At 71.1% G+C, this 57,671-nt stretch carries 44 protein-coding genes (2 of these 44 only partly in view); 27 read left to right on the forward strand and 17 right to left on the reverse strand.

The features are described from left to right. From K8612_RS18270 to K8612_RS18290, 4 genes are all read left to right on the forward strand, one after another. On the forward strand, positions 1-355 hold the final stretch of the coding sequence (locus K8612_RS18270; RefSeq protein ID WP_223763193.1) for a vWA domain-containing protein. The gene continues 587 nt to the left of window position 1, outside the view; the window shows 355 of its 942 coding nt (coding positions 588-942); its start codon lies off the left edge, out of view; its stop codon occupies positions 353-355. Next, complete coding sequence (locus tag K8612_RS18275) at positions 355-1,335, forward strand: VWA domain-containing protein (protein WP_223763194.1); 981 nt, start codon at positions 355-357, stop codon at positions 1,333-1,335. The genes K8612_RS18270 and K8612_RS18275 overlap by 1 nt, the downstream gene beginning before the upstream one ends. Positions 1,336-1,356: 21 nt before the next feature. Then, the gene (locus tag K8612_RS18285; RefSeq protein ID WP_306799670.1) at positions 1,357-4,050 is read left to right on the forward strand and encodes a heavy metal translocating P-type ATPase; all 2,694 of its coding nucleotides are present in this window, start codon (positions 1,357-1,359) and stop codon (positions 4,048-4,050) included. A 168-nt stretch (positions 4,051-4,218) separates the two neighbouring features. Further along, positions 4,219-5,631, forward strand: a complete 1,413-nt coding sequence (locus K8612_RS18290) for an L-serine ammonia-lyase (protein ID WP_223739069.1) — start codon at positions 4,219-4,221, stop codon at positions 5,629-5,631. A 21-nt stretch (positions 5,632-5,652) separates the two neighbouring features. On the opposite strand, the gene K8612_RS18295 is transcribed toward K8612_RS18290, so the two are convergent. After that, positions 5,653-8,469: a serine/threonine-protein kinase gene (locus K8612_RS18295; protein ID WP_373692116.1), complete on the reverse strand. Its 2,817-nt coding sequence runs from the start codon at positions 8,467-8,469 to the stop codon at positions 5,653-5,655. 172 nt (positions 8,470-8,641) lie between these two features. On the opposite strand from K8612_RS18295, the gene K8612_RS18300 reads away from it, so the two are divergent. Next, positions 8,642-9,634 carry a hypothetical protein gene (locus tag K8612_RS18300; protein ID WP_223739068.1) on the forward strand — a complete coding sequence of 331 codons (993 nt, stop codon included), beginning with the start codon at positions 8,642-8,644 and terminating at the stop codon, positions 9,632-9,634. Between the two features lie 96 nt (positions 9,635-9,730). Here the strand turns inward: K8612_RS18300 and K8612_RS18305 are convergent, their stop codons facing one another. Both K8612_RS18305 and K8612_RS18310 read right to left on the reverse strand, forming a co-directional pair. Beyond that, positions 9,731-11,185, reverse strand: coding sequence for a glycoside hydrolase family 6 protein (locus tag K8612_RS18305; protein ID WP_223763196.1), 1,455 nt, complete (start codon positions 11,183-11,185; stop codon positions 9,731-9,733). A gap of 134 nt (positions 11,186-11,319) precedes the next feature. After that, the gene (locus K8612_RS18310; RefSeq protein ID WP_223739066.1) at positions 11,320-12,285 is read right to left on the reverse strand and encodes a DUF4440 domain-containing protein; all 966 of its coding nucleotides are present in this window, start codon (positions 12,283-12,285) and stop codon (positions 11,320-11,322) included. A 248-nt stretch (positions 12,286-12,533) separates the two neighbouring features. Between K8612_RS18310 and K8612_RS38920 the strand changes: the two genes are divergently transcribed. From K8612_RS38920 to K8612_RS18330, 5 genes are all read left to right on the forward strand, one after another. Then, positions 12,534-12,659 (forward strand): hypothetical protein, encoded by a 126-nt coding sequence (locus K8612_RS38920; protein WP_255671852.1) that lies wholly within the window; start codon positions 12,534-12,536, stop codon positions 12,657-12,659. Between the two features lie 82 nt (positions 12,660-12,741). After that, positions 12,742-14,229 (forward strand): hypothetical protein, encoded by a 1,488-nt coding sequence (locus K8612_RS18315; protein ID WP_223763197.1) that lies wholly within the window; start codon positions 12,742-12,744, stop codon positions 14,227-14,229. Positions 14,230-14,269: 40 nt separating this feature from the next. Further along, positions 14,270-15,460: a lanthionine synthetase C family protein gene (locus K8612_RS18320; protein WP_223763198.1), complete on the forward strand. Its 1,191-nt coding sequence runs from the start codon at positions 14,270-14,272 to the stop codon at positions 15,458-15,460. A 101-nt stretch (positions 15,461-15,561) separates the two neighbouring features. Continuing rightward, a complete protein-coding gene (locus K8612_RS18325; RefSeq protein ID WP_223763199.1) occupies positions 15,562-18,009 on the forward strand; it encodes an acylase in 2,448 nt (815 codons plus the stop codon). A gap of 210 nt (positions 18,010-18,219) precedes the next feature. Continuing rightward, the gene (locus K8612_RS18330) at positions 18,220-18,963 is read left to right on the forward strand and encodes a hypothetical protein (RefSeq protein ID WP_223763200.1); all 744 of its coding nucleotides are present in this window, start codon (positions 18,220-18,222) and stop codon (positions 18,961-18,963) included. A 13-nt stretch (positions 18,964-18,976) separates the two neighbouring features. On the opposite strand, the gene K8612_RS18335 is transcribed toward K8612_RS18330, so the two are convergent. Beyond that, positions 18,977-19,564, reverse strand: a complete 588-nt coding sequence (locus K8612_RS18335) for a regulatory protein RecX (RefSeq protein ID WP_223763201.1) — start codon at positions 19,562-19,564, stop codon at positions 18,977-18,979. Positions 19,565-19,671: 107 nt separating this feature from the next. Then, entirely contained in the window at positions 19,672-20,577 is a 906-nt protein-coding gene (locus tag K8612_RS18340; protein ID WP_223763202.1) for an AraC family transcriptional regulator, read from the reverse strand. Positions 20,578-20,675: 98 nt separating this feature from the next. Here K8612_RS18340 and K8612_RS18345 point away from each other — a divergent pair, with 98 nt between their 5' ends. Both K8612_RS18345 and K8612_RS18350 read left to right on the forward strand, forming a co-directional pair. Continuing rightward, a complete protein-coding gene (locus tag K8612_RS18345; protein WP_223739060.1) occupies positions 20,676-21,440 on the forward strand; it encodes an SDR family oxidoreductase in 765 nt (254 codons plus the stop codon). Between the two features lie 102 nt (positions 21,441-21,542). Continuing rightward, the gene (locus tag K8612_RS18350) at positions 21,543-21,971 is read left to right on the forward strand and encodes a YciI family protein (RefSeq protein WP_223763203.1); all 429 of its coding nucleotides are present in this window, start codon (positions 21,543-21,545) and stop codon (positions 21,969-21,971) included. Between the two features lie 139 nt (positions 21,972-22,110). Here the strand turns inward: K8612_RS18350 and K8612_RS18355 are convergent, their stop codons facing one another. The 5 genes from K8612_RS18355 to K8612_RS18375 form a co-directional block, all read right to left on the reverse strand. Further along, the gene (locus K8612_RS18355; protein ID WP_223763204.1) at positions 22,111-24,309 is read right to left on the reverse strand and encodes a peptidase domain-containing ABC transporter; all 2,199 of its coding nucleotides are present in this window, start codon (positions 24,307-24,309) and stop codon (positions 22,111-22,113) included. Then, entirely contained in the window at positions 24,299-25,246 is a 948-nt protein-coding gene (locus tag K8612_RS18360; RefSeq protein ID WP_223763205.1) for an HlyD family efflux transporter periplasmic adaptor subunit, read from the reverse strand. The genes K8612_RS18355 and K8612_RS18360 overlap by 11 nt, the downstream gene beginning before the upstream one ends. Then, complete coding sequence (locus K8612_RS18365) at positions 25,243-26,184, reverse strand: efflux RND transporter periplasmic adaptor subunit (protein WP_223763206.1); 942 nt, start codon at positions 26,182-26,184, stop codon at positions 25,243-25,245. Before K8612_RS18365 ends, K8612_RS18360 begins: the two co-directional genes overlap by 4 nt. Continuing rightward, on the reverse strand, positions 26,184-29,408 hold the full coding sequence (locus K8612_RS18370) for a type 2 lanthipeptide synthetase LanM family protein (RefSeq protein ID WP_223763207.1): 3,225 nt from the start codon (positions 29,406-29,408) through the stop codon (positions 26,184-26,186). Before K8612_RS18370 ends, K8612_RS18365 begins: the two co-directional genes overlap by 1 nt. 155 nt (positions 29,409-29,563) lie before the next feature. Then, positions 29,564-29,785, reverse strand: a complete 222-nt coding sequence (locus tag K8612_RS18375; RefSeq protein ID WP_223763208.1) for a mersacidin/lichenicidin family type 2 lantibiotic — start codon at positions 29,783-29,785, stop codon at positions 29,564-29,566. A gap of 171 nt (positions 29,786-29,956) precedes the next feature. Here K8612_RS18375 and K8612_RS18380 point away from each other — a divergent pair, with 171 nt between their 5' ends. From K8612_RS18380 to ileS, 3 genes are all read left to right on the forward strand, one after another. Next, positions 29,957-30,817, forward strand: coding sequence for a sulfotransferase (locus tag K8612_RS18380; protein WP_223763209.1), 861 nt, complete (start codon positions 29,957-29,959; stop codon positions 30,815-30,817). 104 nt (positions 30,818-30,921) lie between these two features. After that, positions 30,922-32,508, forward strand: coding sequence for an SDR family NAD(P)-dependent oxidoreductase (locus tag K8612_RS18385; RefSeq protein WP_223763210.1), 1,587 nt, complete (start codon positions 30,922-30,924; stop codon positions 32,506-32,508). Between the two features lie 129 nt (positions 32,509-32,637). Beyond that, the gene (gene ileS / locus K8612_RS18390) at positions 32,638-36,381 is read left to right on the forward strand and encodes an isoleucine--tRNA ligase (protein ID WP_223763211.1); all 3,744 of its coding nucleotides are present in this window, start codon (positions 32,638-32,640) and stop codon (positions 36,379-36,381) included. Positions 36,382-36,670: 289 nt separating this feature from the next. Here ileS and K8612_RS18395 read toward each other — a convergent pair whose 3' ends face one another. Next, on the reverse strand, positions 36,671-37,636 hold the full coding sequence (locus tag K8612_RS18395) for an AraC family transcriptional regulator (protein WP_223763212.1): 966 nt from the start codon (positions 37,634-37,636) through the stop codon (positions 36,671-36,673). A gap of 94 nt (positions 37,637-37,730) precedes the next feature. Between K8612_RS18395 and K8612_RS18400 the strand changes: the two genes are divergently transcribed. Further along, the gene (locus K8612_RS18400) at positions 37,731-38,162 is read left to right on the forward strand and encodes a nuclear transport factor 2 family protein (RefSeq protein WP_223763213.1); all 432 of its coding nucleotides are present in this window, start codon (positions 37,731-37,733) and stop codon (positions 38,160-38,162) included. Continuing rightward, positions 38,159-39,004 (forward strand): NmrA family NAD(P)-binding protein, encoded by an 846-nt coding sequence (locus tag K8612_RS18405; protein ID WP_223763214.1) that lies wholly within the window; start codon positions 38,159-38,161, stop codon positions 39,002-39,004. Before K8612_RS18400 ends, K8612_RS18405 begins: the two co-directional genes overlap by 4 nt. Before the next feature lie 59 nt (positions 39,005-39,063). On the opposite strand, the gene K8612_RS18410 is transcribed toward K8612_RS18405, so the two are convergent. Further along, positions 39,064-39,417 (reverse strand): hypothetical protein, encoded by a 354-nt coding sequence (locus K8612_RS18410; RefSeq protein ID WP_223763215.1) that lies wholly within the window; start codon positions 39,415-39,417, stop codon positions 39,064-39,066. Positions 39,418-39,649: 232 nt separating this feature from the next. On the opposite strand from K8612_RS18410, the gene K8612_RS18415 reads away from it, so the two are divergent. From K8612_RS18415 to K8612_RS18430, 4 genes are all read left to right on the forward strand, one after another. Continuing rightward, positions 39,650-41,533: a methylmalonyl-CoA mutase family protein gene (locus tag K8612_RS18415; RefSeq protein WP_223763216.1), complete on the forward strand. Its 1,884-nt coding sequence runs from the start codon at positions 39,650-39,652 to the stop codon at positions 41,531-41,533. After that, on the forward strand, positions 41,533-43,719 hold the full coding sequence (scpA, locus tag K8612_RS18420) for a methylmalonyl-CoA mutase (protein ID WP_223763217.1): 2,187 nt from the start codon (positions 41,533-41,535) through the stop codon (positions 43,717-43,719). The genes K8612_RS18415 and scpA overlap by 1 nt, the downstream gene beginning before the upstream one ends. Further along, positions 43,716-44,699 (forward strand): methylmalonyl Co-A mutase-associated GTPase MeaB, encoded by a 984-nt coding sequence (meaB, locus tag K8612_RS18425; protein WP_223763218.1) that lies wholly within the window; start codon positions 43,716-43,718, stop codon positions 44,697-44,699. The genes scpA and meaB overlap by 4 nt, the downstream gene beginning before the upstream one ends. A gap of 75 nt (positions 44,700-44,774) precedes the next feature. Further along, positions 44,775-48,242: a methylmalonyl-CoA mutase family protein gene (locus K8612_RS18430; protein WP_223763219.1), complete on the forward strand. Its 3,468-nt coding sequence runs from the start codon at positions 44,775-44,777 to the stop codon at positions 48,240-48,242. Between the two features lie 66 nt (positions 48,243-48,308). On the opposite strand, the gene K8612_RS18435 is transcribed toward K8612_RS18430, so the two are convergent. Next, complete coding sequence (locus tag K8612_RS18435; protein ID WP_223763220.1) at positions 48,309-49,049, reverse strand: SDR family oxidoreductase; 741 nt, start codon at positions 49,047-49,049, stop codon at positions 48,309-48,311. 158 nt (positions 49,050-49,207) lie between these two features. On the opposite strand from K8612_RS18435, the gene K8612_RS18440 reads away from it, so the two are divergent. Both K8612_RS18440 and K8612_RS18445 read left to right on the forward strand, forming a co-directional pair. Beyond that, a complete protein-coding gene (locus K8612_RS18440) occupies positions 49,208-50,131 on the forward strand; it encodes an AraC family transcriptional regulator (protein WP_223763221.1) in 924 nt (307 codons plus the stop codon). A gap of 97 nt (positions 50,132-50,228) precedes the next feature. After that, complete coding sequence (locus K8612_RS18445) at positions 50,229-50,981, forward strand: ferritin-like domain-containing protein (protein WP_223739046.1); 753 nt, start codon at positions 50,229-50,231, stop codon at positions 50,979-50,981. A 6-nt stretch (positions 50,982-50,987) separates the two neighbouring features. Here the strand turns inward: K8612_RS18445 and K8612_RS18450 are convergent, their stop codons facing one another. Then, positions 50,988-51,566: a hypothetical protein gene (locus K8612_RS18450; protein WP_223739045.1), complete on the reverse strand. Its 579-nt coding sequence runs from the start codon at positions 51,564-51,566 to the stop codon at positions 50,988-50,990. Positions 51,567-51,597: 31 nt separating this feature from the next. Beyond that, entirely contained in the window at positions 51,598-52,191 is a 594-nt protein-coding gene (locus tag K8612_RS18455; RefSeq protein WP_223739044.1) for a hypothetical protein, read from the reverse strand. Between the two features lie 153 nt (positions 52,192-52,344). Between K8612_RS18455 and K8612_RS18460 the strand changes: the two genes are divergently transcribed. After that, positions 52,345-53,892, forward strand: a complete 1,548-nt coding sequence (locus tag K8612_RS18460; RefSeq protein ID WP_223763222.1) for a hypothetical protein — start codon at positions 52,345-52,347, stop codon at positions 53,890-53,892. A gap of 14 nt (positions 53,893-53,906) precedes the next feature. Here K8612_RS18460 and K8612_RS18465 read toward each other — a convergent pair whose 3' ends face one another. Then, entirely contained in the window at positions 53,907-54,491 is a 585-nt protein-coding gene (locus K8612_RS18465) for a hypothetical protein (protein ID WP_223763223.1), read from the reverse strand. A gap of 110 nt (positions 54,492-54,601) precedes the next feature. On the opposite strand from K8612_RS18465, the gene K8612_RS18470 reads away from it, so the two are divergent. Beyond that, entirely contained in the window at positions 54,602-55,360 is a 759-nt protein-coding gene (locus tag K8612_RS18470; protein ID WP_223763224.1) for a DUF1338 domain-containing protein, read from the forward strand. Positions 55,361-55,429: 69 nt separating this feature from the next. On the opposite strand, the gene K8612_RS18475 is transcribed toward K8612_RS18470, so the two are convergent. Beyond that, positions 55,430-56,437 (reverse strand): hypothetical protein, encoded by a 1,008-nt coding sequence (locus K8612_RS18475; protein WP_223763225.1) that lies wholly within the window; start codon positions 56,435-56,437, stop codon positions 55,430-55,432. 143 nt (positions 56,438-56,580) lie between these two features. Here K8612_RS18475 and K8612_RS18480 point away from each other — a divergent pair, with 143 nt between their 5' ends. Then, a complete protein-coding gene (locus K8612_RS18480) occupies positions 56,581-57,216 on the forward strand; it encodes a sigma-70 family RNA polymerase sigma factor (protein WP_223763226.1) in 636 nt (211 codons plus the stop codon). Continuing rightward, positions 57,213-57,671, forward strand: the 5' portion of a protein-coding gene (locus K8612_RS18485) for a hypothetical protein (RefSeq protein WP_223763227.1). It continues 141 nt past the right edge of the window; only the first 459 of its 600 coding nucleotides appear in the window; the start codon lies at positions 57,213-57,215; its stop codon lies beyond the right edge, outside the window. The genes K8612_RS18480 and K8612_RS18485 overlap by 4 nt, the downstream gene beginning before the upstream one ends.

The following is a 57,671-nucleotide window of genomic DNA, read 5'->3' on the forward strand; positions in this document are numbered from 1 at the left end:
GCTGGTGGGCGTGGGCGACGACATCGACGAGGAGCAGTTGGAGCACATCGCCCACGCGGAGTACCCGGGCGTGGGCCACCTCTGGTGCCACCGCATCGCGAAGGAGATCACCCAGGTGGCGGAGCTGGTCGCGGTGCTGGTGGACGAGACCATGACGGTCGCCGCCGGCGGCACCATCTACGACGACAAGGGCCAGGTGCTGAAGACGTACGAGGGCCGCCTGCCCGCGGTGCTGGAGTTCGAGGTGCCGGAAGAGGCGAAGAGCTTCACGCTGGAGGTGAACGGCCAGCGCTACACCCAGCCGCTCCCCGACGAAGAGCACCACGACGAGGACGAAGACGAGGACCACCACTGATGGCCGGCCACGAAGTCATCAACCGCCCCTTCTCCGACGTCCACCGGATGGGCAACAAGGTCGTCGCGACGCTGTTGCACGACCCCACCGTGGAGGGCCTGGACGTGGCCCTCTACATGGACGGCTCCGCGAGCATGGAGAACGCGTACGGGCCGCGCGGCATCCTGGCGAAGCTCGCCCCGGTGAAGAACCAGGTCGAGCCGCAGATGCAGTGGATGCTGGAGTACCTGGCCAACAAGGACCGGGACGGCAAGGTGCGCGTCACCTACTGGGCCTGCGGCGACGGCACCCAGTTGGAGGTGGTGGGCGACCTCACGGGCCCGCAGGCCAAGGGCTACCGCTTTCCCGGGCCCAAGTCCTACGGCAAGGCCACGGTGATGCTGCCGGTGCTGCGCGACTTCGTGGCGCACATCAAGCAGCAGGTGGGCGAAGGCGCCAGGCGGGGCCTGGCGGTCATCATCACGGACTCGCAGATCAACGACGCCCATGACGTGACGGCCTACGCCACGCAGGTGGCCAAGGAGATCGCCTCCGGCCGCCTGCCGCGCATCAACTTCGTCTTCATGGGCGTGGGCGAGCACGTGGACGAGGAGCAGATGGAGGAGATCTCCCATACGACCTATCCGGGCGTGGGACACCTCTGGTGCCACCGCCACGCGGACCGCATGGAGGAGATGGCGGAGCTCGTGGCCGTGCTGGTGGACGAGACCATGACCGTCGCCGCGGGCGGCACCGTCTACGACGAGCAGGGCAACGTCCTGAAGACGTACGAGGGCCGCCTGCCCGCGGTGCTGGAGTTCGAGATTCCCCCGACGTGCAAGCGCTTCACGCTGGAGGTCGCCGGCCAGCGCTTCGACCAGCCCGTCCCCGAGGAGCACGAGGACGGGGACCACGACGAGGATGAGGACGACGACCCCAAGGCGGAAGCTCCGCCTCCGGCCGCCGCGTCCTCGCACTCACGCCGCGGACACCGCCACTAGGGCGACAGGAAGAGCCAAGCCATGTCGGAGCAGAAGAAGAGCGGTTCGCGGTTCGGCACGCTGAACATCAAGGGCCTCAAGGAGGCGCCAGCCGGCGGCAACGCCGTGCAGCGCCACGTCCACGGCCCGGGGTGCGACCACGACCACGACCATGGCCATGAAGGCCATGATCACGGGCACGCGCATGCGCACGGCGAGCCCCACGCGCACGGCCCCTCCTGCTCCCATGGCCACGACCACGGGCATGACCACCACGGCCATGCCCACTCCCAGCGCGTCATCCGTCCGCCGGCCCACCGTCCGGCGGAGGGGGGCGGCGCGGCGCTCCAGTTGGACCTGGAGGGCACGCTGCCGGGAGAGACGGACGACCAGGGCCGCTTCGCGCGGCTGGAGGCGGCCCTGGAGTCGCAGCACGGCATCACCGACGTGCACCTGCGCCGCGACGCGGGCCACGCGGAGGTGTGCATCCACTACCAGCCGTCGCTGGTGAGCGTGTCTCAGTTGCTGACGCTCGCTCGGAAGACGGGCGCGCAGGTGGCCGCGCGCTACCTGCATCACACCTGGTTCGTGCGCGGGATGGACTCCGCGGACGCGGCCCAGGTCATCGAGCACGCGGTCTCCAGGATGAAGGGCGTGCTCACCGCCAGCGTCGCGTACGCCAGCGAGCGCCTGGTCATCGAGTACGACAAGCAGGAGCTGAAGCTCCCGGACGTGGAGGCCCGGGTGAAGTCGCTCGGGTACGGGCTGGAAGTGCCCATGGCGGGCCACGCCTGTTCGCACCACGCGCACGGTGGCGGCCTGGCACCGCTGCTGGAGCTGCCGCTGGTGGTCGCGTCCGGCGTGCTGCTGGCGGCGGGCTTCGGGGTGGAGCACTTCGCGCTGGCGCCGCCGCTGGTGGCCACGGTGCTCTGGGCGCTGTCCATGGCGAGCGGCGGCTTCTTCGCCATCCGGGGCTCGGTGCAGTCCATCGCGCAACTGCGCATCGACATCGAGACGATGATGGTCGTGGCGGCGCTGGGCGCGGCGGTGCTCGGCGCGTGGTTCGAGGGCGCGTTCCTGCTCTTCCTCTTCAGCGCGGGCCACGCGCTGGAGCACCGGGCCATGGAGAAGGCGCGCCGCTCCATTGAAGCGCTGGGCCAGTTGCGTCCCGAAGTGGCGCGCGTGCGCCGGGGCTCGGAGGTGGTGGAGGTGCCGGTGGCGGACGTGAAGCGCGGTGAGCGCATCGTCGTGCGCCCGGGCGACCGCGTCCCGCTGGACGGCGTCATCCTGGAAGGAAAGAGTTCCCTGGACCAGGCGGCCATCACCGGCGAGTCCATGCCGGTGGCGCGCAAGCCGGGCGACGAGGTGTTCTCCGGCACCATCAACTGCGAGGCGGCGCTGGAGGTGGAGGTGACGCGCCTGTCGTCGGAGTCCGTGCTGGCGCGCGTGGTGGACATGGTGGCGCAGGCGGAGGCGCAGAAGGGCAAGCGGCAGCGCTTCGCCCAGCGCCTGGAGCGCACCGTGGCGCCGCTCGTGATGGCGTCCGCGGTGGTGTTCCCGGTGGTGCTGGTGCTGACGGGCACGCCGATGAAGGAAGCGGTGCTGCGCGCGGTGGGGCTGCTGGTGGCCGCGTCGCCGTGCGCGCTCGCCATCTCCACGCCGTCCGCCGTGCTCTCCGCGGTGGCGTCGGCCGCGCGCGGCGGCGTGCTGATCAAGGGCGGCATCTACCTGGAGCTGTTGAGCGGCATCCGCGCCATCGCCTTCGACAAGACGGGCACGCTCACCGTGGGCCGCCCCCGGCTGCTGACCACGTGGGCCGCGCCGGGCGTGACGCGCGAGGAGCTCTTGGGCACCGCTGCGGGCGTGGAGGCGCTGTCCGCGCACCCGCTGGCCAGGGCGGTGGTGGACGGCGCCGCGGAGGCGCGCATCGCCGTGCCCGCGGGCCGCGACCTGGAGGCCATCCACGGCCAGGGCATCCGCGCGAAGGTGGGCGACGACGCCGTGGAGGTGGGCAGCACGGCCCTCTTCGCGGGCGAGGCCATTCCCTCGGAGGTCACCGCGGAGGTGACGCGGCTGGAGGAGGCGGGCCAGACGACGATGGTGGTGCGCCGCGCGGGCCGCTACCTGGGCGTGCTGGGCGTGGCGGACACGCTGCGCGGCGGCGCGCGTCAGGTGGTGCAGGCGCTGAAGGCGGGCGGCATCGAGCGCACGGTGATGCTGTCCGGAGACAACGCGCTCGTGGCCCGCTCCATCGCGCAGCAGGTGGGCCTGGACGAGGCGAAGGCGCCGCTGATGCCCGTGGACAAGGTGACCGCGGTGAAGGAGCTGGGCCGCACGCACGCGGTGGCCATGGTGGGCGACGGCGTCAACGACGCGCCCGCGCTCGCCGCCGCGGCGGTGGGCGTGGCCATGGGCGGCGCCGGCAGTGACGCGGCGCTGGAGACGGCGGACGTGGTGCTGATGAGCGACGACCTGGCGAAGCTGCCCTTCGCGCTGGAGCTGTCCAGGCGCGCCACGGCGGTGATGAAGCAGAACCTGGTCATCGCGCTGGGCGTGAGCGCCGTCCTCGTCGTCGCCGCCGTGCTGGGCCTCACGCGCATCAGCCAGGCCGTGGTGCTCCACGAGGGCAGCACGCTGCTCGTCGTCTTCAACGGCCTGCGCCTGCTCGCCTTCCGGCCGAAGGCGCCCGCCTCGCCGCCCCAGCCCGCCACCGGCCCGCAGCCCGCCGCCGGTTAGCCCGCCCGCGTCATGATTGGCATGACAACTTCCCCCACGCCCGGAGGAGCGGGCGCACGCGGGACGTGTTGTCTTGCGGGCGGCATGACTTGAAGTGGATGCACGCAGCGCGTCGTGAGCGGGGTGTCACAGGCGGCGCGGGTTGAACGTGGCATGGTGGGGACCCCCATGCCCGTCAGCGTCTTCGACCTCTTCAAGATTGGAATTGGACCCTCCAGCTCGCACACGGTGGGGCCCATGCGCGCGGCCCGCACGTTCGTGGTGGGGCTGTCGGACGCGGGGCTCCTGGAGCGCGTGACGCGGCTCAAGGTGGAGCTGTTCGGTTCGCTGGGCGCGACGGGCAAGGGGCACGGCAGCGACAAGGCGGTGCTGCTGGGCCTGCGCGGCGACACGCCCGAGGACGTGGACGTGGAGCTGGTGCCCTCCATCGTCGCGCACTGGCGCGCGGAGGGGCGCGTGTCGCTGCTCCAGCGGCTGGTGCTCCCCTTCCGCGACGGCGAGCACCTGGTGATGCACAAGCGCAAGGTGCTGCCCTACCACCCCAACGGCATGCGCTTCACCGCGTTCGGCGAGGGCGGCGAGACGCTGGCCTGCCGCATCTACTACTCGGTGGGCGGCGGCTTCGTGGTGGACGAGCACGCGGCGGCGGGCGCGGATCCGCTGCGCGCGGAGAGCGCGTCGGTGCCGCTGCCCTTCAAGTCCGCGGAGGAGCTGCTCCAGCACTGCGAGCGGGAGCGGCTGCCCATCAGCTCGGTGATGCTGCGCAACGAGCTGACGTCGCGGAGCGAGGAGGACATCCGCGCGGGGCTCTTGCGTATCTGGACGGTGATGCAGGCGTGCGTGACGCGCGGGTGCACCACGGGGGGCATCCTGCCCGGCGGGCTGAAGGTGGAGCGGCGCGCGGCGGCGATGTACCAGCGGCTCATCAGCCGGCCGGAGGCGGGGCTCACCAATCCGTTGACGGTGCTGGACTGGGTGAACCTGTACGCGCTCGCGGTGAACGAGGAGAACGCGGCGGGCGGGCGCGTCGTCACCGCGCCCACGAACGGCGCGGCGGGCATCATCCCGGCGGTGCTGCACTACTACTGGCGCTTCGTGCCGGGGGCGAACGCGGACGGCGTGGTGCGCTTCCTCCTCACGGCGGGGGCCATTGGCGCGCTCTACAAGGAGAACGCGTCCATCAGCGGCGCGGAGGTGGGCTGCCAGGGTGAGGTGGGCAGCGCGTGCTCCATGGCGGCGGGAGGGCTCGCGGAGGTGCTGGGCGGCACGCCGTTGCAGGTGGAGAACGCGGCGGAGATCGCCATGGAGCACAACCTGGGGCTCACCTGCGACCCGATTGGCGGGCTGGTGCAGGTGCCCTGCATCGAGCGCAACGCGATGGCGTCCGTGAAGGCCATCAACGCGGTGCGCATGGCGCTGTCCGGCGACGGGAAGCACTTCGTCAGCCTGGACAAGGTCATCAAGACGATGCGCGACACCGGCCGCGACATGAAGGACAAGTACAAGGAGACCGCGCGCGGCGGCCTCGCGGTCAACGTCCTGGAGGTCGCGAACCTCAGCGTCGGCCTGCCGGAGTGCTGAGGCCTCCGGAGGCCTGAAGCCCTACCGCCTGCGCTTGCCACCACGCCCGGCGGACACGGGCACTGCCTTCACCACCGGCGAGGGCCGTGCGGAGAGCCAGGCCTCGACCTCCTTCGACTGCGCGGTGCGCCCCGAGGACCTGAAGCGCGCGAGCGCCTGTGACGCCGCGTCGCGCGCCTCCGCCTCCTCGCCGCCCTTCCACAGCGCCTGCGCCAGCGCGAAGCCGGACTCACCCAGCGAGTCCTCCTGCACGTCCTTGAAGGACAGCGCCCGCTTCAGCGAGGCAATCGCCTCACGCGTGCGGCCCAGCCCCAGTTGCGCCTGCCCCACGCCGTCGAGCGAGTAGTAGACCAGCTCGTCCTCGGGCCCCAGCTTCGCCTCCTTCACCTTCAGCGCTTCCTCGTAGTCCCGCAGCGCGTCCTCGTAGCGATGGAGCGCGAGCAGGCTCATGCCCTCCTCGTCCAGCGCCTCCGCCAGCTTCACGCTATCGTTCCCCAGCAGCGTGCGGTGCAGCGACACCGACACCCGCGCGTGCTCCAGCGCACCGGTGAAGTCCCGCTGCTCACGCAGCGCCATGGACAGCGCCTGGTGCCGGCGCGCCGTGTCCAGGTGCACGGGCCCCATCGCCTTCTCCGTCTGCGCCAGCGCGTCCTTCAGCACCGTCACCGCCTGCGCGCTCTTGCCCGTCTCCAGCAGCGTGCGCCCCAGCGTGAACGCCACCCGCGCCCGCTTCGGGTGCCCTTCCGGGAGCGCCTTCGCCAGCAGCCCCGACGCCTGCTCCAGCAGCTTCAGCGCGTCGTCCGGGCGCTCCTGCATCAACGCGAGGTTGGCCGCGTTCACCTTCAGGTCGCTCTCCAGCACCGCGTCGCCGCCCACGCGCTGGAGCGTCGCCTCGCCCAGCCGGCCCCAGCGCTGCGCGAGCGCGAACTGCTCCTGCTCGCCGTCCACGTAGAGCAGCTTGTTCATCACCGCCACCGCGAGCCGGTCCGCGCGGCCAGCCTCCGCGTCGTAGACGGCCTGCTCCAACACCGCGCCACCCGCGGCCTTGTCGCCCAGCACCGCCTGCGCCCAACCCAGGTGGAAGCGCAGTTCCGCCATCAGCGGCAGGTAGCCCGTGGCCATCACGCGCGCCTCCGCGGCCTTCGCCAGCTCCAGCGCCTTGGGCATCCGGCTCAGGTCCACGCGGGCCTTCACGTCCGCCAGCGTCCCCTCCAGCGCCTCCAGCTCCGCGCGCTTCGCGGGATCCGCGGGCCGGGGCTGAAGCTCCGTCAGTGACTCCACGTCCGCGCAGTCGCCCGGCGCAGGCAGCGCGTACGCCGCGTCCAGCGACTTGTCCACCAGCGCCACGTCCGCCGTCTGGAGCGTGGCCACCAGCGCGCCCAGGTCCTTGCGCCGCCGCTCCAGGCACACGAAGCGCTGGGACAGCAGCTCCTCCGTCTGCACCTCGCGCACGCGCGTGTCCTCGCACGCCGCCGTGTGCTGCTTCGCCCACTCCGCGCCGTAGCCGTCCAGCACCTCGCCCACCCGGCGCGCCATGTCCTGCGCCACCGGGCTCTTCGTCGCCAGGAACGACTGCTTCACCTTCTCTCGCGCGTCCGGCCCCCAGCGCTCCGCCACCAGGTTCGCGGCGCCCTCGCACACCTGGGAGCGCGACCACGCCACCCCGCCCGCCACGCCCAGCACCACCGTGGCCGCCACCGCCGCTCCCGCGCGGCGCTGGAGCAGGGCCCGCCGCTCCCGCTGGCCCAGCACCGTCAACAGCTCCGCCATGGAGCGGAACCGGTCGCGAGGCTCCAGCGACAGCCCCTTCATCAGCGCGCGGCGCACCCACGCCGGCACCTTCGAGTCGCGCGGCGGCTCCAGGATGGGCGACGGCGGCAGCACCTGCACCGCCGCGGCCCGTGTCACGCCGGGCTCGTCCTCCGCGCCCACCTGGGGCCTGAGCTGGGACGCCACCCGCGACAGCTCGTCCGGGTCGAACGGGCGGATGCCGTACAGCGCGCGGTACAGCGCCGCGCAGAAGCTGAACTGATCCGACCGCGAGTCCAGCAGCTCCCCCCGGAACTGCTCCGGGGACATGTACGCGGGCGTGCCCATCACCAGGCCCGCCTGCGTGAGCTGCGAGTTCAACGGCGAGTCGTCCCCCACCGGCCGCGTGCGCTCGCCGTCCTCGTCGTCCTCCACCTCGCCCATGGGCCGCGCCAGCCCGAAGTCCGTGACGTAGACGCGCCCGTCCTTGCCCACCAGCACGTTGGCCGGCTTGAAGTCCCGGTGCACCAGCCCCGCCACGTGCGCCGCCTCCAGGCCCCGCCCCGCCGCCAAGTACTTGTCCAGCAGCTCCTGCCACGTCCGCGGCTTCGCCTTCGTCCAGTCGCGCAGCGTGCCGCCGTCCACCAGCGCCATCGCCACGTAGACCTGCTGCTCCCACTGCCCCACCTCGAAGACGGGGATGACGTTGGGATGGGAGATGCGCGCCATGGCCTGCGCCTCGCGCAACAGCCGCGCCCGCCCCTGCTCCAGGTCCTCGTGGCTGCCCTTCACCCGCAGGAGCTTCAGCGCCACCTTGCGGTCCAGGTCCGGGTCATAGGCGGCGTACACCACCCCCATGCCCCCCTGCCCCAGCACCTTCAGCGGGACGAACCGGCCCACCTGCCGTGACGACAGCCGCTGCGACTCGCCGCCCCCCGCCCCTCGCGACGGCGCCGAGGCCTCCGCCCCGCCCCGCCCTGTCGCTGGCGCGCTGCCTCGGCCCGTACCGTAAGTTTCTCGCGACGTCGAAACGCGCGGCGCGGAGCCGGGCGCGGAAGCCCCGTCGTCCCTGTCATGCCGGTTCGCCATGGGTCCAGTGTACCCCTCATTCCAGGATTCCATGGTTCTTCGGCCCGGCCGCCTGCCCGGTTGCGTCGGAAATCACGCGCTTCCCTCAAAAGCCGTGATCCGGAAGCAACCCCCAAAGTCCTGCGCGGATAATGCGGGAGGAAAAAGACCCAGACGCGACAGGAGACGCCTCATGGCACTCGGTATTGGCTCCAAGCTCGATTCGGTCATGGCCCGCATCCGCCAGGCCGCGGAGCAGGCCCGCGCGGAGATGGCGGCGGCCGCCCAGTCCGTGAAGGAGCCCCTGCCGGACGCTCCGGACGCCAAGCCGCTCAACGCCGCGGAGGGCCGCTACCTGGACTCCTTCCAGGAGGAGCGCGCCAAGAAGATGGGCATGCCGGAGCTGGCCGCCCCCCCGCCGCCGGGCACGGACCCGGCCGCCAGCGCCATCCCCACCAACGAGGCGACGCAGGCCCAGAAGGAGCAGGGCTGGAACGCGCCGCAGACGACGGTCGCGCAGACGAGCAAGAAGGGCTGCGCGGAGGCCACCCTCACGTACCTGGAGCAGTCCAGCGCCGAGGAGGCCGCCCCGCTGACGCAGCAGGAGGCCCGCGAGAAGGTCCGCAACAAGGCGGACACGATGAGCACGTCCGTGCGGGACCGCGTGGACGTGAACCTGGATGACGGCGCGACCCCGGACGAGATGGGCGCCATGCTCGGCAGCATGGGCATCAAGGTCACCAACGGCTTCAACGAGTGCGACACGGACGCGCTGAGCGGCGCGCTGAAGCACGGTCAGATGGCGCTGGCGCTGGTGGACTCCAACGCCCTGCTCAACACGACCCTGGCCGAAGGCGACAAGGGCCCGGAGAGCGGCGAGCTGCACTGGCTCACCATCGACGGCGTGAACCCGGGCAAGAGCAAGGGCACGGACGACGACCTCTACCGCGTGCGCGACCCCGTCAACGGCGCCTACTGGGTGAAGGCCAGCGACCTGAAGAAGAGCATCGAACAGGCCCAGGCGCAGCACGGCAGCGGCGGCGTGATGACCGTCCAGAAGGACGGCACCGCGAAGACGACCGAGCAGCGCGAGGCCCTGGCCCAATCCAACCTGGAGCGTACCCAGTCCCTGGGCAAGGGCAACGGCGGGGCCAGCCGGCGCCTGAGCGTGGGCGAGTCCAGCTAGGCCCCGCGCGCCTCCCCTGCTTCACCCCGACGCCTTCCCCCGGACTCGAGCCAGGGGAAGGCGTCCGCGCGTCCGGAGGACTCCCGCGCGCGGCGCTCAGGTGCCGTCGATGAGGCGGTTGGCCAGGTCCGGGCTGAACTGTCCGGCGGGCGTGCCCGGCGCGATGCCGCACTGGCCATCCGAGTCCCCCGGCGTCTTCACCCAGAGGAGCATCTCCGCGCCGCCGCCCGTCTGCGACGTCACGCCCAGCTTGCGGCCCGCGGGGTTGCACCACTCGCCGTTGGAGCCGTTGCCGTTGCGGCTGGTGTCGATGACGTACTGCCGCGTGTAGCCGTAGCGGCTGTTGAGCGCGGCGTTCACCGTGTTGCCGTACGTGGAGGTCTGCGCGGTGGGGTAGAAGTTGGAGACGTTGAGGGAGAAGCCGCGCACGTTGCGCACGCCCGCGGACTCCAGGCGCTGCGCCATGGTGTCGGCGGTAATCCAGCTCGCGTTGCCGCCGTCCAGGTAGGTCCACGTGTTGGGCGCGCGGTCGCGCAGTTGCTCGGAGGCGTAGCGGATGAGGCTCAGCCGCGTGGCGCGCTCCGTGTCGTTGGGGAGGCAGTCGAGCTGCGCGACGGCGTCCGGCTCCACGATGACCACCGCCGGCCGGTTGCCGATGGCCGTCGCGAAGGCGGAAATCCACGCGCGGTACGCGTCCGCGCTGCCGGCCCCGCCGCCGGAGTGGCTGCCGCAGTCACGGCCGGGGATGTTGTAGGCCACCAGCACGGGCAGCTTGTCCGCCGCGTCCGCCGCGGCCACGAAGTTGGACACATCCTGGGAGATGTTGCTGTTCCAGTTGCCGAACCAGCGCGCCATCGGCTTGGAGGCGATGGACGCCTGGATGCGCGACGCGCGGCCATCCCCGCTGTTGTTGCGCACCCACACCGCGGGGTTGGAGTTGGGGTCCACGTAGAAGCCGCTCGTCATCGCCACCGGGCCGGAGCCGGTGCCGCCCTCCGTGGTGAGCGAGATGTCATCCAGCCGCACCGTGACGGCGTTCGTCCGGCCGCCCAACTGGAACGTCACCTGTCCCTGGGCGGACGTGAACGACGACGTGAAGGGGAAGGAGAACCGGCGCGACGTGCCGTCCAGCGTGAAGGACTGCGTGAGCGTGGCCGTGTACGGAGACACCTCCTGCTGCACGGTGGCCCGCGCGGTGATGGCCGCCGTGGCGGTGGCGGTGAACGCCAGCGTGTACGTCTTCCCGGCGGTGAGCGTCAGGCCGCTCTGTCCCACGATGGCGTCCCACGGGTTCGCCGTGTTCGCCGCCACGTCCACGCGCCACGCGCCGCCCTCCACATAGGACTGCGTGCTGGCGTTGTTCCACCACGGCGCCACGGTGCCGGAGCTGAAGGTGCCGTTGGTGAGCAGCTCGGTGAGCGCGGCCTCCCGCGCGGTGAGCGCCGGAGCGTCGGCCGGAGCGTCAGGAGTGACAGGCTCCGCCGGGCCACAGGCCGCGAGCGCGAACAGCGGGACGAACGACAACCGACGCACGGAACGAGGGATGCGCATGAAGGGGAGCTCCTCACCACGGGGGAGCCCCCTTCTTGCGGCGCGCCACCCAGGAATACAAGACTAAGCGGCTATTTCAGCTATTGACGGAATATTGCCGGGCCCTTCACGCCGAGCGGCCAACCGCGCGGGGCTCACGGCCCCTGCGGGCCGGGGCTGGAGTTGCCGCCGTCGGTGACGTAGCGCCACTGACCGTCGGCCTGCCGGCGCCAGACGGTGAGGTACTTCACGTGGTCCACCTCCGGCTGGCCCTTCGCGTCCTTGCCCGTGGCGATGGCGCGGCCCACCGTGTACGCGAGGTCGCCGGAGCCCGCCGCGTCGCCCAGCACCGGCTCCCAGCGCAGGTCGATGGCCTCCAGCGTGAACGGCGCGTAGGCCTTCGCGATGGCGTCATGGCCGAAGATGCCGGCGGTTCCCTGCGGCATCACCGCGTCCTCCGCGGCCCAGGCGGTGAAGGCCTTGCCCATGCCCTCGGTGATGGACATGGCGGAGAACGCGCTGTCCGCGGCCTTCGCCTCCTCCAGCACCTTCGCGGGCGCGAGCGCGCGCGGCTCCGGCGCCGGCTGCGTGGACGAAGGCGGGAAGCCCGCGGGCGGCGTCATCGGCGCCTTGGCGGCGTTGAGCACCGCCACCGCCACGCGCCACTGCCCGTCCGGCTGGCGCTTCCACGCCGTGATGTAGCGCGCGGTCGGCCGGACCGACGTGCCCCCCGACTCCACGGACACGTTGCCCACCGCGTACCCCAGCGTCCCGTCCGCGCTGACGTCCCAGCGCACGGGCGCCCAGCGCACCTTGCCCTCCGCCTCCAGCGGATGCGCGGCCAGCCACGCGCGGATGGCCTCCTTGCCCTTCTGCGCGTACGCGCCGTCCACCAGCAGCACCGCGTCGTCCGCGACGAAGTCCGCGAACGCCTGCGCCGAACCGGCCTTCTCCGCCGCGTCCGACATCGCCTGATCCGCCGCGCGCAGCCCCGCGCGCTGGTCCTCCAGCGATTGCCTCGCCGCCACGGCCTCCGCCCCCGGCCCGGAGGCCTTCGCGCCACCACACCCAAGGGTCCCCAACGCCGCGACGACGAGCGCGCCCGCGAACATCCGTTTCATGTGCTGACTTCCTTTCCTGGAAGAGGCCTGGAGCATGCCAGACCCAGCCCGGCCCAGGAGGGCGGAATGCCGCGCTCCGCCATCAACGACATACATTGTCATCGCACTGCGCAAGAGCCTCTTCCCACACCAACCCCTACCACCAACACATGGGCAACTATTGACCCATTTGATTTCCCACTCTTCTAGATTTTATATTTTCCCCGCTTCACGACAGTGAATGCCCCCCATCCGAAAGGATATACACCATGAAGAAGATCCTCGATCTGCAGAAGCTGCCCGCTCCGGACACCACCGCGGTCGCCGACAGCACCAGCAGCGTGATGTGTATCGCCGTCGGCGGTGGCAACAGCGGCTGCAGCGTCGGCTGCTAGTCCTGCCTTCGCAGTGCTGAAGCCGGGAGGGGCCGGAAGGGCGGCCCCTCCTGTTTTCCGGCCACGGAGCGTAGGAGCCCCCATGGAAGAGATCTCCCCTTACACGCTGTCGGATCCGGACTATTTCGAAACGCTGGGCCGCTTTCCTGTCAGCGAGCAATACGCCTCGCTCCTGAAGCAACTGCTGCCCCCCGACTGGACGGTGAGCCGGTTCGACGTCTTCCTCCAGGCGAAGTCGGAACGCACGGTCCTCCAGCCCCAGGGGTTCAAGATCCACGTCTCCTCGCCGGTGGCGGAGGCGGAAACCCTCCTGCGTCGCGTCGTGCCGGAGTGCGTCCGCCGGGAGGTGATGTTCAAGATCGTCGCGGCCCCCATGCTGCTGCGCTTCCAGAACTCCAAACGCTATTCCCGGGGCGGGTCGGGCAAGTTCATCACCATCTACCCCAAGGATGAGCAGACCTTCCGCGACCTCATCGAGGCGCTCCACCAGGCCACCCGGGACCTCGTCGGTCCGTATATCCTTTCAGACAAGCGCTACCGCGACAGCAAGGTCGTCTTCTACCGGTACGGCGGATTCCAGCGCATGTACAACCTGCGCATCGACGGGATGCGCGACCTGATGGTGCGCAAGCCAGACGGCGCCTGGGTCAATGACTTGCGCCTGCCCTATTTCGAGCTGCCAGACTGGGTCCAGGACCCCTTCGAGGCCCCGGCGGAGGAGGACGAGAAGGAGGAGTCAGGGCTGCTCAACCACCGCTACGCGGTCCAGGAGGCGCTGGCCTTCACCAACACCGGCGGCGTCTACAAGGCGCTGGACCAGCGCACCGGTCACCTGGTGGCCATCAAGGAGGCGCGGCCCCACACGGAGACCTGGCTGGGCGCGGAACGCACCGTGGACGCCACCCTGGCGCTCCGGCAGGAGTACGACATCCTGCGGCGGCTCGAGGGCCTGCCGTGCGTTCCGCAGCCGGTCGAGCTGTTCGAGGAGTGGGAGCACTCGTTCCTGGCCGTCAGCTTCTTCGAGGGCATCCCCCTGGCCAAGCTCCGGGCCCAGGACGACTTCATCATCATGACGTACATGGAGGACGCCGCCCGCGTCGTCCGCTTCTGCGTGGAGTGGAGGGACATCGCGCTGCGGCTCTTCGACGCACTGGCGGCCATCCATGACCGGGGCGTGCTCGTGGGAGACCTGTCTCCCGGCAACGTCCTCATCCACCGGCCCACGGGGGCGCTGGGGTTCATCGACTTCGAAGGCGCGTTGATCCGTGGCGGCCACTCGCCGTTCTCCGCCCAGTGGTTCAACCCCGGCTTCCGCCGCCCCGAGCGCCGCACGGCCCGCTCCCTGGAGCCCGAGGACGACTACTACGCGGCGGGAATGCTGCTCTACAACCTCATCTGCCCCGTCCAGAACCTGTTCGAACTGGACAAGTCCCATCCGCTCTTCCGGTTCCTGGACCACTTCATCGAAGCAGGACTGCCCCCGCAGACCCGCACCCTCATCCAGTTGCTGGTGGAGGGCCGCTTCGACGAGGCCCGCCAGTTCACCCTCGCCTGGAACCCAGCCGCCTAGGGCGCCCCCATCGCCGCTCCCACCCTCGAGGAACGCCCTCATGAGCACCCTCACCGCTCGCGCTCCGCAGGACGAAGTCCCCCCCCGGGCCGCCCCCGAGGCGGACCCGCTGCACCGCGCCCTCCAGGACCTGGCGAGGGACATGCTCGCGACCCTGGACACGACGCGCTCGGACCGGCTCTTCCCCCAGGACGCCATGGGGTTCCAGACGAACCCGCTCAACCTGGCGTATGGGGCCTGCGGCCCCGCTCTCTTCCTGCACTCCGTCCTGGGGGAGCTGCCGCCCCCGGTGCGGGACTGGCTGGCGGCCCAGCCCGTGGACCTGGCGAACTACCCTCCCAGCCTCTACTCCGGCCTCGCCGGCATCGCCTGGACCTTCGCGGAGGTCGGCCTGCTGGAGCGCGGCCGGGAGCTGTTCGCGATGGCCATGGAGTCACCGCTGGCCCTGCGCGCCGTCGACATGTTCGACGGCGCGGCGGGCTGGGGCATGGCCGCGCTGGCCCTCCACCTGCGCACCCGGGACGCAAGCGACCTGGAGCACGCCGTCCGCGCGGGGCAATACCTGCTGAAGCGGGCGGAGCGCTCCAACCACGGGGTGTCCTGGCGCAACGACTTCGATGGCGCCGTCCGGCTGGGGTTTGGACTTGGCAACAGCGGCGCGGCCTTCTTCCTCCTCTCGCTGTGGCGGGCGACCGGCGAGCGGAAGTACCTGGACACCGCCCGGGAGGGCCTCGCGTTCGACGTCGCCCATGGGCAGCCCCAGGGCGACAACCTCGTCTGGGGGACCACCGCCGGGGCCGAGGGCCACCGGCCCTACTGGCTGCGCGGCGGCGCGGGAGTGACCTCCACCCTCATCCGCTTCTTCCAGGTCCTCCAGGACGAGCAGTATCTCCACCTGGCCCGCCGCGGTGCCCGGCCCTGTGGCGCCTTCTTCTCCGCCGCCCCCCACCTCTTCGAGGGCCTCGCCTCCATGGGGGAGACCCTGCTGGACATGCACCGGGTGACGGGCGAGCGGCACTACCTGGACCTGGCGCGGCAGAAGGCCGAGCAGTGCCTGCTGTACCGTATCGAGCGCCCCCAGGGCCTGGCCTTCCCCGGCCGCTACCTCATGCGCATCAGCCACGACTACGGCGTGGGGGGCGCGGGCATCGGGCTGTTCCTGCACCGCGTGCTCACGCTCCAGCCCCGGAAGTTCCACGACCTTCCCCTGGCCACCCCCCACCGGGACTGACCCACCGCCCTCCGGCCACAGGTGGTTGCGAGCGATCCAGAGTCACCGCGTTCCTACACTCATAAGGGATTTTCTTTCTCATCTTGAAAGGAACCCCTCGAATGGATGGACGTAACGGAAGGACCGGCGCCCGGCTGCTGCCGCTGACGGCGCTGCTGCTGGCCACCGGGTGTGAGCCGCGCACCGGGACGCCCCCGGCGCCGGAGGGCCCCACCGCGTCGCTGAAGCAGGGGGCGGGCAGCCTCTCCGCCACGGTGCGCAGGACGGCGCACGGCATCCCCCACGTGCTGGCGGACGACTTCGCGGGCGTGGGCTATGGCTACGGCTACGCGTTCGCGCAGGACAACTTCTGCGCGCTGATGGACGCGCTGGTGACGGTGAACGCGGAGCGCTCGCGCTACTTCGGGCCGGACGGCACGTACCTGGCCGCGCTGGGCAGCCAGTACAACAACCTGAAGAGCGACTTCTTCTACCAGGCCATCAACGACGACGGCACGGTGGAGGCGCTGCTGGCGAAGCCGCCGCCCCTGGGGCCCTCCCAGGACGTGCGCGAGCTGGTGCGCGGCTACACGGCGGGCATCAACCGTTACCTGCGGGACACCGGCGCGGACGCGCTGCCGGACGCGCGCTGCCGGGGCGCGGCCTGGGTGCGCCCCGTCACCGAGCGCGACCTGTACCGGCGCTACTACCAGCTCAGCCTCTTCGCCAGCTCGCTCTTCTTCCTGGACGCGCTGGTGGACGCGAAGCCCCCGTCCCTCTTGCCGGACGGCACGCTGCCCCTGCCGCTGCCCGTGCCCGCCACGCTGGACCGCAAGGTCTTCCCCAGCTCCGAGACGCTGGGCCTGGGCAGCAACGCCTTCGGCCTGGGCAGCCAGGCCACGCGCAACGGCAAGGGCATGCTGCTGGCCAACCCGCACTTCCCCTGGGAGGGCTCGGAGCGCTTCTACGAGGCGCACCTCACGGTGCCGGGCAAGCTCAACGTCTCCGGCGTGAGCCTGCTGGGCGTGCCCGCCATCCTCATCGGCCACAACGAGACGCTGGCCTGGAGCCACACCGTCTCCACCGCGTACCGCTTCACCCCCTTCGAGCTGAAGCTCGTCCCGGGCTTCCCCACGAAGTACCTGTACGACGGCCAGGTTCGCGACATGACCACCCGCACCGTCACGGTGCAGGCGAAGCAGGCGGACGGGTCGCTCACGGCGCGCCAGCACACCTTCTACCGCTCCCACCTGGGCCCGATGCTGGAGTACCCGTCCGGCCTGATGACGTGGAACGGCCTCACCGCCTACGCGTTCCATGACGCCAACGCGTCCAACCTGCGCCTCTTGGACACCTTCTTCGCCATGGACCGCGCGGCGAGCGTGGACGAACTGCGCACGGCGCAGAACACCTGGCAGGGCATCCCGTGGGTGAACACCATCGCCACGGACGCGCAGGGCCGCGCGTACTACGCGGACATGAGCGTGGTGCCGCACGTCACCGACGCGAAGCTCGCGCGCTGCGTCCTCTCCCCCATCCCGCTCCTGGTGCTCGCGAGCGCGGGGCTGCCGGTGCTGGACGGCTCGCGCTCCGACTGCGCGCTGGGCAGCGACGCGGACGCGGTGGAGCCGGGCATCTTCGGCCCGGGCAGCCTGCCGCGCCTCACCCGCGCCGACTACGTCACCAACTCCAATGACAGCTACTGGCTGCCCAACCCCGCCCAGCCGCTCACCGGCTTCCCGCGCATCCTGGGCGGAGAGAAGAACGTGCGCAGCCTGCGCACGCGCCTGGGCCTGAAGATGGTGCAGGGCCGGCTCGCGGGCACGGACGGCCTGGAGGGCCAGGGCTTCACGCTGGAGCAGCTCCAGACGGTGATGTTCAACAACCGCAACCACTCCGGCGAGCTGCTGCGCGACGCCGCGGTGTCGCTGTGCCGCCGCACGCCCTTCGTGCTGATGCCGGACCTCACCTTCGAGGACCTGCGCCCCGCCTGCCCCGTGCTGGCCGCGTGGGACCTGAAGGGCGACCTGAACAGCCGGGGCGAGCTGCTCTGGCGCGTGTTCATCTTCAACGCGGTGGGCATCACGGGCGGGCCGTACCTGGTGCCCTTCAGCGCGAACGACCCCGTCAACACGCCGCGCACGCTCAACACCCTGAACCCGCAGGTGGCCCAGGCGCTGGGCACCGCCATCCGCACGCTGCGCGAGCGCGGCATCGCCCTGGACGCGACGACGGGCTCCGTGCAGGGCAAGCGCAAGAACGGCATCTTCTACCCGGTGCACGGCTGCGCCCACGACGAGGGCTGCTTCAACCAGATCGCCAACCAGCTCCTGCCGGACAACACCTATGAGCCCATCCTGGGCTCCAGCTTCGTCATGGCCGTGTCCTTCACGGAAGCAGGCCCCGTGGCGAAGTCCGTGCTCACCTACTCCCAGTCCACCAACCCGGCCTCGCCCTGGTACGCGGACCAGACGGCGATGTTCTCCCAGAAGCAGTGGGTGGACCGTCGCTACACGGAGGCGGAGATCGCCGGTGACCCGGCGCTGACCGTCACGCAGCTCCAGGAGTAGTCAAAGCCAGACAGCAGGGCCCAGGCGGCCCGGTGTCCCTCCTCGAAGTGGGAGGGCGCCGGGCCGCGGTGTTTGGGGAGCTGCCTTTGATAAAGTTTGTCAGGCCAGCCCCTGGAAGGCAGAGTTCACTGCGGGTGAAATAGATCCCTCCAGGCGGCGCACTTCCGCGTCCCTTTTTTCGGGATTCCCACCCGAGGAGCTTCCGTGAAGATGCTTGGTTGGAGTGCGGCGCTGGCGTTGTTCGTCGTGGGCTGCGGTCCCGTGGAGGAGCAGCCGCTGGCGGCGCCCGAGCCCGCGGCGCTGGAGACACAGGAGGCGGAGCTGGCGACCCGGGCCTGTACGAACAGCCTGGACTGCCGGGAGGCGTGTACCTGCCAGGGCGGCTTCTGCGTGCCGGACGCGTTCGGTCCGCCGCCGCCCGAAGGTTACTGTGATGAGGCGCCCGTGCGCGTCTGCTCCACGGGTTCGGACTGCGCGTCCGGCTGCAACTGCGTGGGCAACGTCTGCGTCAATGACGGCTTCAGCCCGCCCGCCAACTGCCTGCTGGCGCCTCCGGATTCGTACGAGAGCGACAACACGCACACCTCCGCGTCCTCGTACCTGGGCACGCCGCAGCTCAACCACTCCTTCCACCGCCAGAACGATGTGGACTGGGTGCTGGTGGCCACGCCCATCAACCAGGTGATGACGGTGGAGACCTACAACCTGCGCAACGGCCCGTCGATGCGCATCGACATCTACGCGTACAACTACGCCACCCGCACGCTGGGCTCGCTCGTGGGCAGCACGTCGAGCACCGTCTGCTCGCAGATCACCCCGTCCTGCTTCATCTACCGCGCGACGGCGAACGTCGTGGCGAATGGCGTCTACGCGGTGAAGATCACCGACAAGCGCAACCGGCCGGCGGGGAGCGACTACACGCCCACCGCGAAGTACGACCTGAAGATGTACTGAGCCCCCGCGCCCCTCAGTCGCGGGACGGCACGTCATCCGCCGTCCCGTCGATGACGCGCTTCGCGATGGCGAAGGAGAAGCCCGCGCGGGCGAGCGCCGCCAGGTCCTTCTTGCGGTGCTCCTCGCGCGTGCTGGGGTCGCGCCGGAAGGGGCCCAGCCGCTTCTTGCGCGCCCAGATGCGGGCGGCGGCGGCCTCGGGCACGTCCTGGGTGGCCTCCGCCAGCTTCTCCTGCACCAGCTCCGGCGCCACGCCCTTCATGCGCAGCTTCTGGGTGATGACGCGCGCGCTGCGGCCGGACGCGCGCAGCGAGTGCACGCGCGTCTCCGCGTAGGCCCGGTCGTTGATGAGGCCGTTGCGGATGAGCTTCTCCGCCAGCGCGTCCACCCAGCCCACGGCCTCCGCGCGGTCGCCGCCGTGGAACTTCACGGAGCGGTCCACCCGGCGCATCAGCACGCGCTTGAGCTGGCTCACCGTGGCCGAGTACCGCTTGAGGTAGTGCAGCGCCGCGTTCTCCAGGTAGCGCGGCGACACCTTCCGGGGCGGCTTCGGCTTGCGAGGCTCCCGGCGGCGCTCCGGGTCCCTGTCGGTGGGGTCATCCATGGCGGGACAGCTCTACCACCGGGGTCCGACGCATGGGGACGCGTCCGCCGCCCCTCCGGGTGGGCCGCCCGGGGCCCGTCCGTCCGGCGGGCCTCCACGAAGGCCCGTCACGACGCCACCTGCTCCCGCGCGTAGTGCGTGGGGGGCAGGCCGACGTGGCGGGTGAAGGCCACGCTGAAGGTGCTCGCGGAGCTGTAGCCGACCTGCTCCGCGACCTCGGCGACGGTGACCTCCTTCCTGCGCCGCAGCAGGTCCTTCGCCTTGGCCATGCGCCAGCCGAGCAGGTACTCCATCGGGGCCATGCCCACCGCGCGGCTGAAGCGCTCGAAGAACGCGGAGCGGGACAGCGCGGCCTCCTTCGCCAACTGCGCCACGGTCCATGCGTGGGTCGGGCGCTCGTGCATCCGGCGGAGGGCCACGGACAGGCGCTCGTCGGAGAGCCCGCGCAGGAGGCCCGGCGACGCCGCGAGGCCCGCCGTGGAGCGGAGCGCTTCGATGAGCAGCACCTCCATGAGGCGGGCGAGGATGACGTCGCGCGCGGGCCGCCGCTCGCGAGACTCGTCCCTCAAGAGCTCCACGAGGGAGGTGAGCCGCTGCTCGCCGCGGACGTGCACGAACTGGGGAAGGAGCGAGACGAGCAGGCTCGCGTCCGGCGAGGCGAAGGTGCAATACCCCACCATCATCCGGACATCCGGCGGGCCCTCGTGGACGCCGTTCCTGATTTCGCCATCGGGCAACACGATGCGCGGCGTCTCCTGCCTTCCCCTGGGCGGTTCGATGCTCGTGGTCGTGAAGTCGAACGCCGCGGGAACCAGGACGAAGTCCCCCTTCTCGAGGATGACCGGCTCGCGTCCGTCAATCGTGAGGCGGCAGCGCCCCATGAGGACCGCGCAGTAGAAGGGCCGCCCATTCTCCGCGCGCCGCACCCGCCACCTGCCCGCGCCGCTGACGAACTTCGAGAACGGAGCGCCCGGATGGAGCAGCGAGACCACCTCCGTGAGCGGATCCACCATGGCCGGACTCCCGCGAATGAAATCTGGACTCCCTGTTGTAGCAGGTCCGGATGGCGCTCCGTATATCCGTCACCGAACCCGCACCGACAGGAATCCCCATGAAGACCATCTTGATCACCGGCTGCTCGTCCGGCTTCGGCCTCGACACCGCCCGTCACTTCCTCGAACACGGCTGGAAGGTCATCGCCACGATGCGCAAGCCGCGCGAGGACGTGCTGCCCCGCTCCGAGCACCTGCGCGTGCTCCCGCTCGACGTCACCGACCCGGCGAGCATCCGCGGGTTGGTGGAGGCCGCGGGCCCCATCGACGTGCTGGTCAACAACGCGGGCGTGGGCCTGATGGGCGTCTTCGAGGGCACGTCCATGCAGACGGTCCGCGACACCTTCGAGACGAACACCTTCGGAGCGATGACCGTGACCCAGGCGTTCCTGCCCCACTTCCGGCAGCAGAAGTCGGGGGTCATCGTGAACGTCTCGTCGGGAACGACGTTGAGGCCGCTCCCGCTGCTCGCCGTGTACTCCGCGAGCAAGGCGGCGCTCAACGCGTTCACCGAATCACTCGCGCTGGAGCTCCAGCCCTTCGGCGTGCGGGTGGGCCTGGTGATTCCGGGACGCTCCCCGGAGACGCCCTTCGCCCAGAACGCCCAGTCCCGAGGGCAGAATCAGGGCGTCACCGTCCCCGAGGCCTACGCCGGCTTCGTGCGGAGCATCTTCGAGCAGAGGACGGCGCATGCCTCGGGACCGGTCACCCGGTCGGTTGACGTGGTGGAGGCCATCTGGCGCGTGGTGAACGACCCGTCCGCCCCGCTCCGCCTGCCCGCCGGCGCGGACGCCGTGGAGATGGAGCGGGCCCGGACGAGCTGAACCCGGGGTTGCGCTTCAAGCGCACCGGCTCGTGAGATACCCGTGTCGATCCACCGCACGGTCATTCGTCGTGCGGTTGGACCCCACTGTCAGGAGCCCCCCATGCGCTTCATGCTCATCCCCCGCCCGTCCACCCTCGAGCCCACGCACTCGGACGCGCCCTTCGACGAGGCCGTCTTCATCGCGCAGATGAAGTTCAACGAGGAGATGCACAAGGCCGGCGTGCTCGTCGCCTCGGAGGGCCTCAGCCCCGCCCCGGGCGCGCACGTGGTCTTCAAGGACGGCAAGTCCACCGTGAAGGACGGCCCCTACGCGGAGACCAAGGAGCTCATCGGCGGCTTCTACGTGCTGGAGGTGAAGTCGAGGGAGGAGGCCATCGAGTGGGCCCGCCGCTATCCGGGCGGCATGGGCAACGACGACGTGATGGAGGTCCGCCCCCTCACCGGCGCCGCGGACATCCCGCCGGAGCTGGTGACGCTCATCGAGAAGGTGGCGCCCACCTGGAGCCAGACCTTCAAGAAGTCGCCGTGACGCGGGGGGGCGCCCAGGCCCTCCGGAGGTGCTCCCGCCACCTCCCCTGCGTCATCTCCAGGGTGAGGCCCCTGCCCCATCCCCAACGAGGTGACGCGCCCCCGCCTGGGCCCGGGCTGAAGCAGGGCTGGCTGGAGGCTCAGAGCTGGGCCGCCACCAGCTTCGCGTACGGTCCGTCCACCTGCACCAGCGTGTCGTGGCGTCCCTGCTCGACGATGCGCCCGTGCTCCATCACCAGGATGAGGTCCGCCTTGCGGATGGTGCTCAGCCGGTGCGCGATGACGATGCGCGTGCAGTGGAGCGAGGCCAGCGCGTCCTGGACCCGGTGCTCCGTGACGGAGTCCAGGGCGCTCGTCGCTTCGTCCAAGAGGAGGATCTTCGGGTTGCGGACCAGGGCGCGCGCCAGGGCCAGCCGCTGCCGCTGGCCTCCGGAGAGGGACATGCCCCGGTCCGCCAGCGGCGTGTCGTACTGGAGGGGCATGGCCAGGATTTCATCGTGGATCTGCGCCTGCTTCGCCGCGCCGATGATGCGCTCCTGGGAGGCCTCCGGATCGCTGAGCGCGATGTTCGCGCGCAGCGTCGTCCCGAAGAAGGACGGCTCCTGCAGGACGATGCCCACCTGCCCGCGCACCGCGCTCAGGGACAGCTCCGCCAGGTCCAACCCGTCGTAGAGCACCCTCCCGCCCGTGGGCAGATAGAGCCCCAAGAGCAGGTTCGCGAGCGTGCTCTTCCCCGCCCCGGAGCGCCCCACGATGGCCACCAGTTGCCCGGGCTCGATGCGCACGGACACGTCCTGGATGATCATCGGAGACAGGGGGCCGAACCGGAACGACACGCGCTCCATCTCGATGCGGCCCTGCAGCTCCACGCCCGCCTCCGCCTGCGGCGCGTCGCGCTCCGGCGGGGTGTCCAGCACGTCGTCGATGCGCTCGATGTAGCTGCCCACCAGTTGCAACTGGCCCATCGTGGACACCAGGTTCGCCAGGGGCGTGAGCAGGGCCACGGCCAGCGCGTTCAGGCTCAACATCGCCCCCAGGCTCATCCGTCCCTCCAGGACCTGGAGCGCCCCCAGGCACAGCAGGAGCAGCGGCGCGCTCAGCCGCACCGTGCCGGAGAGCGCATCCACCCACGCCGTCAGCCGGCCGCGGGCCAGCGTGACGTTGAGCACGTCCACGAAGAGGCCGGAGTAGTGCTGCACGGCGCGGTGCTCCGCGCCGAACGCCTTGAGCGTCTGCATCCCCGTGAGCATCTCAATCTGGTAGCTCTGGTTGCGCGCCTCCAGGTCCAGGTTCTGCGCCAGCAGGGCGCGCTGCTTGCGCCGGGACACCCAGAACACCCCCACCTGCAACAGGCCCAGGCCGCCCACCAGCAGGGCCGTCGCGGGGCTCGCCACGATCAGGATGAGGAAGTAGAGCACCACCAGCACGCCATCCAGCAGCGTGGACACGAGGCTGGAGGAGAGCACCTCACGCACGGTGGAGGTGACGTTGAGGCGCGCCATCAGGTCGCCCGCGGCGCGCACCTGGAAGAAGGGGTACGCCAGCGACACCAGGTGCTCCAGGAACCCGAGCGTCATGTCCGAGTCCACCCGCGTGCGCAATTCCAGGAGCAGGTGGCTGCGCACCAGCGACGTCACCAGGTGGAAGCACACCAGCGCGCCCAGGCCGACGCCCAGCACCAGGAGCAGGTGGTAGTCGCCGCGCGGCACGACGCGGTCCACCACCAGGCCCGTCAGCAGCGGGATGGAGAGCGCCAGGAGCTGCAGCATCAACGACAGGACGAACACCCGCGTGAGCGTCTGGGACTGGCGCGCGAACTTCTCCGCGTAGCGCGACCTGCGCCGGGGCTTGCCCGGGGCCCGCACGAAGCCCTCGCCGGGCTCGAAGAGCAGCGCCACGCCGGTGAAGAACTGCCGGAACTGCTCCATGGACACGAAGCGGCGGCCCTGCGCCGGGTCCACGACGTGCACGCCTTCGGGCGTCCACCGCTCGAAGACGACGAAGTGGGTGAACTTCCAGTGCAGCACCGCCGCCGTGGGCAGCAACGGCACGCCGTCCAGGTCGATGGAGACGCCCCGCCCCCGCAGGCCGAAGGCGCGCCCCGCCGCCAGCAACTGCGCCGCCGCGAGCCCGTCCTGGGCGGCCCCCGTCACCAGCCGCACGTCGTCCAGCCCCACGCCCCGCCCGTGGAAGCCCAGCACCATGGCCAGGCAGGCGATGCCGCACTCCGCCGCGGTCATCTGCCGCACCTCGGGGATGCGTCGGCCCCTCGCCACCTCCTGGAGCCGCTTCAGCGCGGGGAAGCGCTCCACCAGCCCCCGCCCGGATTCATCCGCCATGGGGCAGCAGCTCCTTCAGTCCAGGCACGAGCGTGAGCAGGATGCTCTCCGACTTCACCCGCGCCTCCGCGCGCGCGGGCATGCCGTCGTAGTAGTTGAAGGTCCGGCCCTCGCGCACGAACGTGCGCAGCGGCAGCCGCGCGCGCACGAGCACCAGCGCACCCTCCAGGGGGATGGCGTCCCCCAGCTCCGGCCCCAGGTAGCGCCGCACCTCCGCGGGCCCGATGATCTGATCGCCCACGGACTCGATGACGAGGTCGCGGTACTCGTAGGCGAAGCCCTGGAGCTCCAGGCGCAGGTCCATGCCCGGCACGAGCAGCGGCCGGTACTGGCCCGGCAGGAACGCCAGCACCGCCACCGTGGCGTCGTCTCCCAAAAGCGACAGCGCGCGCACGCCGGAGGCGATGTACTGGCCGGGCTGCAAGCGCAGGTCGCCCACGACGCCCGCGTGGGGCGCGCGCAGCGTGCGCTCCTCCAGCCGGGCCTGCGCCAGCTCGCGCTCGGCCCTCAGGCCCGTGAGCGCCTGGCGCGCGCCTTCGTCCGAGGGGTCTCGCAGGTAGCGGACGAGCTGCAGCTCGAACTCGCGGGAGATGCGCGCCAGGGTCCCCTGCTCCTGCTCGGACGCGAAGCGCACCAGCGGCTGGCCCGCGACGACGCGCTGGCCGGGCTGCGCGTCCACGCTCAGCACCACGCCGGAGAACGCGACCGTCAGGTCCGTCTTGCCCTCCACGCGGATGAGCGCGGGGCCCGCCGCGTATTCGAAGAGCATCCCCACGCAGAAGAAGAGCAGCGCCGCGCCCAGCGCGCCCACCAGCACCCAGTAGGCCCACCGGGTCCACGCGGGGCTGATGCGCAGGACGTCCCCGCCGGACTCCACGTGCGCCCGCTGCCGGTACTCCAGCGCCTCCTTACGGAACGGGCCTGGACGGGACGTCATGGCCTGACCGCCTGGGAAGCGGCGCCCTTCTGGACGAACACCCGCACCACGACGCCCGAGGGCACCGGCGCCCCTGCCTCGTGGGACACGCTGGCGATGGCCAGCACCATGCGCGAGGCCGCGTCCACCTCCGGCGCCAGGTTCTCCACCCGGCCCTCCAGCACCTGCCCCCGCGAAGGCACCTCCACGGACAGCCGCGTGCCCCGCGTGAGGCCCGCCGCCTGGTCCTCCGGGACGGCGAAGCGCACCTGCTGCGCGCCGGTGCGGATGAGGTGGAAGAGGGCGCGGCCGGGGGCCACCATCGCCCCGGTGTCCAGGTAGCGGATGGCCACCTGCCCGTCGAAGGGCGCCACCACGGCGGCGTCGGAGAGCTTCTGGGCGATCTGCGCCACGCGGGCCTTGCGCTCGGCCACCCCCGCCTCCGCCGCGCGCAGGCGGGCCACGGCGGTCTGCTCCTGGTAGCGCGCGGTGGCGAGCTCCTCCTCGGAGAGGGCCCCCAGGGCCAACTGCTTCGGGTCGGAGCGGCGCTGGAGCCGCTCCTGCGTCTCCGTGAGCGCGATGGCGGCGATGTGCTGCTCCGCCTCACCCGCCTGGAGCGAGGCCTGCGCCACGGCCAGCTCCCGCTGCAGGGCCCGCGTGTCCAGCCGGGCGAGCACGGCCCCCTGGCGCACGGTGTCCCCCACCTGCGCGTCCACGCGCTCCAGGGTGCCCTCCAGCCGGGCCGCCACGTCCACGCTGCCGCCGGCGACGATGACGCCCAGCCAGCCCTCGCGCCGGAGCGCGGGCTCCAGCACGCGGGGCGTGAGCTCCCGCGAGGAAGACCCGCCCGGCCGGGCAGGGGCCGCGATGCCGCGGCCGCCGTGCCGCCGGATGAGCAGCAGTGCCCCCAGGAAGACCAGGGTGGCCAGGCCCAGCACCCATGTCGCGCGTCGTGACATCACACGGAATTCATGCGGGGCGCGGCGCGCACGGGCTCCAGGGCCAGGACCGAAGGAACGAAGGAAGGCGAGGCGAGTCGCAACAACCCGAGCCCGATGCCGGACAGTCCCAGCATCAGCCCCGGAGCTTCATTGTACTTCGGCAGGCCGCAGCGCCACTTTCCATCCCGTCCCTGCGCCAGCACCCGCGCGGCCCGAGCCAGCGCGGCCTGCTTCCAGGTGACATCGCCCAGCACCTCGCCGGCCAGGTGGAGGATCTCCAGGTTGCCCACGTCCCCGTGGCACAGGCAGTGGCTGCCGCCAAAGCCCTCGCGCAGCACGGTGTCCAGCCCCGCGGAGATCTCCCGCGCGAGCTCGGCATCCTCCAGGTGCCGCGAGGACAGAAGCCGGCCCAGCGTCACCCCGGACGCGCCGTTGCACCAGGCCGTGAGGAACGCGCCGGGCACCAGCGGGTCGCCCTCCTTCGACGTGCGCAGGTCGCGCCAGTTGCCCACCTCCGGAACGAACAGCGTGCGCTCGAAGACGAGCGCCTGGCGGGCCGCCTCCCGGTAGCGCTCGACCCCGGTGGCCGTGGCCAGCTCCAGCAGGGACCAGATGAACCCCGTCGCGCCGTGGGCCATCCCGGAGAGCTCGCGGGAGGCCGCGGGCACCCGCCAGGCCCGGCCGCCGCGCTGGGAGTCGGCTGCCGTCTGGAGCATCCGCTCGCCGCACCGCTTCGCCAGCCGCAGCGCCTCCGCGCTCCCGGTCTGCTGGTGCAGCCGCAACAGCACGAGCGCGCAGCCCGCGACGCCGCTGCACATGTCCAGCGCCTTGTCCGCGTCGATCTTCGCCTCCAGCGCCCCCAGGCCCGCGAGGACGTCGTCCAGCAGCCCGGGCTCCCCCAGCACCTCGGCCAGGTGGCTGAGCACGTAGACATGGGACGCGCGTCCCGCGAGCGCCCCCACGCCGGGGTAATCCATGGGGTCCGGCGTGCGCCACTGGACGCGCACCGTCTCCGCCGCCTTGCGCGCCAGCGCCGCGAAGTCGGAGCGCCCGGTGACGGCCCCCAGGTAGCCGAAGAAGAGCGCCAGCCCGCCCACGCCGTCGTAGAGCCCCGCGTTGAGGGGCGACAGCGTCCAGCGCCAGTGCTCCAGGTCCTGGAGGCTCACGCCAATCCAGGTGACGTCCTGGGCGCCGTGGATGGCGCTCGCCGCCAGGTACTCGCCCAACTGCACCGCGCCCGCGAGGCACGCCTCGGCGGTGGCCGGAGGCGGCAGGGACGCCACGGCCTCCGGGAACGTCCGGGTGGCGGACTCGCGCTCCTTGTCGATGGCCACCATGGACTGGCGGATGAGCGCCACCTGCGCGTCGCAGCCCGCGGGGCCCAGCGCCGCCAGCAGTTGGAGCGAGTCCTCCAGGCTGGCGCGCAGGAAGTAGTCCGGCACGCACCGGCCCTGGCTGTCCCAGACGTGGCGCTCGCCGGGCCGGGCGGTGAAGACGGGCACGTCCCCCAGCCGCAGGTCCTCGTGCTCGCAGGGCGCCAGGCGCCCCAGCGTGGGGCGCACGCGGACCTCCGCCCACAGCTTGTCCAGGGCCTGGTCCCGGTCGAGCGCGTCGTGGAGGAAGTCCGGGTGGAGGCTCTCCTGCAGGAGGAACCCGTAGCGCATCGTCGCCCGGGCGATGTGCCGCACCTCCACGTCCCGGAAGTCCCGGAGCATGCGGGCCACCGCGTCGCGGTGGCGGCACAGGTGCATGTACGTCTCCCGGAACCCGTCCACGATGGAGTCCACGAACTCGGTGACGTCCACCGGCTGGCCGTGCAGCAGGGGGCGGTTGTGGGCCCCCGACGTGGCCATCTGCCGGTGCACCACGCGCATCGTGTCCTGGGCGCGGTCCTCCACCGTGGCGGAGGAGTGGGGATACAACTGCCCGGCCTCCCCGCCCAGGCCGCTCAGGTCCACCCCCGCCCGCCCCTCCCGGCCGAAGAAGAGCGTGGGCAAGAGCCCGATGCTGAGCACCGACTGGTCCAGCACCAGCGCGGCCCGGTGCATCGCCGTGTCCCCCTCGCCCAGGGACGGCCGGTGGTGGAACAAACCCTCCAGGTCCACCAGCACGGGGTGCTCGCCCGCGGCCAGCAGGTTCCCATAGTGGAAGTCCACCGCGCGCAGCAGGTACAGCAGCGCCAGGTGGCTGCCCTGCCGCCAGTAGAAGCGCTCCACGGCCTCGCGCGTGTCGCAGCCGCCCGTCTCGACGTTCTCCACCCAGCCGTAGCCCTCGCGCATCAGCACCTTCAGCCGCCGATGCGGGTGGCGCAGGCCGCCCTGCTCCAACCAGCCCAGCAGCTCCTGGTAGCGCGCTTCAATCTCCAGGGCCCGGGGCTTGTAGACGACCCGCAGGCCGGAGCTGAACGTCAGCAGCGCCACGCTGCGCCCGCCGCGGTGCAGGTCCCCCGCCCCGGTCCGCACCGACACCAGCGCCCCGGGCGCACGCCCTCCGTCCAGCACCGCGCCCAGGTGCGCCCGGTCCTCCGCCACCCGCGTCAGCAGCTCCAGGCTGCTCTGGAGCCAGCGCTCCAGGGACACCACCATCAGCCGCGCCAGGACCGGGAACTCCTCCAGGAACGTGCCCAGCCGGCCCGGCGCCTCCAGGATGCGCACGGCGAAGTCCTCGAACCGCGCCTGGGGCGTGTCCCCCCGCAGCTCGCCGCGCATGCGGGTCACGTTGAGCTCCAGCACCAGGGCCCGGGTCGCGTGGCTCATCAGCCGCTGGTCCAGCGACTCCACCCACTGGGCCTCCGCGCGCGGGTCCAGCAGCGCCTCCGCGGAGCCCCCGTGGCGCGCGGCCAGCGCCTCCACTCCGGCCCGCAGTTGGCGAAGCCCCCACTGGAGGAAGCGGCGGGTCAGGGCGGGCACGCGCATCCGCTGACCGGCGTCCGGCGGCGGCGGGAGGACGACGTCCGCGCAGCCGTCCTCCAGCACCTCGCGCAAGCGCGGCAGCCACTCCAGCGCGTCCCGCCGCGCGGTGCCGCGGGCGAGCAGCCGCTGAAACGACGCCTCATCCAGCCCCGCGCTGCGCAGCCGCTCCCCGAAGCAGGTGTCATCGCTCAGCGTGCTCTTCTTCCACGCCTGGAACCGCTGCTCGGCCTGCTGGAGTTCGCCGGCCGCGAGCTCCTCCCCCTCGGACAGGGCCCGCTCATGGAGGAACGCCGCCTTCATCCAGGCTTCAGACCCTACGAAATCTCGCATGCGTGCCCTGCGCTCCATTCACCGGCAACCCCGCGCCGCAAGGAGCATGGCACTTCCGGGCGGAGACGAAAAAGGCACGGGAGCCGGAGCCCCCGCGCCTCGGGAAGGGCAGGCCGCTCCCCAGCCGGGGAGCAGCGCCGCCATCCAACGGTTTTTCAGCAACCACACTCGGTCGTGAGGGTGCAGATGTAGCCACAGGAGTTGCGGTGGCTGACGGCCTGCAGGCCGCCCACGACGTCCATCAGGTCTCCCTCGGTCAGCTCGTTCATCGTCGGGCCCGAGGGGCTCGCGGGCAGCTCGGCGAGCTGCTCGGCGCTAAGGGTGGCGCGGAACGACGGGTCCTTCCAAGCACGGATGATCATGTCCTGGGTCATCATGGGGGGCCGCCTCCTTTTTTGACGGCTTGTTGAGGATAGCGTGCTCATCCCGAAATACAAAAGCAGTGGCCCAGGCAGGAATTCCGTCTGAAACATGCGACTTGCCGGGGTGCGGTGCGTCGCGGAGAATCCCGGGAGGCGAGGCCAGACCGCCGCCATCGGAGCCTCACCATGACAAGGTCGCTGGTGTTCCTGACCGGGCTTCCCCGGAGTGGCTCGACGCTGCTGTGCAACATCCTGGGGATGCACGCGCGGATTCACGCGACCCCGACCTCGCCCCTGTCCTCGCTGGTGGAGTCGATGCGGCAGAGCTGGAGCCAGGATGCCGCGCTGCTGGCGCAGCTCGACGCGGACTTCGAGCAGGTCTACCGGCGGCTGGGGCGCGCGACCCGCGCGTTCATGGAGGCCTGGTCCGCCGACACGGACAAGCCCTTCACGGTCGACAAGAGCCGCTACTGGCTCTTCATCGTGGAGACACTCCGGGAGCTCTACCCGGACTTCAAGATGATCGTCTGCCTGAGGGACCTGCGGGACATCTACAAGAGCATCGAGCTGCAGCACCGCAAGACGCTGCTGCTGACCTTCCCCGGCCAGATGGAGCAGAACCTGGTGGAGGCGCGGGCGACGCAGTTGTTCGCCAGCGCGGGCACCGTCGGGGGGCCGCTCCGGGCGCTCGCGAACCTGAACGACGTCCCGGACCTGCGCGCGAACCTGTTCTTCTGGCGCTTCGAGTCGTTCATCCAGGACCCGGGCGGGTACACGCAGGAGCTGCTCCGGTGGCTGGGCGCGCAGCCGGAGACGCTCTCCCTGGAGCACATCACCCAGCAGACCCACGAAAGCGACTCGCACTACCACTTCAAGTTCCTGCACCGGGTCTCGCCCAGGCTGTCCGCGCCCGGGAGCTTCGCGGACGCGGACCTGTCCGCGCGCATCCTGGGTGACATCGTCAGCCGGAACGCCTGGTACTACCGCCAGTTCTACCGGGCCGACGGCGTCGTCCGCCTGGAGCAGGACGCCACGAAGGCCCCCTGAGCGGCCCAGGGCCGCGTCATCGCCCGCCTGCACGGAGGACCGCCCGCCGTCCCGCGGCCCGCCGCTCCTTTCCCTGGAGCGCCCGGGAGGGTAATCACCAGGACGTGAAGACTCCGGCCGTCGACAACCTCCCGCCCCCGTCCGACACCGAAACGGCTCCGCCGCCCGACGTCTCCGTGGAGGACGTGCGCCGCGCCACGGCGCTGCTCGGCACGCTCGCCGAGCACCGCGCGCTGCTGCACCACCTGCCGCCGCAGGACCACCACGCGCTGATGGCCGCCGCGGGCCGGCTCATCCACCCGGACAAGGCCACGAAGTCCCGGATGGTCAACGCGCTCCGGAAGGAGAAGAAGGACGTGCTGCGCGCCAACGACCGCGCGGTGCGCTCCAGCACGGAGATCCGCGTGCTGCGCAAGGCGCCGGTGCTCTCCCTGCCCGCGCTGCCCGCGCCGCCCCCGGAGGCCGCGCCGGAGCGCCTGCTGGAGGTGCCGCGCAAGTGCTACGTGTGCAAGGTGGAGTTCCGCAAGGTCCACTTCTTCTACGACGCCATGTGCATCCCGTGCGGGGACCTGAACCACGCCCGGCGCACGCAGCGCGCGGACCTCCAGGGCCAGGTGGCGCTCATCACCGGCGCGCGGGTGAAGATTGGCTTCCAGGCGTCGCTGATGCTGCTGCGCTCGGGGGCGACCGTCATCGCCACCACGCGCTTCCCCCAGGACGCGGTGCACCGCTACGCGCGCGAGCCGGACTTCGCGGACTGGGCCCACCGGCTCCAGGTGCACGGCCTGGACCTGCGTCACGCGCCCAGCGTGGAGCTGTTCGCTCGCCACATCGAACAGACGTACGAGCGGCTGGACATCCTCATCAACAACGCCGCCCAGACGGTGCGCCGGCCGCCGGGCTTCTACCAGCACCTGCTGGACGGCGAGCTGCGCGACCTGGAGTCCCTGGCCCCGGAGCTGCGCCCGCTGCTCGCGGGCCACGCGTCCTGCGTCGCCGCGCTCCGCCCCGCGCTGGGTTCGGGGGACCCGGGCAGCGCGTCCCTGCCCGTGGCGACCTGGCGCAGCAGCGACCCGGCGCTGGGCATCCACTCGTCCGCCGCGCTGTCGCTGCTCCCCTACGCCATGGAGCAGGAGGGCGACACGCGCGCCCTCTTCCCGGAGGGCCGGCTGGACGCGGACCTGCAGCAGGTGGACCTGCGGGCCACGAACTCCTGGCGCCTCAAGCTGTCGGAGGTGCGCACCGCGGAGATGCTGGAGGTGCACCTGGTGAACGCGGTGGCGCCCTTCATCCTGTGCGGGAAGCTGAAGCCGCTGATGCTGAAGGACCGCTCGCGCCCGGGCCACATCGTCAACGTGTCCGCCATGGAGGGCAGCTTCAGCCGCTGGACGAAGACGGACCGGCACCCCCACACCAACATGGCCAAGGCCGCGCTGAACATGATGACGCTCACCTCCGCGCCGGACTACGCGCGCGACCGCATCTTCATGAACGCGGTGGACACCGGCTGGGTGACGGACGAAGACCCCGCCCGCTTCGCCGAGCGCAAGACGCAGGAGCTGGACTTCCAGCCCCCGCTGGACATCGTGGACGGGGCCGCGCGCGTCGTGGACCCCGTCATCACCGCCGTGAACACCGGCGAGAACGTCTGGGGCAACTTCTTCAAGGACTACCGCCCCACGGACTGGTGAGCCCCCGGCCGCCAGCCAGGATTCCAGGCATTCCAGCTTAGGCGAATCTGTCTACCGGCGTGCGGGCGGGTTCGCAAGGCCCCGGATTCACTGCCAAAGGGCCGGGCCGGTGGTATCAAGCACGCCACCATGTCCGAAAAGCCTTCGCCCCTGTTCAACGCGGTCCCCGTGGAGATGGACTTCCCGGCCGAGGAGCGCCGCATCCTGGCCTTCTGGAAGGAGCGCGGCATCTTCGAGAAATCGCTCAAGGCGAACGAAGGCAAGACTCCCTTCGTCTTCTACGAAGGCCCGCCCACCGCGAACGGCCTGCCCCACAACGGCCACGTCCTCACGCGCGTCATCAAGGACCTGTTCCCCCGCTACCAGACCATGCGGGGCCACTACGTGCCGCGCAAGGCGGGCTGGGACACGCACGGCCTGCCGGTCGAGGTGGAGGTGGAGAAGGAGCTCCGCATCCACGGCAAGGCGGAGATCGAGAAGTACGGCGTGGAGCCCTTCACGGAGCGCTGCATCGAGTCCGTGTTCCGCTACACCTCCGAGTGGGAGCGGCTGACCCAGCGCATCGGCTTCTGGGTGGACCTCAACGAGGCCTACGTCACCTATCACCGCGGCTTCGTGCAGAGCGTGTGGTGGGCGCTCTCCGAGCTCTACAAGAAGGGCCTCCTGTACCAGGGCCACAAGGTGGTCTGGTGGTGGCCGCGCGGCGGCACCGCGCTGTCCGCCGCGGAGGTGGGCCTGGGCTACAAGACGGTGGACGACCCCAGCGTCTACGTGGCCTTCCCGCTGCGCGACGCTCCGGACACCGCGCTGCTCATCTGGACGACGACGCCCTGGACGCTGCCGTCCAACATGTACGCCGCCGTCAACCCGTCCGTGGACTACGTCACGGTGGACGCGGGCGACCGCAAGCTCATCCTCGCCGCCGCGCTGCGCGAGGAGCTGGCCAAGAAGCTGAAGAAGGACCTGCCCGTGCTGTCCACGCAGAAGGGCAGCGACCTGGTCGGCAAGCGCTACACGCCGCCCTTCGACACGTACTTCGCGAAGGAGGCGGACGCCACGCTGCCGCTGAAGGACGGCGGACAGGACACGGTGGGCTGGCGCGTGATTCCGGCGGACTTCGTCACGCTGGACAGCGGCACGGGCATCGTCCACACGGCGCCCGCCTTCGGCGAGGACGACTACAAGGCCTACCGCAAGGACGCCACGCGCTTCCAGGACCCGGACGCGCTGGTCATGCGCTGCGCGGTGAAGCCGGACGGCACCTTCTCCGAAGAGGTGCCGCTCGTCACCGGCCGCTTCGTGAAGGACGCGGACAAGGACCTGCAGCGCAACCTGAAGGAGCGCGGGCTGCTCATCCACACGGAGCAGTACCGCCACGAGTACCCCTTCTGCTGGCGCGCGGACGAAGACCCGCTCATCCAGTACGCCCGCCCCGCCTGGTACATCCGCACCACCTCCGTCATCGAGCAGGCCCAGGCCAACAACCAGCAGGTCAACTGGGTCCCGGAGAACATCAAGGACGGCCGCTTCGGCGACTTCCTGGCCAACAACGTGGACTGGGCCCTGTCGCGCGAGCGCTACTGGGGCACGCCGCTGCCCCTGTGGATCCACTCGGAGACGGGTGAGACGGAGGCCGTGGCCTCCATCGCGGAGCTGCGCCAGAAGCCGGGCAACAACGTGGCCGCCGTGGAGGCGGAGCTGAAGGCGTTCCTCGCCGGCAAGCCCCACGAGTCCAACGCCGAGCACCTGCTGGTCCACAAGCCGTGGATCGACAAGGTGACGTACGAGAAGCCCGGCGCCAGCGGCAAGTTCCAGCGCGTCCCGGAAGTGGTGGACGTGTGGTTCGACTCCGGCTGCATGCCCTTCGCGCAGTGGGGCTTCCCGCACGCGGAAGGCTCCCGGGAGATCTTCAACCGCGCGTTCCCGGCGGACTTCATCTCGGAGGCCATCGACCAGACGCGCGGCTGGTTCTACTCGCTGCTCATGGTCAGCACGCTCCTCTTCGACGAGGAGACGCAGAAGCGCGTGGGCCTGACGCCCAAGCGCGAGTGGCCCATGCCGTACAAGAGCTGCATCGTGCTGGGACACGTCTCCGACAAGGAGGGCAAGAAGGAGTCCAAGTCCAAGGGCAACTACACCCCGCCGGAGATCATCCTGGACGAGGTGCGCATGGACTTCGCGGTGCTCACCGCCACGGAGGCCGGCGTCCCCGCGGAGCCCGGCGTGGCGCTCATCGCGCGCGAGGACCTGGAGGGCCTGGACACGCAGGAGGGCGCGAAGGTGCTGCTGTTCCGCCCGGACCGGCCGGAGAAGCCCGTCACGGTGACGCTGAAGGTCCACAAGAAGCTCAAGCGCCGCGTGGTGCTGCTGGCGCCGCCGGAGCTCCAGCAGTTGGACGTGAAGCCCTCCGCGCGCGGCGTGGACGTGATGCCGGTGGAGGTGCCCCGGCTGGCGGCCACCGAGCGCGTGGTGCTCAAGGACCCCGCCACCAAGGCGCCGGGCGCGGACGCGTTCCGGTGGTTCTTCTACGCGGCCAGCCCCACCTGGTCCAACACGCGCCACTCGCTGGCGAACGTGCGGCTGTTGCAGAAGGACTTCCAGGTCAAGCTGCGCAACGTCTACTCGTTCTTCACCATCTACGCGAACATCGACGGGTTCAACCCGGCGAAGGGCACCGCGGGCAGCACGGAGGCCCCGTGGCTGGCCATCCGCAAGAGCCAGGGCTGGCGCGAGGTGAAGGCCCGGCCGGTGCTGGACCGGTGGATCCTCTCCGAGGTGCAGCTCACCCTGCGCGACGTGGCCAAGGCGCTGGACACGTACCAGGTCTACGACGCGGCCCAGCGGATGGTGGCGCTGGTGGACGCGCTGTCCAACTGGTACCTGCGCCGCAGCCGCGAGCGCTTCTGGGCGCCGGGCTTCGAGCAGGACAAGCAGGACGCGTACTTCACGCTCTACGAAGCCCTGACGACCCTCACCGCCATGTCCGCCCCCTTCATCCCGTTCTTCGCGGACGAGATGTGGGGCAACCTGGTGGGCAAGCCGTGGGGCGCGTCGCAGCCGGAGAGCGTGCACCTGGCGCGCTTCCCGGACGTGGACACGAGCCTCATCGACGAGGGGCTGGCCGCGGAGATGGGCGCCGTGCGCGAGCTGGTGTCGCTGGGCCTCAAGGTCCGCACGGACAACCGGCTCAAGGTGCGCCAGCCGCTGTCGCGCGCGGACGTCATCCTGTCGCGCCGTGAGCTGACGGAGCGCGTGGCGGTGTACCAGGCGCTCATCAGCGACGAGCTGAACGTGCACACCGTGAAGCTGGTGGAGCCGGGCAGCCCGGAGGCGGACGTGGTGCGCTACCGCGTGCGCCCCAACCTGCGCGCCATGGGCAGCCGGCTGGGCCCCAAGCTCGCGCCGGTGCGCAAGGCGTTCGACTCGGGCGACGGCCGCGCGCTGCACCAGGAGCTGCTCACCACGGGCAAGGTGGCCCTGAACGTGGGCGGCGAGGACATGGTCTTCCCGGCCGAGGAGCTGGAGACGCTGGTGGAGGCGCAGCCGGGCTACGCCGCCGCGGGCGGGGCCGTGGGCGTGGTGGTGATGCACACGCAGCTCACGGAGGCCCTGGTGGACGAAGGCCTGGTGCGCGAGCTGCTGGCGCGCGTGCAGGGCTCCCGCAAGGACATGAACCTGGGCTACACCGACCGCATCCGCCTCTGGGTGGACGGCGATGAGCGCGTGAAGCGCGTGGTCGACGCGGCCCGCGAGGAGATCGCCCGCGAGACGCTCGCCTCCGAAATCCACGTGGGCCCCGAGGGGCTCACCGGCACGGAGGAGGAGGCCAGCCTCAACGGCCTCCCCGCGAAGCTGCGCGTCGAGCGCGCCTGAGCTCCGGACCTCCGGAGCGCAGGGAAGGACCGCTCCGGGGAGCCCCATCCCCGGAGCCTTGGGTGTCGCCCGTCAGCGCCACTTCGTGAACCACGTCAGGGCGCGGGCTTGAACATGACCCCACCGAGGACCGCCGGAAGGCCGCGCCTCAGTTCGCGGTGAACGTCGTGTCGTTGCGGTACAGCAGCGTCTGGGACCAGTCCGCCGTGTAGACGAGCGTGTCCACGCGGCAGGTGCCCGCGCTCAGCGACGTGGGGCGGGTCATACGTCCCGCCGCGCACTTTACAGCTTACGTGTCAGCAAGGACCAGGCGGGCTTCGCTGTCCGTGGGCGCCCGCCGATATGCGCCGGGCCCCACGCCCCAGTGGCGCTTGAAGGCCTTGCTGAAGGCGGGCCCGCTTTCGTAGCCGGCGCGCTCGGCGATGGTGTCCAGGCTGTCAGTGGATTCGCGCAGCCAGCGCGCGGCGCGGATCATCCGCCAGTGGGCCAGGTAGTGCAGCGGCGTCTCTCCCACCAGCGCGTGGAAGCGCGCGGCGAACCCGGAGCGGGACACCCCCACGGAACGGGCCAGCCGCTCCAACGTCCATGGGGCGCCGGGCTGCTCGTGCATCAACGCGAGCGCGTTCCCGATGGCCGGGTCCGCCAGCGCCTTCCATCCCGCCTGCCCCGCGCCTCCGAGCGCCGTCTGGGCCCGCAGCGCATGGACGAGCAGCACGTCCGCCAGCCGGCCCAGCACCAGCGCGCTGCCGGGCCCCGGAAGGGCGGTCTCCGCGGTGATGAGCTGCACGCTCGCGGCGAGCGAGGGCGTCCCCTGCCCCTCCTGCGTGGACAGGCGGATGATGGAGGGGAAGGCCCTCAGCAGCGGATGCGACGGGTCCGCGCCGAACTGGAAGCAGCCGGTGATGAGCGTGGTGAGCGGCCCGGTGCCCCCCAGCCGCGCGGCGGGTGGGCGGAGCCGTTGCGCCGGGACGAAGTCGCTCGCGGCGGGGGTGCGGCGGCCGCCGTCATCCAGCACGTGCGCGGGCGCCCGGGGCAGCAGCACCACGTCTCCGGCGGACAGGAACACCGGCTTCGCCGCGCCCTCCACCTGGAGGCGCAGGCTCCCACGCGCCACCACGTAGAAGGAGGCGTTGGCCTTGCGGGGCAGGCGCACCGCCCAGGGCGCGCCCAGCTCGAAGCGGCCGAAGAGCAGCGTCTTGAACCGCAGCGTCTCCAGCACGTCGGAGACCACGTCGGTCTTCCCGTCCGGAGGCATTGGACTTTGAGACAGTTCTTTTGGACGCGGTGACATGGAGCGTCCATAACGAGCGGCCTATTCCTGGTCCATCACCTCTTGCTGGAGGCCGCACATGGACCACACTTCCCCTGACCTGTCCCGGCTGATGGACGCGCACCTCGCGCTCATCGCCACGGACGTCGAGCGCTGGCTGGCGCTCTTCGCGGACGACGCCGTCGTCGAGTTCCCCTACGCCCCCTCGCTCGGCAGGCCGTCGCGGCTGGAGGGCATCGAGGCCATCCGCGCCTACTTCGCGCCCATCACGAAGCACTTCCAGGGGCTCACCTTCACGGACGTCCGGCGCTACCCGGGCGTGGATTCAACGACGGGTTGGCTGGAGGTGCACGGCACGGCCACGTTGCAGCCCGGGAACGTCCCCTACGAGCAGGACTACGTGATGCGGGTGCAGGTGCGGGACGGCCGCATCGTGCACTACCGCGAGTACTGGAACCCGCTGGCCGCGCCCCGCGGCACCTTCGAGTCCTTCACCCGGCAGCAGGCATGACGCGCATCCTCGTCATTGGAGCCGCTGGCAACACGGGCCGCCCCATCGCGCAAGGGCTCATGGCGGAGGGCTTCACGGTGCGCACCGCCACGCGCGATGCGCGACCGCCCACCGCCGCCGGGCACGTGCGCTTCGACTGGGCGGATCCGTCCACGCACGAGGCCGCGTTCGAAGGCGTGGACCGGCTGTATGCCCTGGCGCCCGCGCTGGTGGAGGACCCGTCCATCCTGATGACCTCCGTCCTGAAGCGCGCGCTGGCTGGCGGCGTGCGGCGGGTCGTCCTGCTCTCCTCGTCCGTCGTTCCAGAGCAGGGCCCGGGGCTGGGGCAGGTGCACCACTTCCTGCGCACGCACGCGCCAGAGTGGGCCGTGCTCCAACCGTCGTGGTTCATGCAGAACTTCATCAGCCCCGGCCACCACCACGCGGCCAGCCTCCAGCGCGACGGCGCGCTGGTGACGGCCACCGGCCAGGGACGGGTGGGCTTCGTGGACGCGGCGGACATCGCGGCGGTGGGCATCCGGGCGCTGGCGGATGCGAAGCCGCACGACACCGCGCACGTCATCACCGGGCCCCAGGCGCTGAGCTACGACGACCTCGCGGCCATCCTGTCCCGGGTGGCGGGCCGCTCCATCCGGCACGTGCACGCGACGCCCGCCGAGGCCCAACGGCACCTCCAGGACTCCGGCATGCCGGAAGTCTACGCGCGCTTCCTCACGCAGCTCGACATGCTCATCCGCGACGGCGCGGAGGACCGCGTCACGGACACCGTGCTCCGGGTCACCGGACGGCCGCCTCGGGACTTCGAGTCCTTCATCCGGGCCCACCCGGACGTCTGGCGTTGAGTCCGCGCCCTCAAGGGAGACGCGCCACCGCCCGGGCGACGGGCGGCGGCGCGGACGGCTCAGGTGCAGGTCTTCGGATAGCTGGAGTTCGGCAGGCAGACCTTCACCTGCCCACCGTTGCAGCCGCACCAGTTGGACGTGCACTGCGAATCGCTGGTGCACGCCGTCCAGTTGGCACACTGCTTCGGATACGTCGAGTTCGGCAGACACACGCGGGTCGTGCCCCCGTTGCAGCCACAGCGATTGGAGGCGCAGTCCGAGTCTCCGCTGCACGACGCCCAGTTGGGCTGCAACTGCGACTCGATGCTGCCCACCTCCACGTCAGACGTCGTCTCCTCCGGCGCCATGTCCATGCCGCCGCACGCCAGCAACGGCAACACCAACAAGACCAGGAACAGGCTTTGACGCTTCATCACATCGCCTCCATGCAGGGGTGATGTCCCAGCTCGCCTGGGATTGCGATTGCCGGGACGCCCAATCCCTACCAACAGCAAAAATACGAGTCAAAGCCGCTTAATCCGATTTAATTGCGGCTAACGGTCATCTGGGGACGTCCCGGTGACGCATGGGGACTGCCGTGCACTCCGGGCGGGCGGGCCCACCAGGGCATTGCCCCGGGCAGGGCATTGCGCCTATGGGAGGGGCATGGCTGACGTGCCTCTTACCGCAGCGGACTTCCCGCCCCCTTCCGTCGAGGAGTGGCGCCGGCTGGTGGACAAGGACCTCAAGGGCAAGCCCTTCACGGTGCTCCAGTCCCCCCTGGAGGGCGGCCTGTCCCTCCAGCCCCTCTACACGCCCCAGGACGCCCCGGCGCCCTCCGAGCCGCCCGGCGTCGCACCCTACGTGCGCGGCACCCAGCCGCTGGGCCACACCGAGGGCGGATGGCTTCTTTGCCAGGAGTACGCGGGCCCGGACGTGGCCGCGACCGCCGGCGCGCTCCGCGAGGACCTGGAGCGCGGCACCCAGGGCGTGTGGCTGCTCCTGGACGCGCCCCACGGCCTGGACGTGAAGGACGAGGCCACGCTGGAGCGGCTGCTCCAGCACGTGCCGCTGGAGCGCACGCCGGTGCACCTGGAGCCGACCGCGGACGTGCTGCGGCCCGCGTCCCTGCTCCTGGAGGTGCTGGCGAAGAAGGCCGGCGCCGCGAAGCAGGCCCTGCGCGGCAGCCTGGGCATCGACCCCATCGCCGCGCTCGCGCGCCACGGCGCCGCGAAGGTGGACGCGGCCCGCACGCTGAAGGAGGCCGCGCCCCTCGTCACGTCGCTGCTCAAGGACGCGCCGGGCCTGCGCGCGCTGCTCGTGTCCTCGCGCCCCTGGGCGGACGCGGGCGCCACGTCCGTGCACGAGCTGGCGTGGACCCTCGCCACCGGCGTGGAGTACCTGCGCGAGCTGGAGCGCGCGGGCGTGACGCCGGGCGAGGCCGCGCGGTCCATGCAGTTCGCCCTGTCCGTGGGCGGGCAGTTCTTCCCGGAGATTGCCAAGCTGCGCGCGGCGCGGCTGCTCTGGTCCAAGGTGGTCGCCGCTTCGGGCGGCGCGCCGGAGTCGCAGGCCATGGCGCTGCACGCGCGCACGGCCAGCGCCACCAAGACGCGGCGCGACCCGTGGGTGAACATCCTGCGCGGCACCGCGGAGTCCTTCGCCGCCGTCGTCGCGGGCGCGGACAGCGTCAGCACCGCCCCCTTCGACGAGCCCCTGGGCACGCCCGACGAGCAGAGCCGGCGGCTGGCGCGCAACACGCAGCTCATCCTGCGCGACGAGTCCAGCCTCAACCGCGTCGCGGACCCCGCGGGCGGCAGCTACTACCTGGAGCAGCTCACCGGCGAGTTCGCCCGCGCGGCCTGGGCGGAGCTCCAGCGCATCGAGGCGCTGGGCGGCATCTCCCGCGCCATCGCGCAGGGCGACGTGGCCCGCGTCCTCACGGAGACGCGCGCCGCGCGCGACAAGGCCGTGCGCACGCGCAAGCTCCCCATCGTGGGCGTCAGCGAGTTCCCCCACCTCCACGAGGCCCCCGTGCAGCGCGAGGCCCGTCCGGCGGCGCCCGCTCCGGCGGAGGGCGCCGTCACCCCGCCCCAGCCCTTCCGCGTGGCGGAGGCCTTCGAGTCCCTGCGCGACGCGAGCGACCGCTACCACGCGGCGCACGGCGCCCGTCCTCGCGCCTTCATGGCCAACCTGGGCACCGTGGCGGAGCACACCGCGCGCTCCACCTGGATTGCCAACGTGCTCGCCGTGGGCGGCATCGAAGCCGTCGAGCACCACGGCTTCGCGGACGCGAACGCCGCCGCGGAGCTGTTCGCGAAGGCGGGCACGACGCTCGCCGTCATCTCCGGTCCGGACGCCCTCTACCCGGAGGCCGTGCCCGCCTACGTCGCGGCCCTCAGGGCGAAGGGCGCCCGCACGGTCGCCGTCGCGGGCCGCCCCGGTGACCACGAGGCCGCCTTCCGCGCGGCCGGCGTGGACCTCTTCCTCTACGCGGGAGCGGACCTGTTCCAGCTCCTGAAGACGCTGCACACGCACCTGGGAGTGGCCTGATGCGCCCCACCGTTCCGGACTTCTCCCGCGTCGCCTTCGACGCCCCCGAAACCCAGACGCCCGCGTCCGTGCTGGAGCAGCAGCGCGCGAAGGCGAGTGAGGCCACGCGCGCCGCGGAGGCCTGGGACACGCCCGAGGGCATCCCGGTGAAGCCGCTCTACACCCACGCGGACCTGGAGGGCGTGGCGCACCTGGGCTCGCTGCCGGGCCTGCCGCCCTTCGTGCGCGGCCCGTACTCCACCATGTACGTGCAGCAGCCGTGGACGGTGCGCCAGTACGCGGGCTTCTCCACGGCGGAGGCGTCCAACGCCTTCTACCGCCGCAACCTCGCGGCCGGTCAGAAGGGCCTGTCCATCGCGTTCGACCTGGCCACGCACCGCGGCTACGACAGCGACCACCCGCGCGTCGCGGGTGACGTGGGCATGGCGGGCGTCGCCATCGACTCCATCAAGGACATGCGCATCCTGTTCGACCGCATCCCGCTCGACCAGATGAGCGTGTCGATGACGATGAACGGCGCCGTCCTCCCCGTGCTCGCGCTCTACGTGGTCGCGGCCGAGGAGCAGGGCGTGAAGCCCGAGCAGCTCAGCGGGACCATCCAGAACGACATCCTCAAGGAGTTCATGGTCCGCAACACGTACATCTATCCGCCCGGCCCCTCGATGCGCATCATCGGGGACATCTTCAAGTTCACGGCGGAGCGGATGCCGCGCTTCAACAGCATCAGCATCAGCGGCTACCACATGCAGGAGGCCGGCGCGACGCAGGACCTGGAGCTGGGCTACACGCTCGCGGACGGCGTGGAGTACGTGCGGGCGGGGCTCGCCGCGGGCCTGGGCGTGGACGCGTTCGCCCCGCGCCTGTCGTTCTTCTGGGCCATCGGGATGAACTTCTTCATGGAGGTGGCCAAGATGCGCGCGGCCCGCCTCCTGTGGGCCCGCCTCATCAAGGGCTTCAATCCCAAGAGCGACAAGAGCCTGGCGCTGCGCACCCACTGCCAGACGTCCGGCTGGAGCCTCACCGCGCAGGACGTCTACAACAACGTCGTGCGCACCTGCGTGGAGGCCATGGCCGCGACGCAGGGCCACACCCAGAGCCTGCACACCAACTCGCTGGATGAGGCCATCGCGCTGCCCACCGACTTCAGCGCGCGCATCGCCCGCAACACGCAGCTCTACCTCCAGTTGGAGAGCGGCACCACGCGCGTCATCGACCCGTGGGGCGGCAGCTACTACGTGGAGCGCCTCACCCACGAGCTGGCCCAGAAGGCCTGGGGCCACATCCAGGAGGTCGAGGCGCTGGGCGGCATGACCCAGGCCATTGAAGCGGGCCTGCCCAAGCTGCGCATCGAAGAGGCCGCCGCGCGCACGCAGGCGCGCATCGACTCCGGACGCCAGGCCATCATCGGCGTGAACAAGTACCCGCCGGAGCGCCCGGACAACATCGAAATCCTCAAGGTGGACAACTCCGCCGTGCGCGAGGCGCAGATTTCCCGCCTGCGCGAGCTGCGCGCGGAGCGCGATGGCGAAGAGGTCCGCCGCCGCCTGGACGCGCTCACGGAGGCGGGCCGCCGCAACGAGGGCAACCTGCTGGCGCTGGCCATCGACGCGGCGCGGGCGAAGGCCACCGTGGGCGAGATCAGCGACGCACTGGAGAAGGTCTTCGGGCGCTACGAGGCCACCGTGCGCGGGGTGACGGGCGTGTACTCAGCGGAAGCAGGACAGGCGCAGGGCATCTCCGAGGCGCGGGCGAAGGCGGATGACTTCCTGGCGCGCTTCGGCCGCCGGCCGCGCATCCTCATCGCGAAGATGGGCCAGGACGGCCACGACCGCGGGCAGAAGGTCATCGCCACCGCGTTCGCGGACCTGGGCTTCGACGTGGACATCGGGCCGCTGTTCCAGACGCCGGAGGAGTCCGCGCGCCAGGCGGTGGAGAACGACGTGCACGTGGTGGGCGCGTCCTCGCTGGCCGCGGGCCACCTCACGCTGGTGCCGCAGCTCAAGCACGCCCTCAAGGCCCTGGGCCGCGAGGACATCATGGTCGTGGTGGGCGGCGTCATCCCGCCGCAGGACTACGACGCGCTCCGCGCCGCTGGCGCCGCCGCCATCTTCGGCCCCGGCACCGTCATCGCGAAGGCCGCCATCGAGCTGCTCGACAAGCTGGCCGCCGAGCAGGAGGCGGCGTGAAGCTGCTGCCCGCGGACACCTACGTGGACGGCGTGCGCGCGGGCGACAGGGCGGTGCTCGCGCGCGCCATCACCCTGGTGGAGAGCGAGCACCCGCGCCACGCCGCGCTCGCGCAGGAGGTCCTCACGCGGCTGTTGCCCCACACCGGCAAGAGCCGCCGCGTGGGCATCAGCGGCGTGCCGGGCGTGGGCAAGAGCACCTTCATCGACGCGCTGGGCATGCACCTGGTGGGAAGCGGCCACAAGGTGGCGGTGCTCGCCATCGACCCGTCCAGCAGCGTCACGGGCGGCAGCATCCTGGGCGACAAGACGCGCATGTACCGGCTGGCGCGCGAGCTGGCCGCGTACATCCGCCCCAGCCCCTCCAGCGGCACGCTGGGCGGCGTCGCGCGCAAGACGCGGGAGACGCTGCTGCTCTGTGAGGCCGCCGGCTTCGACGTGGTGCTGGTGGAGACGGTGGGCGTGGGCCAGTCCGAGACGGTGGTCGCGGACCTGGTGGACTTCTACCTGGTGCTGATGCTCGCGGGCGCCGGGGACGAGCTGCAGGGCATCAAGCGCGGCATCCTGGAAGTCGCGGACATGGTGGCCATCAACAAGGCGGACGGCGACAACCTGCCGCGCGCCACGCGGGCCCGCGCGGAGTACCGCGCCGCCCTGCACCTGATGCGCCCCGGCGCGGAGCCGGTGGTCACCACGTGCAGCGCCATGGAGGGCACCGGCATCGACACGCTGTGGGCCTCCGTGGAGGACGTCGTCGCCCGGCGCGAGGCCTCCGGCGAGCTCCAGCGCCGGCGCACCCAGCAGCAGGTGGGCTGGATGTGGGCCATGGTGAACGACGGCCTGCGAGCGGCCCTGCGGGCGCACCCCGAGGTGTCCGCCCTGGTGCCGGAACTGGAGCAGGCCGTACGCGAAGGACGCGCGACGCCCACCTCCGCCGCACTGCGTGTGCTGGGCGCGTTCCTGCCGCAATCGCAGCCCTGACGAGGCGCGTTGTCCAGAGGGCAACGCCTGTCTCAATCGCTTGCCGGGCATGCACCGCACTCCTAGTGTACGCCCGTGCGACACCCCCAACCGAACACCGCTCCCCAGCCGTACCGGCCCCGCCACCACGTCCGTATCGTCACGGCCGCCAGCCTCTTCGACGGACACGACGCGGCCATCAACGTGATGCGCCGCCTGATGCAGTCCTCCGGCGCGGAGATCATCCACCTGGGCCACAACCGGTCCGTGGCGGAGATCGTCGACTGCGCCATCCAGGAGGACGCCCAGGGCATCGCCCTCACGTCCTACCAGGGCGGCCACGTCGAGTACTTCAAGTACATGATCGACCTGCTGCGCGAGCGCGGCGCGAACATCAAGGTGTTCGGCGGCGGCGGCGGCACCATCCTCCCCACGGAGATTGAAGAGCTGCACAAGTACGGCGTCGCGCGCATCTATTCCCCGGACGACGGCCGCGCCATGGGCCTGCAGGGGATGATCGACGACCTCATCTCCCAGTGCGACTTCGAGAAGCGCCCGTCCGACTTCAAGGGCCTCCTGAAGCAGCCGCTGCCCCGCGAGCCGGAGCGCATCGCGTCGCTCATCACCATCGCGGAGAACTTCGCGGACGCGGGCGAAGCGCTGCGCGCCGCGCTGAAGACCGCCGTCGCGGACGCCCCCCGGGTGCCCGTGCTGGGCATCACCGGCACGGGCGGCGCCGGCAAGTCCAGCCTGGTGGACGAGCTGGTGCGCCGCTTCCTGGCGGACTTCCCCGACAAGACGCTGGCGGTGCTCTCCGTGGACCCGTCCAAGCGCAAGTCCGGCGGCGCGCTCCTGGGCGACCGCATCCGCATGAACGCCATCGACAACCCGCGCGTCTACATGCGCTCGATGGCCACCCGCCAGAGCAACCTGGCCCTGTCCCGGCACGTCGCCCACTCGATTGAGGTCTGCAAGGCGGCGGGCTTCGACCTCATCGTCGTGGAGACCTCCGGCATCGGTCAGTCGGACACGGAGATCACCGAGCACTCGGACGTGGCGCTCTACGTGATGACGGCCGAGTACGGCGCGGCGACGCAGCTCGAGAAGATCGACATGCTCGACTTCGCGGACGTCATCGCCATCAACAAGTTCGACAAGCGCGGGTCGCTGGACGCGCTGCGCGACGTGAAGAAGCAGTGGAAGCGCAACCACAACGCCTTCACCCTGGCGGATGACGCGGTGCCCGTGTACGGCACCATCGCGTCGCAGTTCAACGACCCGGGCATGAACACGCTCTACCGGGCGCTCATCGACGCGCTGGTGAAGAAGACGGGCGCGAAGCTGGACAGCCGCTTCCAGCTCACGCCCGGCATGAGCGAGAAGAAGTGGATCATCCCCCCGGAGCGCACGCGCTACCTGGCGGAGATCGTCGACGCCTGCGAGTCCTACGACGGCTTCGCGCGCGCCCAGGCCGCCATCGCCCGGCGCATGTACCAGTTGCACGGCACCATCCAGGCCCTGCGCCAGAACGTGGGGAAGAAGAAGCTGGAGATCGTCGAGCCGAAGGACGCGGCCGACGTGGTGCAGGTGACGGAGCGCGTGGAGGGCGAGCCCGCGTACCTGGGCGACCTGGTGGCGCTGTACCAGGACCTGGAGAGCCGCCTGCACGCGGACTGCCGGCGCCTGCTGGCCGAGTGGCCCGCGACGAAGAAGCGCTACGCGGCGTCCAAGTACCAGTTCCAGGTGCGCGACAAGGTCATCGAGCTGGATCTCATCTCGGAGACGCTGTCGCACCTGCGCGTGCCCAAGATTGCCCTGCCGAAGTATGAGGACTGGGGCGACATCCTGACGTGGCTCTTGCGGGAGAACGCGCCGGGCGCCTTCCCGTTCACCGCGGGCGTCTTCCCGCTCAAGCGCGAGGGCGAGGACCCCGCGCGCATGTTCGCGGGCGAGGGCGGCCCGGAGCGCACCAACAAGCGCTTCCACTACGTGTCGCGCGGCCTGCCGGCGAAGCGCCTGTCCACGGCGTTCGACTCGGTGACGCTGTACGGCGAGGACCCGGACCACCGGCCGGACATCTACGGCAAGGTGGGCAACTCGGGCGTGTCCATCGCGAACGTGGACGACGCGAAGAAGCTCTACTCCGGCTTCGACCTGGCGGACCCGTCCACGTCCGTGTCCATGACCATCAACGGCCCGGCGCCCATGCTGCTGGGCTTCTTCCTCAACGCCGCGGTGGATCAGCAGTGCGAGAAGTGGATCCGCGCCAACGGCAAGGTGGAGGAGGTCGAGAAGAAGATTGAAGCGCTCTACCGGGAGCGCGGCCTGCCGCGTCCGCGCTACCAGGGCGAGCTGCCCCAGGGCAACGACGGCCTGGGCCTGCTGCTGCTGGGCGTTTCGGGTGACGAGGTGCTGCCGGCGGACGTCTACGCGAAGATCCGCGCGTCCACGCTCCAGGCGGTGCGCGGCACGGTGCAGGCGGACATCCTCAAGGAGGACCAGGCGCAGAACACCTGCATCTTCTCCACGGAGTTCGCCCTGCGCGTGATGGGCGACATCCAGCAGTACTTCATCGACCAGAAGGTGCGGAACTTCTACTCGGTGTCGATCTCCGGGTACCACATCGCGGAGGCCGGGGCGAACCCCATCTCCCAACTGGCCTTCACGCTGGCCAACGGCTTCACCTTCGTCGAGTACTACCTGTCGCGCGGGATGCACATCGACGACTTCGCGCCCAACCTGTCGTTCTTCTTCTCCAACGGCATGGACCCGGAGTACGCGGTGCTGGGGCGCGTGGCCCGCCGCATCTGGGCCAAGGCCATCCGGGACAAGTACGGCGGCAACGACCGGTCGCAGAAGCTGAAGTATCACATCCAGACGTCGGGCCGTTCCCTGCACGCGCAGGAGATTGCCTTCAACGACATCCGCACCACGCTGCAGGCGTTGCTGGCGCTCAACGACAACTGCAACTCGTTGCACACCAACGCCTACGACGAGGCCATCACCACGCCCACGGAGGAGAGCGTTCGGCGGGCGCTGGCCATCCAGTTGGTCATCAACAAGGAGTTCGGCCTGTCGAAGAACGAGAACCCGAACCAGGGCTCGTTCATCATCGAGGAGCTGACGGACCTGGTGGAGGCGGCGGTGCTCAACGAGTTCCGCGCCATCTCCGAGCGCGGCGGCGTGCTGGGCGCGATGGAGCGCATGTACCAGCGCTCCAAGATTCAAGAGGAGTCGCTCTACTACGAGACGCTCAAGCACGACGGGACGCTGCCCATCATCGGGGTGAACACCTTCCTGGACCCGAAGGGTTCGCCCACGGTGACGCCGCCGGAGGTGATTCGCGCGACGAAGGAGGAGAAGGACTACGCCATCACGGCGCGGGACGCCTTCTGGAAGCGCAACGCGAAGACGGCGCCCGCGGCCCTGGAGGCGGTGCGCCGCGCGGCCCTGGACAACGGCAACGTGTTCGGCGCGCTGATGGACGCCTGCAAGGTGTGCACGCTGGGCCAGTTGTCCCGCGCGCTGTACGAGGTGGGCGGCCAGTACCGGCGCAACATGTGATGCGAGCGCCGCGGTCCCGGGCAGGTGTCCCGGGACCGCGCCAGCCCTTCGCACACCCAACCCCTCTCAGTACGGGCTGGACGTGGGGCGGATGATGATTTCGCTCACGTCCACGTCCGCGGGCTGGCTGATGGCGTAGCGGATGGCGCGGGCGATGGCGTCCGCCGGGATGGCGTCCTTGCGGAACTCGCGCATGTACTCGCGCGACGCCGGGTCGCTGATGCTGTCCGCCAGCTCCGACTGGGTGACTCCCGGCGAAATCACCGTCACCCGGATGTCCGCGCCCACCTCCTGGCGCAGCCCTTCGGAGATGGCCATCACCGCGAACTTCGTGGCGCAGTACACCGCCGCCGTCGGGCTCACCGCGTGCCCGCCAATGGAAGACAGGTTGATGAACTGCCCTGACTTCTGGCGCTTCATCACCGGCAGCCCCGCCGCGATGCCGTGCAGCACGCCCCGGATGTTCACGTCGATCATCCGGTTCCACTCGTCCAGCTTCAGCTCCTCCAGCCTGGACAGCGGCATCACCCCCGCGTTGTTGATGAGCACGTCCAGCCGCCCGAACTCCTTCAGCGTGAAGGCCACGAAGCCCTCCACGTCCTCGCGCTTCGTCACGTCCAGCGGGCGGTGACGCGCCTCGCCGCCCTTCGACCTCAATTCGCCCGCCAGCGCCTCCAGCCGGTCCGTGCGGCGCGCGCCCAGCACCACCTTCGCCCCCTGGCTGGCGAGCAGGCGGGCTGTCGCCTCGCCAATGCCGCTGCTCGCTCCCGTGATGGCCACCACCTTGCCCTGGATGTCCGTCGTCATCGCGTTCGTCCTCTCTTGAAGGCCCGGCGCGGAAAAAGGGCGCCGGGGACGAGGACACCCTCTCAAGGAGCGCGGCGATGGCGATATCCGGATGCTCGCGGACTCTTGCCCATTCCTGCACGAGCACCCATCTCCGGCAGGAGTTAGAACGGACGCGCATGCCGAGCGACCCGAGCCCGCACCTGTCCGAGCTGGCGACCCTCCTGGAGCGCCACACGCCCACGGACGGCATCCACGCCACCGCCATCCCCCGCGTGGTGCTCATCCGCGCCTCCCAGCCCTCCACGCCCCTGCACGCGCTGCAGGAGCCCGCGCTGTGCATCGTGGCGCGGGGCCGCAAGCAGGTGCTGCTGGGGGAAGAGTTGTATGTCTATGGCCCGGACCAGTGCCTCGTCGCGTCCGTGGACCTGCCCGTCACGGGACAGGTGGTGGAGGCCTCCGCCGACGCGCCCTACCTCTGCTTCCGGTTGGACCTGGAGCCCGGACAACTGGGCAGCCTGATGATGGAGGCAGAGCTGGAGGCGCCCGGCCCCACGGACACGGTCCGGGGCCTGGCCCTGGGACCGGTGGGCGCGCCGCTGCTGGACGCGACGGCGCGGCTGGTGCGCCTGTTGGATACGCCGCGCGACATCCCCGTGCTCGCGCCGCTCGTCATCCGGGAAATCCTCTACCGCCTGCTGTCCGGTGAGAACTCCGAACGGCTGCGGCGCATCGCCGTGGCGGACAGCCGCCGCGAGTCCGTCACCCGCGCCATCCACTGGCTCAAGGAGCACTACGCCGCGCCGCTGCGCATCGAGCGGCTGGCGCGCGCCGTCCACATGAGCCCGTCCGCGCTCCACCACCACTTCAAGTCCGTCACCGCGATGAGCCCGCTGCAGTACCAGAAGCAGCTCCGGCTCCAGGAGGCCCGCCGGCTGATGCTGGCCCAGGCCATGGACGCGGCCATGGCCGGCCACTCCGTGGGCTACGAGAGCCCGTCCCAGTTCAGCCGCGAGTACAGCAGGATGTTCGGTGCACCACCTTCGCGTGACATCGCGAGGCTGCGGGAGTCGCTCGGCTCCGCCCCGGCGGCGGTGCGCTAGTCCCTGGGGCCGATGGCGGCCCCAGCGCATCGTTTCCACGTTGTGCCCCCCTTCCGAGGCCAGCGCCCCGGAAGGCATCCCTGGCGGGAGGGGCGCGATGTCATCTGGTGAAGGCGGAGACTGGGGACTGAAGCACGCGGCGGCACAGCTCACCGCCGGGGAGCTGGAGCAGGTGGCCCACGAGGAGCCGTTCCGGGACTCCGCCCTGCCCCCCTCGGGCAGCGCCGTGCGGTTCCTGCGCGTGCACCTCATGCGCATCGCGGGACACCTGGGCGAGCTGCACCTGCCGGACTTCAAGGAGGTGGTGGGCCACGCGCTCCAGGCCGTGGACGGCGCCACGCCCCTGGTCTTCGTCGCCCAGCTCCGGGAGCGGCTCGCCTTCGAGCGGACCAGCTCGCGGCTCTACGCGGGCCTGCTGGTGAAGACGCATGCCCTGGGCAGCTACCCGGGAGGCCCCACGCCGGAGCGGCTGGTGGAGCTGCACAACCAGGAGCTGGACCACCTGAACCTCATCCGCGAGTGCATCTACCGGCTCGGCATGGACGCGCCCCAGTTGACGGCGCACGGAGACAGCGCGGATCCGCGCCCCCATGGGCTGCTCCGGGCCGTGGACGACCCGTGCGCCACGCTCGCGGACGCGCTGCGCGCGGTCCTCATCTCCGAGATCCTCAACAACGCCGGCTGGGCGATGCTCGTGGACCTGGCCCAGGAGCTGGGGCCGCCCGACCTGGTGGACGCGTTCCGCGAAGTGCTTCGCGAGGAGACGCTCCACCTGGAGGAGGTCACGGTCTGGGTCGCCAACCTGCCGGACGACGTCCGCGCCGCCGACGCGCGGGCCTCCGCCAGTTGAGGTACGTCAGCGGGCCACGGGCCGCCTCCGGGCGACGCGCTCCCGCACGGTGGCGATGAAGGCCGGCTTGTCCGCGCTGCCCTTCACGCCGTCGAAGTCCAGGTCCAGGTTCTCGGCGACGGCGCGGAGGTATTCCAGACAGGGCTCGTCCGGGGGCGTCTTCCCTTCCGCGAACAGCGGATGACAGGTGGGGCAGTAATTGACCACCCAGACGCGCTCGCCCTCTGGAATCTCCAGGGAGACGGGGCTGCCGTCGCTCACGTCTTCGTCATACGGCTCGATACACCAGACGCCCGTGGCGTCATCATCGTCCATGAGCAGTTGGCGGTAGTTGAGGCTGGGGACGAACTCCCACTCGCCCCAGTCGTAGCCGAAGGCCTGCGTCCGCGTGCGGCGGGCGCGGCCCCGGGCCTCCTCGAAGGCATCCGCGTCCTCCGGCGCCCCGTCGGCTGCGAAGAAGAACAGGTCCAGGAGGGCCTCGTCGTTGCCAAAGCCCTCCTCCTCGCACTCCTTGCCGGTCTTCTCACCACACACGAACGACGAGGGAGGACCGCAGACGCTGCATCGGTAGTCGTGGACGCCCATGGTTCGAGACTACCAGCCGCGGCCGCGCGGCTCAGTCGTCGTCATCGTCGTCGTCTCCGACGCCGTCCAGCCAGTCGCCATCCTCGGTGTAGAGCCGGTCGGTGATGTTGAAGGTGCACGTCAGCTCGCCGCCGTCCTCGTAGCGATAGACGAACCGGCCCTGGGCCTGACCGTCTCCGTGCAGCAGCCGCTCCAGCGTCAGGGTTCCCTCCACCGGGACGCCGGTGACGGACGGATAGCCCTCCTGGCCCGGCCCGGTGAAGGCGCCCCATTCGAGGACCCGGGACGTGTCCTCGGCCACCAGCACCTCGCCCTGCCGCAGGAGCTTCGCGGTCCACGCCCCTCCGGCCACCGTGGGTGCTCCCGGTATCACGATGTTCACGCCGAAGAGCGGGAGCTCGGGGGCACCGTTTGGCGTGTACGCCAGGTGGAGCTGCGTTCCCTGGGTCCCGTCGTTGTGGACGTACGCGGACATCACGGAGTTGTTTTCGATGGGCCACGCGATGCTCTGGGCGCCGTACGGCCCGCGGCATTCGCCCTCGGGCTTGGGGACGGAGTCACAGGCGGTGGAGGACAGGGCGCACGCCAGCAGCGGCAGCGCGGTGCGGAACAGGGGTCGGAACATCCGCCCATCCTAACCAGGGAATCCCGTCAGAAGCAGGAGGGGCCACGGAGGCCACAAGGGGGCTCGGAGCCATGGGGCCGTCTGGGCTTGGGCCTGGACCCGCGGGAACGACCCACCGGGACGCGTGCCTCCGTATGAAAAGGCATGCGAGTCATGGACCTCCGCCGGACGCGGTCTCTGCTGGGCGCCCTGCTGTCGTTTGGCGCCGCCGCCTGTCACGGGACGGACGGGCCTGCCTCCCCGTGCGAGGACGCGGACTGCGCGGTGCCCGGACTCACCCGGGCGTTCGAGCAGGGCACGCCGTCCTCCCAGACACAGCCGCGCGCGGACTTCGGCGGCCTCAAGGTGCGGCGGGCCTCCGGACGCACGTTCGCGCTGGAGACGACGCGGGACGCGGAAGGACGGGACACCCGCCGGCTCACCGTGTCCGCGAGCGACGGCACGCGGCTGTGGCGGTTCGACGCCGAGGCCGGTGACCACCTGAGCGACTTCACCGTGCATCCGTCCGGGGAAGTCACGCTGGGCGTCGAGCGCACCGGCGCGACCGCGGACGCCTACGACCTGGTGCGCCTGTCCGCCGAAGGCCAGGTGCTGTCGCGGCGGCCCCTGCCCACGCCCGCGACGGTGCCCGGCGAGGACCTGGGAGGCACCCTGCCCTCCCCCGCGTTCCGCATGAAGTCGCCCTGGGTCCACGCCCTCACCGACGGCTGGCTGCGCACGGAGGCGCGCGGCGAGGACGTGGCCGTGGTCTTCCTGTCGCTCGTGACCATCCCGGAAGGCGGGCCCGCCACCCAGGAGCTGGCGTCAGGCCTGATGACGCTCCAATGGATGGACGGGCGCTACACCGAGCAGTGGACCCGCGTCGTCGACGGGCGCCACTCCACGCAGCCGGCCGCCTGGGCCTACGACGAGTTCCGCTGGCGCGAGGCCGCGCTCCGGCCGCTGCTCGCCGTGGACGCGGACGGGCGGCTGGTGGTGGGCCGCACCTGGAACAGCTCCCGCTGCCTGGCCTCCAGCCGCACGTTCAACGACTTCACCTCCGTGCACTGCCGCTCCGGCGACGACGTCACCACGCCCATGGACACCGAACGGCAGCCCTTCGCCGTGACGACTTTCACGCCGGTGGGGACGCGCATCGGGACGCACGTCTTCGTCCCCGCCCGGGCGGCGGAGTTCGTCGTCTTCGACATGGCGGTGCGCGACGGGGAGGTGGCGCTCGCGGGCACCGTGGTGACGGAGGGCCCGGATGGAACCATCGCCTGGTATCCGTCCGCGCCAGACGCGCAGGACCGGATGACGCCCTACGACGGCTACCTGGGCGTGCTGTCGCTCGACTCGGGCGCCCTGCGCTTCGAGCACCGCGTGGACACGGGCCGCGCGGACCACTTCTCCGCGCTGCGCTGGACGGCCCCGGGGTGGGCCGCCGTGGGCGCGTCCGGCTGGGACCGGTGGTACGGCGGGATGAGCATCTCGCGCGGCGCCGGGGCCCTGCTCGCGCTCGCGTCGCATAACGGCCAGACGGTGCGCACCCGGAAGGCCGGCCCCGAGGGACAGGGCCGACACTTCCACCTGCTGGGCGTGGACGCGGACGGGGACTCGCTGGTGGCGGTGGGGCTCGCGGAGGCGCCGATGACGCACTCCGGAGACGATGGCCACCCGGAGGCCATGACCTTCGGCGGGCTCACGGTGGAGCTGCGCTGAGAGCCCCCACGGGCTCAGTAGCCCGGCGACACGTAGCAGAAGTCAGACAGGTACGGGCAGTCCTGCGGGCAACTGGACGGCGTCTCTCCGTCGCAGCACACGCCGTCGCCGCAGACGGGGCCGAAGCCACAATCCTGCGGGCAGTTGAAGGCATTCTCCGTGCTGGGGTCGCAGGTGTAATCGCCGCAATAGCCGCCGGGGCTGCCGCAGTCCTGCGGGCAGTTGGATGCGTTCTCCGCGCTGGGGTCGCAATAGCTGTCACCACAGACGGCGCACAGCCCGGCGGAGGACGCGGACGCGAACCCCAGGGGGCTCACGTAGCAGAAGTCAGACAGGTACGGGCAGTCCTGCGGACAACTGGACGGCGTCTCCCCGTCGCAACACACGGAGTCACCACAGGTGGGCCCGCTGCCACAGTCCTGCGGGCAGTTGAAGGGGTTCTCCGTCGCGGGGTCGCAGATGAAGTCGCCGCAGGAACCGCACAGGGCCTTCTCCTGCCGCGCCAGCTCGGGCGCCGAGGCCTCCGTCTCCACGGCTCCTCCGCACGCCAGCAGCAGGCCCGACACCAGGGCCAGCAGCCCCGTCTTCATCACGTTCATCGTCTGTCTCCGTGTTTTTCAGCGTTTCCACCCTGAACGGGCTTCCGCTTGTTAATACGGTTCACGGATGGCGCTCAAAGGCGCGGGGAGCGCGGCGTACACTGCCGGGCATGACGACCTCCGCTTCCGACGCCTCGCGGCTCCTGGACCTGCTGTGGGAGCGCTACGCCTCTGAAGTCTCCTTCGCGCGCACCTTCGTGGCGCTGTCCGGGGGACACTTCCGCAACGACCACGTCGCGTTCCGCGCCCTCGCGCGGCCGGAGGGAGGCATTGCCCTCTTCTCCCGCGTGTTCGAGCGGCTCGGGTGGAAGCCGGCCGGCGCGTACACGTTCCCGGACGCGCACCTGTCCGCCATCTACCTGTCGCATCCGGACGGACTGCCGCGCGTCTTCCTGTCCGAGCTGAAGCAGGAGGAGCTGTCGCCGCGCGCCCGCGAGCTGCTCGCCGCGCTGCCGGTGGATCCGCCGCCTCCGGAGGACGTGGAGGCGCTCGCGGGGTGGTTCACGGCGCCGCCGCCTCCCGAGGAGGCCGCGCTGCTGGAGCTGGAGAAGGAGACGCAGTACGGCGCGTGGCTGCTGGCCTTCGGCCGCAAGGTGAATCACTTCACCGGCGCGGTGGACGACGTGGAGGCGTGGCAGCGGCGCATGCGCGACGCGGGCGTGCCCATGAAGGCGGACATCGAGGGCGCGCCCGGCACTTCGCTCCGGCAGACGGCCACGCACGCGGCCCCGCTGCCCCTGACGCTCCGGGGCGGTGGCACGCGCGCATGGCCGTACGCGTACTTTGAAATCGCCCAGCGCTCGGGAGGGTTCGACGGGTTCCTGGGGCCGCAGGCCCGCGCGCTGTTCGACATGACGAAGCGGGGCTGAGGCTCGCGGCCCGGGGGCGCTCAGGGGAGGGGTTTGGGTGCGTCCCCCGGACCGCGACGCCTCGTGAGACTAATGGCGGCCGCCGCCGCGCTCGCCACGGTCGGGCAGGCTCAGCGCCGCGCCGTCGAGCGTGCCGTCGCCGCACTCCGGACCGAAGGTGAGCACGTGGCTGGCGCCGTCCGCGGTGGTGCGCGTGAGCGTGCCGCTCGTGGGCCAGGGGCACACGTCGCGCGGCGGCCGGACGATGCCCGCCAGCGTCACGGTGCCCTGCGAGCCGTCGAGCGCGGTCTCCGTGTACGCGCCGTCGATGGTGCGCACCGGCGGCGTGTCCGTGGAGAACGCGATGGACAGCGAGCCCTCCAGCCGCACCGACTTCACCACCGTGCCGTCCGCGTCCGTGCGCGTGCGCGTCACGTCCGCCTGCGTGCTCTTGCGCCGGGGCGGAGCGCCGTCCACCAGCTCCGACGTGGAGGCGGTGGTGCCCTTCACGGTGGAGACCTCACCGTCGGAGTGGGTGCTGGAGACCTCGAAGGTGACGGTCTGGTTCTGGGTCACCGCGCCCGTGCAGTCCTCGGCGGCTTCGTACGCGTTCACGATGTCCACCGTGCCGCTGGAGGGCCCCCGCGGGCCCGGTCCGCCCGGCCTGCCGCCGCCGTCGAGGGACTGGCCGCGCACCTGCGAGCCCGTGCCGTCCTGCGGGGGAAGCGCGCCACCTCCGCCGGGCGGCTGTCCACCGCCACGGCCGGGGCCCTCGGGGCGCGTAGGGGGCGCGCAGTCCGTCCACTCCAGGTGCACGGTGGCGGGCAGCGTCTTGCCGCACACCTCCACGGTGGTGATGTCGGGGCTCGCGTCACAGTGGAAGCCTTCGATGGCCTGGGGGCGCAGCTTGTCCAGGCCGTGCAGGAGGCTGGACACCTCCACCGCGTCGCTCGAGTCCGACGTGGCCTCCACCGCCTGGGATACCTCCGACGTGGCGTCCAGGGTCGAGCCCTGCGACCCGCCGCAACCGACCGTCATGGTGCCCACCACCAGCGCGACTGCTCCCAGCCACTGACTGCCCCTGCTCCAGTGCCTCATGAGTGCGTGCTCCCTTGTCATCCGGTGCCCGGCCGCTGTCCGTACGCCCCGGTGAGACGAAATGAATTTCCGCCGTGTTCCCGGCAGGGGATTTCCCGTGGCTTTTTGAGCGTGCGCGGCGGCCGGATAGAGTGCCGCCGACCGTGAACGACGAGCTGCGCGCACTCATCCTCGAAGCCCAGGACGGCAGCGTGCGTGCCTTTGAGTTGCTCGTGTCCTCGCACCTGCCGCGCGTGCGCCGCTTCGCGCGGGCCTTCGCCGCGTCGGATTCGGACGTGGATGACCTGGCGCAGGAAGCGCTGGTGAAGGTCTACAAGAACCTGCGCTCGTTCCGCTTCCAGTCCGCGTTCCAGACGTGGCTCTATTCGGTGGTGCGCAACGCGTTCTATGACGCCACCCGCAGCCGCGCCGGCCGCGAGCGCACCCGCGAGGAGCCGCTGGAGCAGGAGCACGTCCAGGCGGCGTCGGACGCCGAGTCCGCGGATGCAGGGATGATGCGCGCCCAGGAGCGGGACCGGCTGTGGCGGGCGCTCCGGGCGCTGCCGCCGGAGTTCCGCACGGCGGTGGTGCTCTTCGACGTGGAGGGGCACACCTATGAAGAGGTGGCGGACATCGAAGGGGTGCCCGTGGGCACCGTGAAGTCGCGCCTGTCGCGGGGCCGGGCGCACCTGAAGGCCCTGCTGGCGGGGGACCAGGGCCCCGGCGGCCCGGAAGATGACGCGCGGGTGGGAACATCCGGGCAGGACATTTCGTCGCATGCTGCGAGGAGCAGGAGATGAGTGAGCCCGAGGACAGGGAGGACCGCGCGCTGCGCGAGCGTCTGGCGGCGCTGCGGGACGACGCGCCCGGGCCCGACTTCCAGGCCCTGCTCCACCGGAGGCTCGTGGAGGCCGGACCGCCCACACCGGCGTCGGGGTGGGATGCGGTGCGGGCTTTCTGGCGCCGCCGAGCGCCGGTGCTCTGGCCGGCGGTGGGCGTCGCCATGGGTGTGGCCACGTTCCTGGTGCTGGGGGCGGTGCGAGGCACGCCTGGGGTCCCGGGCACGGCAGCCGCGGGGATGGCGGCGCTCGAGCGGCCCGGCACGCAGGTGCCGGTGAGCAAGGTGGCGGTCATCAAGCTGGACTTCACGGCGGACGTGGCCGTGGAGCAGGCGGACTTCCAGGTGAGCCTGCCGGAGGGGCTGTCCTTCTGGGCGGACGGAGAGGAGTTGCCGCTGCGCTCCTACCAGTGGACG

The sequence above is a fragment of the Corallococcus sp. AS-1-6 genome (genome assembly GCF_020037015.1).
GTDB lineage: Bacteria > Myxococcota > Myxococcia > Myxococcales > Myxococcaceae > Corallococcus.

Excerpts from the sequence above, each read along its gene's own strand:
- K8612_RS18275 (WP_223763194.1), top strand. The coding sequence starts at position 355 with ATGGCCGGCCACGAAGTCATCAACCGCCCCTTCTCCGACGTCCACCGG.
- K8612_RS18285 (WP_306799670.1), top strand. The coding sequence starts at position 1,357 with ATGTCGGAGCAGAAGAAGAGCGGTTCGCGGTTCGGCACGCTGAACATC.
- K8612_RS18290 (WP_223739069.1), top strand. The coding sequence starts at position 4,219 with ATGCCCGTCAGCGTCTTCGACCTCTTCAAGATTGGAATTGGACCCTCC.
- K8612_RS18295 (WP_373692116.1), bottom strand. The coding sequence starts at position 8,469 with ATGGCGAACCGGCATGACAGGGACGACGGGGCTTCCGCGCCCGGCTCC.
- K8612_RS18300 (WP_223739068.1), top strand. The coding sequence starts at position 8,642 with ATGGCACTCGGTATTGGCTCCAAGCTCGATTCGGTCATGGCCCGCATC.
- K8612_RS18305 (WP_223763196.1), bottom strand. The coding sequence starts at position 11,185 with ATGCGCATCCCTCGTTCCGTGCGTCGGTTGTCGTTCGTCCCGCTGTTC.
- K8612_RS18310 (WP_223739066.1), bottom strand. The coding sequence starts at position 12,285 with ATGAAACGGATGTTCGCGGGCGCGCTCGTCGTCGCGGCGTTGGGGACC.
- K8612_RS38920 (WP_255671852.1), top strand. The coding sequence starts at position 12,534 with ATGAAGAAGATCCTCGATCTGCAGAAGCTGCCCGCTCCGGACACCACC.
- K8612_RS18315 (WP_223763197.1), top strand. The coding sequence starts at position 12,742 with ATGGAAGAGATCTCCCCTTACACGCTGTCGGATCCGGACTATTTCGAA.
- K8612_RS18320 (WP_223763198.1), top strand. The coding sequence starts at position 14,270 with ATGAGCACCCTCACCGCTCGCGCTCCGCAGGACGAAGTCCCCCCCCGG.
- K8612_RS18325 (WP_223763199.1), top strand. The coding sequence starts at position 15,562 with ATGGATGGACGTAACGGAAGGACCGGCGCCCGGCTGCTGCCGCTGACG.
- K8612_RS18330 (WP_223763200.1), top strand. The coding sequence starts at position 18,220 with ATGCTTGGTTGGAGTGCGGCGCTGGCGTTGTTCGTCGTGGGCTGCGGT.
- K8612_RS18335 (WP_223763201.1), bottom strand. The coding sequence starts at position 19,564 with ATGGATGACCCCACCGACAGGGACCCGGAGCGCCGCCGGGAGCCTCGC.
- K8612_RS18340 (WP_223763202.1), bottom strand. The coding sequence starts at position 20,577 with ATGGTGGATCCGCTCACGGAGGTGGTCTCGCTGCTCCATCCGGGCGCT.
- K8612_RS18345 (WP_223739060.1), top strand. The coding sequence starts at position 20,676 with ATGAAGACCATCTTGATCACCGGCTGCTCGTCCGGCTTCGGCCTCGAC.
- K8612_RS18350 (WP_223763203.1), top strand. The coding sequence starts at position 21,543 with ATGCGCTTCATGCTCATCCCCCGCCCGTCCACCCTCGAGCCCACGCAC.
- K8612_RS18355 (WP_223763204.1), bottom strand. The coding sequence starts at position 24,309 with ATGGCGGATGAATCCGGGCGGGGGCTGGTGGAGCGCTTCCCCGCGCTG.
- K8612_RS18360 (WP_223763205.1), bottom strand. The coding sequence starts at position 25,246 with ATGACGTCCCGTCCAGGCCCGTTCCGTAAGGAGGCGCTGGAGTACCGG.
- K8612_RS18365 (WP_223763206.1), bottom strand. The coding sequence starts at position 26,184 with ATGTCACGACGCGCGACATGGGTGCTGGGCCTGGCCACCCTGGTCTTC.
- K8612_RS18370 (WP_223763207.1), bottom strand. The coding sequence starts at position 29,408 with ATGCGAGATTTCGTAGGGTCTGAAGCCTGGATGAAGGCGGCGTTCCTC.
- K8612_RS18375 (WP_223763208.1), bottom strand. The coding sequence starts at position 29,785 with ATGATGACCCAGGACATGATCATCCGTGCTTGGAAGGACCCGTCGTTC.
- K8612_RS18380 (WP_223763209.1), top strand. The coding sequence starts at position 29,957 with ATGACAAGGTCGCTGGTGTTCCTGACCGGGCTTCCCCGGAGTGGCTCG.
- ileS (WP_223763211.1), top strand. The coding sequence starts at position 32,638 with ATGTCCGAAAAGCCTTCGCCCCTGTTCAACGCGGTCCCCGTGGAGATG.
- K8612_RS18395 (WP_223763212.1), bottom strand. The coding sequence starts at position 37,636 with ATGCCTCCGGACGGGAAGACCGACGTGGTCTCCGACGTGCTGGAGACG.
- K8612_RS18400 (WP_223763213.1), top strand. The coding sequence starts at position 37,731 with ATGGACCACACTTCCCCTGACCTGTCCCGGCTGATGGACGCGCACCTC.
- K8612_RS18405 (WP_223763214.1), top strand. The coding sequence starts at position 38,159 with ATGACGCGCATCCTCGTCATTGGAGCCGCTGGCAACACGGGCCGCCCC.
- K8612_RS18410 (WP_223763215.1), bottom strand. The coding sequence starts at position 39,417 with ATGAAGCGTCAAAGCCTGTTCCTGGTCTTGTTGGTGTTGCCGTTGCTG.
- K8612_RS18415 (WP_223763216.1), top strand. The coding sequence starts at position 39,650 with ATGGCTGACGTGCCTCTTACCGCAGCGGACTTCCCGCCCCCTTCCGTC.
- scpA (WP_223763217.1), top strand. The coding sequence starts at position 41,533 with ATGCGCCCCACCGTTCCGGACTTCTCCCGCGTCGCCTTCGACGCCCCC.
- K8612_RS18435 (WP_223763220.1), bottom strand. The coding sequence starts at position 49,049 with ATGACGACGGACATCCAGGGCAAGGTGGTGGCCATCACGGGAGCGAGC.
- K8612_RS18440 (WP_223763221.1), top strand. The coding sequence starts at position 49,208 with ATGCCGAGCGACCCGAGCCCGCACCTGTCCGAGCTGGCGACCCTCCTG.
- K8612_RS18445 (WP_223739046.1), top strand. The coding sequence starts at position 50,229 with ATGTCATCTGGTGAAGGCGGAGACTGGGGACTGAAGCACGCGGCGGCA.
- K8612_RS18450 (WP_223739045.1), bottom strand. The coding sequence starts at position 51,566 with ATGGGCGTCCACGACTACCGATGCAGCGTCTGCGGTCCTCCCTCGTCG.
- K8612_RS18455 (WP_223739044.1), bottom strand. The coding sequence starts at position 52,191 with ATGTTCCGACCCCTGTTCCGCACCGCGCTGCCGCTGCTGGCGTGCGCC.
- K8612_RS18460 (WP_223763222.1), top strand. The coding sequence starts at position 52,345 with ATGGACCTCCGCCGGACGCGGTCTCTGCTGGGCGCCCTGCTGTCGTTT.
- K8612_RS18465 (WP_223763223.1), bottom strand. The coding sequence starts at position 54,491 with ATGAACGTGATGAAGACGGGGCTGCTGGCCCTGGTGTCGGGCCTGCTG.
- K8612_RS18470 (WP_223763224.1), top strand. The coding sequence starts at position 54,602 with ATGACGACCTCCGCTTCCGACGCCTCGCGGCTCCTGGACCTGCTGTGG.
- K8612_RS18475 (WP_223763225.1), bottom strand. The coding sequence starts at position 56,437 with ATGAGGCACTGGAGCAGGGGCAGTCAGTGGCTGGGAGCAGTCGCGCTG.